The organism is Glycomyces artemisiae (assembly GCF_003002955.1).
GTDB lineage: Bacteria > Actinomycetota > Actinomycetes > Mycobacteriales > Micromonosporaceae > Glycomyces > Glycomyces artemisiae.
The window spans coordinates 56,337-110,735 of sequence record NZ_PVTJ01000014.1 but is presented as its reverse complement, the minus strand read 5'-3'; the positions used below and the strand labels follow the sequence as shown (position 1 = coordinate 110,735).

The window sequence follows — 54,399 nt, the reverse complement described above, 5'->3', positions numbered from 1 at the left end:
GGTTCGGCGCCCGCAGACGAACCGCAGCCAGGGGTCGAAGGCCAAGGGAGCCGAGAACGCCAGGAGGGCCGACACGGCCGCACCGCGAAGGGAGGTGAGACACCATGCGCACCACGACCACACCACACCCGCGCCCGCTATCGGCGCCGCGCCCCCGCGTGCAGATCGCTACTACCGGCACCCGAAACCGCCCCGGCCACGGCAACCACGCCAGGGCCATCCACGCCCACCACACCCTCGCTGATTGCTCGAACCGCAACCCGATCGCCGCCCCAGCCCGGCGACACACGCCGAACCGATCCCGTCCACCACCGTCGCTGATCGCCCGAGCCCCAACCCCATCACCGCCCCAGCCCGGCAATGCACGCCCGACCGAACCCCCGCTTCGCCGTCGCTGACCGCCCGAACACCGATCCGACAGCGACCCGGCCCCGGCGACAAGTCAGTGCCGCTCCGCTCGCCCTACCATCGTTGCCCGGTTGAACCGCAACCCGACTGCTGCCCGGCCACCGCAACACCGCCAAGGACCCGCCCGCCATCGCCGTCATAGTCGCCGTCGCCGTCGCCGTCACCGTCGAGTCAGGGTCGTCGCACGTCGACATAGACGACATAGTCGCCGTCGGACTGGCTGAATTGGGCCACATGGAATCCGAGAGTGCCGGTGAGCCCGACTGCGATTGAGACGTAGCCCTCGAAGTCGCCGGTGAGCACGTAAGCGTCGAGGGCCGCGAAACCGACCTTCACCGGCTCGACCGGCGGATCACCGAGCGTCGATTCGCCTTCGTCGTCATGGGCTTGGGCGGGATTGAAGACCATCTGGAGGAACGCCTCCCCCGACAGATCGACCGACTCGCCCGAGCCGTCACGAACGACCTCGGACACATAGCCGACCGTGTAGCCCGGCAATCCCTCGAACTCGAAAGCGATCCGGTCGAAGCCCTCCGACGGGTGGCTGCCGGCGCGGATGTCGATGAGGAGCGGCACAGGAGGAACCTCGCCAGTGAACGGGGCGCTCACCTCCCCGGTCGGCCACGACTCGGCCGGGCCGCCCACCTCCGGGGTCGACGGCCCGGTGCCGTCGCTCGGTGTCGCGGTCGACGGCTCGGTCGGCCCGGTCGATGGTGCGGCGGCGGTCGGCCCCTCACGTGTCGGTGTCGCTTCCGGTGACCCGCCGCCACCGCACGCGGTGAGCAGCAGTGCCGACACCCCGAGCACTGCTGCGAGCATTCGGTGTCGCATGCCTCCATTGCACGTCGCGTGCGGCGGGGAAGGAAGGGACTGAGGTCCCGCGACCGCGGGGCCTCCCTCCCCCGCTTCAGGCGATCACGCCGGAGTCCATCTCCAGGCGGCGCCCCGCGAAGGACGCCCGGAGCCGCCGGTCGTGGCTGACCAGGACCACCGTGCCCGTGTAGGACGCCAGGGCCGCCTGGAGCTCCTCGGCGAGGACCGGCGACAGGTGGTTCGTCGGCTCGTCGAGCAGCAGCACGTCGACCGGGCGGGACACGAGCCGGGCGAGTTCGAGGCGGCGGCGCTGGCCCGTGGAGAGGGCCGCGACCGGGGTTCCGAACTGCTCGGGTGCGAACAGCCCCAAGGCGAGCAGGGCTTCGGCGTGCTCTTCGAGCGTGCCGACGCGCCCTTCCGCGAAGGCCCGCAGCACGGACTGGCGGCCCGAGCCGGGACCGGCAAGCTGGCGCAGGTGGCCGACCGCGCCGGTGCGCACGGCCTTCCCTGAGTCCGGTTCGAGTTCGCCGGCGAGGACTCGCATGAGCGTGGTCTTGCCCGCGCCGTTGGGCCCGGTGACGAGGACGCGTTCGCCTTGGGCCACGGTCAGTTCCGCGACTTTGAGGCGGTCGGCGACCCGGACGCCCGCGAGGTGCAGCGCGGGCGCGTCGGACGCGTCCGCGGCGGTCGCGAGCGCGGGTTCGAACCGGAGCGGTTCCGGCGGCGGCGCGACGGCATTGGCGTGCAGGCGTTCGAGCTGCCGCTTGGCGATCTTGATGCGGCTCCCGGCGCCGTGGTCGCGGTTGCGGGCCCGGAAGGCCCCGGTGGACATGTTCGCCATCGGGAGCTTGCGCGGGATCGCGTCGGCGCGGCCCGCGTTGTGCTCGACGATGCCCTCCTGGCGGGCGACCTCGGCGGTCCACTGCTCGTAGGCGGCCTGCGCCTGCTGGCGCTCGACGGCCTTGGCGGTCAGGTAGCCCGCGTAGCCGTTGCCGTAGCGGCGGGCTTTGCGGGCCTCGACCTCGATCATCGTGGTGGTGACGGCCTCCAGGAACGCCCGGTCGTGGGTGACGGCCACGACCGTGCCGGGCCAGTCCCGCAGCTGGGCTTCGAGCCAGGCCACGGCCGCGTCGTCGAGGTCGTTCGAGGGCTCGTCGAGCAGCAGCAGCGCGGGCCGGGACGCGAGGGTCGCGGCGAGCATGAGCCTTGAGCGCTCCCCGCCCGAGAGGGTCCCGAGCGGGCGGTCCCGGTCGAGTCCGGGCAGGCCGAGCGCGGCCAGGGCCAGGTCGACGCGCAGGTCGGCGTCCCAGCCTTCGCGGGCCTCGAAGCGCGCGAGGAGGTCGGCGTAGACCTCGGCGGCGGTCTCGTCGCCGTCGGCGAGGGCCTGCTCGGTGTCGCGCATCGCGGCCTCGATCTCGCGGAGGTCCGCGAGGGCGAGGTCGATCGCGTCGGCGGCGGTGCGGTGCTCGGGCAGGTTCAGCTGCTGCGGCAGGTAGCCGACGCCTCCCGGGGAGGTGACGGTGAGTTCGCCGTTGTCGGGCTCCTCGACTTTGGCGAGGAGCCGGAGCAGGGTGGACTTGCCGGAGCCGTTGTCGCCGACGACGCCGAGGCGTTCGCCGGGCTTGACGGCGAAGCCGACGCGGTCGAGGACGAGGTGGTCGGCGTAGCGCTTGGTGACGTCTACAAGGGACAGATGTACGTGACGGTGCACGGGCGCCTCCAGAAAGCAGTGGAAGGTGAAGGGAGCGGAGGCACGCGGGATCGAGCGGAGAACGCTTCGGGATTCGGTGATGCGTGCCGTGGCGGCCGTCGCGGAGCGGTGCTCGACGCGGGCGACCGGGCTGCTTCTAGAGGAAGTAAATCAACATCGCCGTGAAGTCTAGGCCGCTGCGGGAGCGGCTGTAAAGGGGCGCGCGGAAACCGGCGCGGTGAGCGTGCTCACCGCGCCGGATCGACAAAGCGCTTAGGACTTGGTGATGAAGCGGTCCATCGCGTCGACGCCGAACTGGAGGCCCGAGAGCGGGACGCGCTCGTCGATGCCGTGGAACAGCGCGGTGAAGTCGAGGTCGGCGGGGAGCTTCAGGGGCGCGAAGCCGAAGCAGCGGATGCCGAGGGTCGCGAAGGCCTTCGCGTCGGTGCCGCCGGAGAGCATGTACGGGACGGTGCGGGCGCCGGGGTCGGCGAGGCGGATCGCCTCGGCCATGGCGTCGACGAGCGCGCCGTCGAAGGAGGTCTCGTAGCCGGGCTGGCGGATCTCGTACTCGAAGTCGATGCCCGCGCCCGCGAGCTCCTTGAGGGTCGCTTCGAGCTCGTCGTTGCGGCCGGGCAGGGAGCGGCAGTCGATGACGGCCTCGGCGGTCGAGGGGATGACGTTGGTCTTGTACCCGGCGTTGAGGCGGGTCGGGTTCGCGGTGTTGCGGAGGGTCGCGCCGACGAGGCGGGCGATCGGGCCGAGCTTGGCGACGGCCTCGTCGGGGTTCGACGGGTCGAACTCGACACCGGTGAGCTCGGAGACCGACTCCAGGAACTGGCGGACCGTGGGGGTCATCTCGACGGGGAAGTCGTGCTGGCCGATGTTGGCGACCGCGCGGGTGAGGCGGGTGACGGCGTTGTCGTCGTGGAGCATCGAGCCGTGGCCGGGGCGGCCGGTGGCGCGCAGGCGCAGCCAGTCGAGGCCCTTCTCGGCGGTCTGGACCACGTAGACGCGCAGGTCGTTGGGGAGGGTCATGGAGAAGCCGCCGACCTCGCCGACCGCTTCGGTGACGCCTTCGAAGACCTCGGGGTGCTGCTCGACCATGAAGCGGGCGCCGTAGTCGGAGCCGGCCTCCTCGTCGGCGGTGAACAGGAGGACGAGGTCGCGCGGGGGGACCTTGCCGGTGCGCTTCCAGTCGCGGACGAGCGCGAGGAGCATCGCGTCGAAGTCCTTCATGTCGACCGCGCCGCGGCCGAACAGGTAGCCGTCCTTGATCTCGCCGCTGAAGGGGTGGACGGTCCACTCGCTGGCTTCGGCGGGGACGACGTCGAGGTGGCCGTGGAGGAGGAGGGCCCCGCGCGAGGGGTCGGCGCCGGGGAAGCGGCAGGCGACGGAGGCGCGGCCGGGGGCGGACTCGTAGATCTTGGGTTCGAGGCCGACTTCGGCGAGCTTCTCGGCCACGTACTCGGCCGCGGCGCGCTCCCCCTTCGCGGTCGCGTTGTCGCCGGTGTTCGTCGTGTCGATGCGGATCAGGTCGCGCGCGATGTCGACGACTTCGTCCTCGGGGCGGGGCGGGTTCGCGGTTTCAGCCATCACTGAGTTCTATCAAGCCCGCGTAACGGTCCGCACTGTGCGGTGGCGGGAGTCGCAGTCGCCACTCCCGCCACCGGCGTGTCAGGCCGCGGCGTCGGCGAGTCGCCTGGCGCGGGCCTTCTTGCGGCGCTTGGCGACGATCGGGCCCGCCAGGCGCGGGGCGAGCGGGCCGATGGCGGCGAGGATGAGCACGTACGCGGCGGCGACCGAGCCCAGCTGCGAGTTGAGCCCGGCGGCGACGCCGAGCCCGGCGATGACGATCGAGAACTCGCCCCGCGGCAGCAGGACGAGCCCGGCTCTGAGCTTGCCCGTGAAGGCGGAGCCGCTTCTGCCCGCGGCCCACCACCCTGTGGCGAACTTCGTGGCGATGGTGACCACGGCGAGCAGGATCGCGACCGGGAGGACCGGCGGGAGCGCGGTCGGGTCGGTCTCCAGGCCGAAGTTGACGAAGAAGATCGCCGCGAACAGGTTCTTCAGCGGCTCCAGCGTTTCCTCGGCCTGGCGCGAGACCTCGCCGGAGAGGGCCATGCCGACGATGAACGCGCCGACCGCGGCCGACACGTGGACCTGCTCGGCGAGGCCCGCGATGACCAGGACGATGCCCATGACCTTGAGCAGCAGGATCTCGTCGTTCGGGGACTCCAGGAAGCGCGACAGCAGCCCGCCGAAGCGGGAGGCGACCACGAACGCCCCGGCGACCGCCAGGAGCGCGATCCCCAGGCCCGAGGCGGCCTGCGCGAACGCGAGGCCGGCCAGGAGGGTGGTGAGGATCGGCAGGTAGAGGGCCATGATCATGTCCTCGGCGACGAGCAGCGCGAGGATCGTGGGGGTCTCGCGGTTGCCGAGCCAGCCGAGGTCGGAGAGGACCTTCGCGATGATGCCCGAGGAGGACACGTACGTGACGCCGCCGAAGACGACGGCCGCGATCGGGCCCCAGCCGAGGATGAGCGCGCACGCGACGCCGGGGGCGGCGTTGAGCACGAGGTCGACCACGGCGCCGAGCCACGAGGTCTTCATCGTCCCGAGCAGTTCACGCGGGGTGTACTCCAGGCCCAGTGTGAACAGCAGGAGGACGACGCCGACCTCGGCGCCGACGTCGAGGAAGCCGGTGATCGCGTGCATCTCGTAGATGCCGCCGTGCCCGAAGGCGAGCCCGGCGACGAGGTAGAGCGGGATGGCGGAAATGCCGGCCTTGCCGGCGATGGCTCCGAGGAGTCCGAGGGCTCCTACGAGGAGGCCGAGTTCGAGGAGGAGCTCGACGGTTCCGTGCATTACTCGATCCCGCGCAGGATCTTGTCCACGCCTTCGACCGCCTCCTGCGTCCCGATGGTCACGAGCCGGTCCCCGACGTGGAGGACCGCCGAGGGCGGCGGGCCGGTCTCGACCCCGTCGGCGCGGACGATCGCGACGATCGAGGCGCCGGTGCGGGTGCGGGCGCGGGTGTCGCCGAGCGGGCGTTCGGCGTAGGGGCTGGTCGCGCCGACCTTCAGCTGCTGCGAGACGAGGTTGTCGATCTCGTGGTGCAGGCGGTTGAGCTTCTCGACGATGCGGGCGCCGCCGAGGAGCTCGCCGATCGCGGCCGACTCGTCGGCCGAGAACACGATGCAGTCGAGCATCGAGTCGGGGTCGTCGGGGTCGTAGATGATGAAGTCGCGGCGGCCTTCGCGATGGGCGACGATGCCGAGGCGGACATGCCGCTTCGTCTCGAATTCGAACCGCACTCCGATACCGGGCAGCTCGGTGCGCTCCACGTCCACTGTTGGTCACTCCTTTTGTGTCGGATACGCACCGAACCGTACATCACTCCTGCGCAAAAGGGTCCGGCCGTCCGAACGGGGCCCGGAGCCGGGCATGCGGAACCGCCCGGGGCGCTCGCCCCGGGCGGTCCGCCGCGGCATCGATCCGGTGCTAGAGGCCGGAGGTGCCGGCGCCGTGGTCCTGCGGGTCGAACAGGGTCGTCGCGGCGGCGCCGAGCCCGGCGCTGTCGGCCAGGTCGAGGAACTTCCGGCCCATCTTGGCGTGGGCCTGGACCGCCGGGTGCGTGGCGCCGTAATCGTCCCAGTGGTCCTCGAACTGGGCCATGAAGGAGTAGACGAGCAGCGGCGAGCCGTCGGCGCCGAGGACGACGCCCGACTCGTTGCGGTTGGCGTCGTCGGCGCCGTACTTCATGGCGATGCGGGAGCGCTCGGCCGAGGACATCTCCCGGCGGAACCCGTCGTGGTAGCCCGACAGGCCCGTCAGGACGCCCAGGAAGAACCGGGTCGACTCCGGCGAGAGCAGCTCGCCGAGGGCGAGCCGGTGCAGGAGGTCGGCCGACTCCGAGGTCGTGGTGTCGCCGAGCCACATGCGGTTCGGGTTGGCGGGGTTGGGGATCACGCGGGTGTCGGTGAAGCCCTTCGCCGCGAGGGTCTCGTTGATCTCGGCGGGCGGGCAGACGAGGCCGCACAGCCGCACCGAGGTGTTGTCGGAGACCAGGAGCATCGCGACGAGGACGTTCGCGACCGTGATCTCGTCGCCGTACGCGGTCTGGTGGAAGTAGAACCCGGACCCGGTGAGAATGATGTCCGAGGTCAAGGTGATGCGGTCGTCGAGGGCGAGCTCGCCGCGGTCGATCTTGTCGAGCACGGCGAGCGCGATGCCGAGCTTGTTCATGCTGGCGGCGGTCTGGACGCTCGTGGACGCCTGGTCGACGGCGGGGACCGGCGTGCCGCCGTCGAAGAGGGTGACCGTGCCCTGCCAGACGCCTCCGGCCTTCGCGGTCTCGCGGTCCCAGATCCGCTTGATGGCGGCGGCCGCGCCCTGGGCGCCGGCGGCCGCGGTCTCGGCGTGGGCGGTCCCGGCGGTGCCGAGGACGGTCCCGGCGGCGGTGAGGCCCGCGCCGATCTTGACTACGTCTCGTCGCTGCATGGCTGCCTTTCGTCGTGGTGGGGATTCCAGTCGAGATACGCCGCGGAGGCGGCGATCGGTTGCCTCCGTCGATCCACTCTGGCCGCTACAGGCCCTCCAGCAGGCGCGCGGCGAGGTCGCGGCGGCCTTCGGCCGCGAGGAGACCCGCCGGGGCCAGGCGGTAGTCGGCGTCCACGGTGAACCGGGCGTCCTTCGGCGGGCGCACGCCCCCGGAGGTGTCGCCGCCGACCGCCTCGCGCAGCCACTCGGCCGCGCCGGGGTCGCGGCGCAGGATGCCGCCGGAGCCGACGACGAGGCCCACGGCCGCGAGGTCCTTGCCGCCGCGCAGCGGCTCGGTGGGGCCGCCGATCCGCTCGCCGCGGGCGTGGCGGCGGACCGCGATGCGCGCGGCGAGCGCGCTCAGCTCCCGGTCGAAGGCCCGCTCGCGGTCGGTGTCGGCGCGGAACGCGGGGTCGGCGCCGCGCCTGCGGGCGGCGTCGGGAAGGTCCCAGTCGGTCGCCAGGTCCTCCTCGTCGGCGGCCTCAGCGATGCCGACGGCGGTGTGGCGGACCCCGAGGTCGCCTTCCACGGTCCTTGAGCGCCAAGCGGTCCCGGCGACCTCGGCGCGCGGGCCCTGGAGTTCGGCGTCGGGGGTGAGGACGGAGTAGACGTCGGTGGTCGCGCCGCCGACGTCCACGACGAGGAGGTCGCCGGTGCGCTCGGCGAGGAGCTCCACGCCCGTGAGCACCGCGTCGGGGGTGGCGGCCTTGACCATGGCGGTGAAGTCGGCGCTGGCCGAGAGGTGCTTCCCGGCGATGACGTGGCGCAGGAACACCTCGCGGAGCGCGGTCCGGGCGGGCACGGGGTTGAGGGATCCGATGCGCGGCAGGACGTTCCCGACGGCGGTGACCGGGATGCCGGCGGCTTCAAGGAGCGCGGCCACGTCGGTGGCGGCGTTCGCGTTTCCTGCCAGGACGACTGGGGTGGTCAGGCCGGAGTCGGCGAGATCGGCGGCGTGGGCGCGGAGCGCGGTCTCGTCGCCGCCGTCGGTGCCGCCCGCGAGGAGGACCACGTCGGGGCGGGCGGCGCCGAGGGCCGCGAAGTCGGCCGGCGTCAGGTTCCCGGCGCGCACGTCGACCACGCGGGCGCCCGCGCTGAGCCCTGCCCGGTAGGCCGCGCGGGCGGTCACCAGGGGCTCGTTGCCGATGACGGCGAGGCGCAGGCCGCCGCCCGCCGAGGAGCACACAAGCGTGTCGATCACGTTGGCGCCCTTGGGGACCGCGGCCTTGAGGGCGGCGCGCAGGCCGTCCATGACGTCGGTGCCGAGGGTCGTCGGGTGCGAGGCCGCGCCGAGGAGCGCGCCGGAGTCCGCGTCGACGGCGGCGGCCTTGGTGTAGGTCGAGCCGACGTCGGCGCAGACGATCACGGCGGTCACGGGCGGCACTCCTTAAGGGACAACGACCGTCCCGGTGGCGGTGGTGGCGACGATGGGTTCCGCGAGGACTTGCGCGGCGGAGTCGCCGCGCTCGGGGTCGGCGCGGCAGACCACCGTGAGCGTGAACTCGACGGTGCGGCTGCGCCTCCCGGTGCGGACGACGACCGCGGTGGCCTCCACGACGTCCCCGGCCCGCACGGGCGCGAGGAACTGCACGTCGGCGTAGGACGCGAACAGGCCCTCGTCGCCGTCGGTGAGGATGCACAGCTCGGTGGCGACGTCGCCGAACATGCCGAGCCCGTACGCGCCGTCCACGAGGTTCCCGCCGTAGTGGGCGTGCGAGTAGGGGATGTAGCGGCGGTGGGTCACCTTGGTGCCGTTGTGGTCGGCGGTCATTCGGCTGGCTGCCTTTCGAAGACGAGTCGGTGGACGAGGTAGGAGGCGACGTCGGAGGGCATGGTGCCCCGGGTGAAGATCCGGTCGACGCCGAGGTCTGCGGCGGCGGACTCGTCGAAGCGGGGGCCGCCGACGACCAGGAGGGGGCGCTTTCCCGGCGGGAGGGCCTCGCGGAACGCGGCCGACATCTCGCGGGTGTTGTGCAGGTGGGCGTCCTTCTGGGTGACGACCTGGCTGACCAGGACCGCGTCGGCACCCTCGTCGACGGCGCGGTTCACCAGATCGGGGACGGCGACCTGCGCGCCGAGGTTCACTACGCGCAGTTCGCGGTAGTACTCCAGGCCCTTCTCCCCCGCGACGCCCTTGATGTTGAGGATCGCGTCGATGCCGACGGTGTGCGCGTCGGTGCCGATGCAGGCGCCCACGACGGTGAGCTTGCGGCCGAGCTTCTCGCGGACGGCGTCGTTGACCTCCTTGGGGGTGAAGTGCGGGTAGTCGCGCTCGACGACCTTGACGTCGTCGAGGTTGACGAGGTGCGTGGTCGCGCCGTAGACGACGAAGAACGTGTAGTTCTCGCCGATGGGCTTGGCGTGCACGAGCATCGCGCCGTCGAGGCCCATCTTCGCGGCGAGCTGGAGCGCGGCGCCCTCGGCGCGCTTGTCGTGCGGGACGGGCAGGGTGAAGGACATCTGCACCATGCCGTCGCCGGTGGTGTCGCCGTAGGGGCGGACGATGCGGCTCATTCGGCGCCTCCGTCCAAGATCGATGCCGCGGGGTTCCAGTAGTCGTCGGCGCGCTTCGCGACGCCGTCGAGGCCGCGGCCGCCGTCGGCGGGGCGCTTCATGATGCCGAAGGTGCCGTCGGCGATGGCGTTGAGCAGGCCGTCGTCCACGATCTTCCCGAGGAGGGCCACGGCCTCGCCGAGGACGTGGTTCGCGCGGTTCGCGATGAACCCGTCGGCGGGCGGGTGGAAGTCCTCGGCGAGCCCGGCGCATGCGCTGAGGACGTAGCGCACGTTCTGGAGCGCGATGTCGCGGTCGGAGAGCCAGGGGGTGACCACGGCTTCGGTCATCATGCCCACCAGGAGGATCGACTGCCCGGTCATGACCCCCGCGAGGTTGAAGAACCCGTCGAGGAGGTTGCCCCGGAAGACGTCGCCGGTCATGTGCTTCGTCGGCGGCATCCACTTCAGCGGCGCGTCGGGGAACAGCTGGCGGGCCAGGAGCGCGTGCGCGAGTTCGAGCCGGAACGACTCGGGCACTTCGGGGTTGATCTCGAAGGCGTGTCCGAGGCCGAGCAGCTCGTCGGGGAGCCCGGCCTCGTGCGCGAAGCGCTCGTTGAGGAGCTGCGAGACGGTGACGGTGTGCGCGGCCTCGACCGCGTCGGCCGTCGTCAGATAGTTGTCCTCGCCGGTGTTGATGATGATCCCGGCGCGGGCGTGGACCTGGCGACTGAAGCGCTGGTCCACGAAGGTGCGGATCGGGTTGATGTCGCGGAACAGGATGCCGTACATCGAGTCGTTCAGCATCATGTCGAGCCGGTGCATGCCCGCCAGCGCGGCGATCTCGGGCATGCAGAGCCCCGACGCGTAGTTGGTGAGGCGGATGTAGCGGCCGACCTCGCGGGAGGTCTCGTCGAGGGCGGCGCGCATGAGCCGGAAGTTCTCGCCGGTGGCGTAGGTCCCGGCGAAGCCCTCGCGGGTGGCGCCTTCGGGGACGTAGTCGAGGAGGGACTGGCCGGTGGAGCGGATGACGGCGATGACGTCGGCTCCGGCCTTGGCGGCGGCCTGGGCCTGCGGGATGTCCTCGTAGATGTCGCCGGTGGCGACGATGAGGTAGATCCAGGGGCGCTGGGGCGGGTCGCCGATCTCGCCGACGAGTCGGCTGCGGCGGGCGCGGGAGGCGTCGATGCGGTCGAAGCCCTGGCCGACTGCGGCGTTTGCGCGGTCGCGGGCGGCTCGGGCCGCTTGGTCTTTGGCGAGCTCGAAGCGGACGCCGCCTGCGGCTGCGGCGTGGGCGAGGCGTTCGAGGTCCGGGAAGTCCTTGAGGGCGTGGAAGACCGGGAGGGCGATGCCGTGCTCGATGCCGACCTGGTCCTGGACGGCGTCGGCGAGGCGGTTGACCCAGGGGATGCCGTCGGGGTCGGCGCCGGTGAGTCCGGCGAGGCGCAGGGTGGCGCGCTCGACGGAGACGGTGGTGTGGCTGCGGGCCAGGTCGACCACGGGCTGGGCGGCCTTGGCGGCCAGTGCGCGGGCGCGGGCGACGAGGCCGGCGTCGAGCGGCAGGAGCGGTCCGGTCATGTCAGTGCCGCCCGGCGACGCGGTCGTCGAAGAGCGCTCTGAGGCCCGGATGCTCGTCGAGGAGGTGGAGGGCGTAGTCGGCGTGGCCGGGGGTGTAGCCGTTGCCGATGAGCATCTCGACGTCGGCGGCGAGCCCTTCGGCGCCGAGGGCGGCCTGCGGGAAGGAGGTCGCCATGGAGAAGAAGACGACGGTGCCGCCGGTGGCGGTGGAGAGGATCGCGCCGTGCTCGCAGCCGGGCACGTCGACGCAGACGACGGTGACGTCGGCGCCGCGGCCGCGGAGGGCCTCGTTGACGGCGTCGGCGAGGCCGAGGGGGTCGGTGGCGTCGGCGACGGCGATCTGGTCGGCGATGCGGAGCTTGGCGACGCGGTCGGCTTCGTCCTGGTCGCGGACGACGGCGAGGACTTCGGCGGCGCGGGCGTCCTTGGCGGCGGCGAGGGAGAGGGACCCGGACTTCCCGGCGGCGCCGAGGACGGCGACCGTGGGCGCGGAGTGGTAGCGGCGGGAGACGACGCGGCGGACGAGGGCGGGGGCGCCGCAGACGTCGAAGACGGCGAGCGCGAGCTCCTCGGGGAGGTCGTCGGGGAGGGGGGCGGCGATGGAGCGGCCGAAGAGGATGGCGGTGCCGGCTGCGGGGACCTGTTCGGAAGTGCCGTCCCAGCGCTCCAAACCGTCAGTAATGCGCAGGGGCGTGAGGGTGAGGGAGACGAGGGTGGCGATCTTCTGGCCGGTCTTGAGGCCGAGCGGGGATTGGGGGCCGACGGCGTCGACGGTGCCGATGAGCATGCCGCCGGAGCCGGTGACGGGGTTCTGCATCTTGCCGCGGGCCTCGATGATGGCGAGGACCTCGGCGCGGACGGCGTCGCCGTCGCCGTCGTGCTTGGTGCGGAGCTGCCGGTAGGAGGCGGCGTCGAGGTTGAGGCGCTCGACGCTGACGCGGACCTCGTCGTCGGCGATCTCGGGGTGGGGGTCGAGCCGGTCGGCCGCTTGTGGCAGTGCTCCGGCGGGGCTGACGACCCGGTGCGATCCGACCGGTGAGCCTGTCGACATCGTTGCCGCCCTTTCTCGTAACGGGAGTTGATCGAATCTCAATATGCGAGACCTAGCGAGCAACTGTAACGGAAGGTTATCCTCGTCACAAGGCGGTCTACCCCCGCCCGCGACGTTTCCCCGGGCCGAACATCCCGGGCATGGAGGTGAGAACGTGGCCGATCGACCATACGAGGCATCGAAGCCCGTCGTGATCGAACAGCCTTACCAGTACCGGCGCCGTGAGCTGGTCGAACCCGACTGGACGCGGTTCCCCGGCTGGGCCGGGGTGACCGAGGCCGACTGGGCCTCGGCGCAGTGGCAGCGCGTCAACTGCGTGAAGAACGTGAAGCAGCTGCGGGCGGTCCTGGGCGACCGGCTGCACGACTCGTTCTACGAGGACCTGGAGTCGGACATCGCGCACTCGGCGACGATGTCGATGCTCCTGCCGCCGCAGATGCTCAACACGATGGTCCCGGCGGTCGAGGAGACCGCGCCGGGCTCGTGGACGGACGCGTTCTACGCCGACCCGGTGCGCCGGTACATGCTGCCGGTCGCCTCCGACCGGCGCTCGGACTGGCCCTCCCACCCATTCGCGGCGCGCGACTCGCTGCACGAGCACGACATGTGGGCCGTCGAGGGCCTCACGCACCGCTACCCCACCAAGGTCCTCGCCGAGCTCCTGTCGACGTGCCCGCAGTACTGCGGGCACTGCACCCGCATGGACCTGGTCGGCAACTCGACGCCGACGGTGGACAAGCGGCGGCTGTCGCTCAAGCCGGTGGACCGGCAGACGGCGATCCTCGACTACCTCCAGGCGCACCCGGGCGTGCGCGACGTGGTGGTCTCCGGGGGCGACGTGGCGAACCTGCCGTGGAAGCAGCTGGAGCGGTTCCTCGACCGGCTCCTCGACGTGGAGACGATCCGCGACATCCGCCTGGCGACGAAGGCGCTCATGGGCCTGCCGCAGCACTGGCTCCAGGACGAGGTCGTCGAGGGCATGGCCCGCGTCGCCAAGCGCGCGGCCGGGCAGGGCGTGAACCTGGCGATCCACACGCACGTCAACCACGTCAACTCGGTGACCCCGGCGGTGGCGCGCGCGGCGGCCGCGATGCTCGACGCGGGCGTGCGCGACGTGCGCAACCAGGGCGTGCTCATGCGCGGCGTCAACGACACCCAGGCGGACCTGCTCGACCTGTGCTTCGCGCTCCAGGGCGAGGCGAACATCCTGCCGTACTACTTCTACATGTGCGACATGATCCCGAACGCCGAGCACTGGCGGACCTCGGTCGCGCAGGCGCAGGACCTCCAGACCGCGATCATGGGGTACCTGCCGGGGTACGCGACGCCGCGGATCATCTGCGACGTGCCGATGGTCGGGAAGCGCTGGGTCCACCAGCTCTCCGAGTACGACCGGGAGCTGGGGATCTCGTACTGGACGAAGAACTACCGGACCTCGCTGGAGGCGAACGACCCCGACGCGCTCACGCGGCGGTACCCGTTCTACGACCCGATCGACACGCTCCCGAAGGCCGGGCAGCAGTGGTGGGCGAACATGCACGCCCCGCGCGAGGTCAAGGAGGCCGGGAACGCGGCCGCGGTGCGCTCGCGCCAGGCCGCGGCGCGCCAGGACGAGGCGGCGGAGGTCGGATGACCGGGACGCTCATCACGGTGGCGCCCACCGGGGCGGAGGTCGACAAGGCCGAGGTCCCGGTCCTGCCGGTCACGCTCGACGAGCTCGTCGACACGGCCGTCAAGTGCGAGGCGGCCGGCGCGTCGATCGTCCACGTGCACTTGAGGGACGACGACGCGAAGCCGACGCTCGACCCGGTGCGCCTGCGCGATGCCGTTGCGGCCCTGCGGGACTCGACCGACCTGATCGTGCAGCTGTCGACGGGCGGGTCGGTGCGCGACGGCGAGGAGGCCCGCCTCGCGGTCCTCGACGCCGAACCGGACATGGCCTCGTGCACGATGGGCACCGTGAACTTCGGCGACGACGTGTTCACCAACCGCTGGGAGTTCGTGGTGCGCCTCCACGAGCGGATGCGGGAGCTGGCCGTCGTCCCCGAGTACGAGCTGTTCGACCTCGGGCACCTCGCGTCCCTGGAGCGGCTGCTCGACAAGCACGGCCTGCCGTTCGGCGACCACGTCCACGTGGACTTCGTCCTCGGCGTCCCCGGCGGCGCCGCGGGCGACGCCGCCACCGTGACCGCCTTCGCCGAGGGCGTGCGCCGGTACCTGCCGGAGGGGACCACGTTCTCCGCCACGGGGATCGGCCGCACCACGATCCCGGTCATGTTCGCGTCCCTCGCCCACGGCGGGCACCTGCGCGTCGGCATGGAGGACACCACCTCCTTCGCCCGCCGCCAGCCGGTGACCGGCAACGACCAGCTCGTGGCCCGTGCCGCGGCGGCCGCGTCCCTGGCCCAGCGCCCGGCGATCACCACCGTGGAGGCCCGGAAGCTCCTGCGGATGCGCGACGCCGACTAGCTGCGGATGACGAAGGGCCCGAGCGGTTTACGCTCGGGCCCTTCACTGCGCCGGGCGGTCGCGGTAGAGGTCGCGGAGGAGGCAGATCTCGGCGCCGTGGGCCATCGTCTCGCGGTTGAGGTGGAGGACGAGGGCGCCGACGGGGTCGTCGGCGTAGTCGCCCGCCTTGGGGCCCAGGGGCGCGTCGAACTGGGCGGGGGTGAGCGCGGCGATGGCGTCGTGCCAGTGGGCGTAGGAGCGTTCGAGCACGGCGACGGCGTCGGCGGCCGTGGCGGGAAGCGGGTCGGGCCACAGGCGCTGGTCGAACATGTGGGCGTCCTCCAGGCCCTCGTGCGGGCCGAAGAACGCGCGGGCGCGGATGCCGAGGACGTCGCGGCTGACGTGGGTCATGCGCCACGCGATCGTGGTGAACGGCGGCGGCTCGGGGGCCGGGAACGACTGCTCCATGCGCAGGACGCCGTCGGCGTCGGGGCGCAGGGACCAGCAGCCGTCGACCGGCTCCCAGAAGTACTCGTCGTCGGTGAGCCCCTCAAGGCGGGGCCGCAGGTGGAAGTCCCAGTAGAACTCCAGCTGCCCCAGGATCGCCGCATGCCAGTGCTCGCTCATGGGTCGACCCTAGGGCACGGGTCCGACGGACGCGGCGGTTCAGTCGTGGGCCCAGCGGCGGCCGGCTCCGGCGATCGCGCCGCCGATGAGCAGGTAGACCAGGGCGGCGAGGCCGTAGTTGACGACGGCGCGGACCTTCGGGTCGTCGACGGTGAACATGTCGCGGAACAGCCAGGAGAACCAGTTCGCGAGGTCGGCGAAGAACGCGACCAGCGGGTTCCCGGCGTTCGCCTCCAGGAGCACGAACGCCAAGTGCAGCAGGATGATCAGGGCGATCAGGCCGAACACGATCGTGACGACGTGTGCGATGAGCGAGTTGTGGCGCGAGGCTACGTAAGGCATGACCTGTCCTTCCACAAAGTCACATCGGGGGTCGATGGTGGACCGTGGGTTCCCAACGCCGCGCGCTTCCAAACTGGGCGGTACCGGGACGGTCCCGGCGTGCGGAATTGAAGGAGCCGCGACAGCCGGTCGGCAGGTAAGCTTCGGTCCCATGCCCCCAGCACCACCGCCGCAGACACCCCTGCGACTCCTCCTCGCGCAGGCGCGGCCGAACCGGGCGCGCCTGCTCCTCGGGTTCCTGTTCTACGCGGGCGCGTCGTGCACGTCGATGCCGCAGCTGTGGATCGTCGGGAAGATCGTCGACGAGGGCCTCATCGCCCGCTCGGCGTCCGACTTCGCGATGTGGCTGGGGGCCGCCGCGGTCCTGGTCGTCGCCCAGCCCATCCTGTGGGCCAACGGGTTCCGGCAGTTCTCCGCCGTCGAGGCGCGGAACCAGCGGTCCCTGGTGCGGGCCCTGACCGACCGGCTGAACACCTCGGGGACGGCCGTGCGCGACCGCGTCTCGGCCGGGGAGCTGCTCAACCTGCCGAGCGAGGACGCGCGGCGCGCCGCCCGCGCGGTCAGCGACGCCGGGTTCTTCTTCAACACGCTCGTGATGTTCATCGTCGGGGCGGCGCTGGTGTGGTCGATCCACCCGCTCCTCGGCACCGTCCTCATCAGCGGCAGCGTCGTCACCGCGCTCATCGCCGGGCCGCTCCTCGGGCGGCTCCAGTCGCGCCAGTCGGACTACCGGGCCCGCATCGGCGACCTCTCCGCGCACGCCGCCGACATCGTCGGGGGCCTGCGGGTCCTGCGCGGCATCGGCGGCGACGTGCTGTTCGCCGCCCGGTACCGCGAGCGCTCGGACGACCTGCGCCGCAACGGGTACGAGGTCGCCGGGCCCAGCTCGTGGATCCACGCGCTGCGCCACTCCATGCCGATCGTGTTCGTCGCGGTCATCACCTGGGTCGGGGCGACCCTCGCCGCCGACGGCGCGATCAGCATCGGCGGCCTGGCCTCGGCCTTCAGCTTCGCGACGATCTTCATCGCCGTCTCCGGGAACTTCGTCGGCACCTCCCAGTACCTCGTCGCGGCCTGGGTCGCGGCCAAGCGGATCGTCCGCGTCCTGAACATCGGACCCGACCTCGCCGACACCGGGACCGCCCGGGACGGCGGCGGCGAGCTGCGCGACCCCGACTCCGGCCTGGCCGTGCCGGTCTCGGGCCTGACGGTGGTCGTCACCGCCGAGACCGCGCACGCCGCCGAGGCGTGCGAGCGGCTCGCCCGCTACCGCGACTCCGAGGCGACCTGGGGCGACGAGCCCGTCGAGTCGTACGCGCTCGCCGAGGTCCGCGCCCGGATCATGCTCCTCACCGACGAGGACCACCTGTTCACCGGGACGCTCGCGTCCACCATGCGCGTGCCCGAACCTCAAGCGCGGCAGGCGATCACGGCCGCGTGCGCCGACGACGTGGCCTCGCTCGGGATGGACCGCGCCGTCGAGGAGGGCGGCCGGAACCTCTCCGGCGGCCAGCGCCAGCGCCTGCGCCTCGCCAGAGCCCTTGCGGCCGAACCGGAGACGCTCCTGGCCGTCGAGCCGACGTCGGCGGTGGACGCCCACACCGAGTCGCTCATCGCCGCACGCGTCGCCGCCGCACGCGCCGGGCGGGCCACGCTCGTGGTCACCGCGTCGCCGCTGTGGCTCGCGCACGCCGACCTCGCGGTGTGGATGGTCGACGGCAAGGTCCACGCGACCGGCACGCACGCCGAACTCCTCGCCGAGTCCGACTACCGCCGCCTCGCCTCCCACAGCGTCGACTGACGCGGCCCGATGGAGAACACATGAGCACCATGGCAACAGCTCCGGCGCAGGACCGCCTGCCGGTCGCCGGGCCCGCGGAGGTCCGCCGGGCCGTCGGGCGGCTCCTGGCCGCCGACAAGGGCCGGGCCTCGGCCGTCCTGCTGCTGTACCTGTTCGCGGCCGCGTTCAGCGTGTCCGTGCCGATCCTCCTCGGGAAGGTCGTCGACGGCATCGGCGCGGGCTGGAGCGGCGCGCAGGTGAACCTCGTGTGCGCGGTGATCCTCGCGTGCGTGTGCGTCCAGTTCGTGCTCAGCCGCCTCGGGCGCCTCTCGGGGTACCGGTTCGGCGAGCGGGCCGCCGCGCGGCTGCGCGAGTCGGTCGTGGAGCGGGTCCTCGGGCTGCCGCTCGTGCAGGTCGAGCGGGCCGGGCGCGGCGACCTGGGGACGCGGACCGCCTCCGACGTGAACGTCGTCGCCGACATGCTGCGCGACAACGGGCCGACCGTGGCGACCCTCGTCATCGAGGTGGTCGTGCTGTACGTGGCCACGTTCGTCGCCAGCCCGGTCCTGGGCCTGGTGGCGCTGGTGACGGTGCCGCCGCTGTACCTGGCCGCGCGGCGCTACCTGCGCCGGGCCGCGCCCGCGTTCCTGGAGCAGCGGGCCGCGATGAGCGAGGCCGCGGAGACGGTGAGCGCGTCGGGGGCGGGGGCCCGGACGGTGGAGTCCCTTGCGCTGCAAGAGGAGCGGCGGGCCCTCGGGTACGGCCGCGGGCAGGCGATGATGGACCGGATGCTGCGGGTCGTCAAGCTTCAGACGAGCTTCTTCACGCTCCTGCTCATGATCAACCGCGGCCAGCTGGTGCTGGTGACCCTCGCGGCCGGGATCTGGTACTTCCAGGGCGGGCTGACGCTCGGCACCGCGATCGCCGCGATCACGGTGACGGTGCGGATCGCCAACCCCACCAACGGGGTCATGACCCAGCTCGGCGAGTTCCAGCAGGGCGCGGCGGCGCTCGCGCGCATCGAGGGCGTCAACCTCGTGCCCGCCGAGCCGCGCGAGGCCCGGCCCTCGGGCGCGGACCTGCGGATGGACGGCGTGACCTTCGGGTACGGCGACGGCCCCGACGTGCTGCACGGCCTGAGCCTGCACCCCGCGCCGGGCGAGCGGCTCGTGGTCGTCGGGCCCTCCGGGGCCGGGAAGTCCACGATCGCGCGGCTCCTCGCGGGGATCGACAGGCCGCGCACCGGGACGGCGACGCTCGGCGGCGTCCCCGTGTACGACATCGGCGTGGAGGAGCTGCGGCGGCACGTGGTGCTCGTGACCCAGGAGCACTACGTGTTCACGGCCTCCTTGCGGGACAACCTGATCCTGGCGGCGCCCGACGCCGGGGACGACCGCCTGGAGGAGGCTCTGCGGCGCGTGGACGCCCGCTGGGCCCTCGACGAGGGCCTGGACACGATGCTCGGCCCCGAGCACCGCAAGCTCACTACGGCTGAGGCGCAGCAGATCGCGCTCGCGCGCGTCGTCATCGCCGACCCCGACATCGTGATCCTCGACGAGGCGACCGCCGGGATCGACCCCGCCAGCGCGGGCCGGGTCGAGGCGTCGCTGGCGGCGGCGCTCGCTGGCCGCACGGTCATCGCCATCGCGCACCAGCTCCAGGCCGCGCGCTCGGCCGACCGGATCGCGGTCGTCGAGGACGGCCGCATCGCCGAGGCCGGGACGCACGACGAGCTGCTGGCCGCGGGCGGGGTCTACGCGGGCCTCTGGCATGCGTGGCAGGGGGATTGAGCCCGAGCCCTCACGCGAGGGCGGGCTCGGCGACCCAGCCGGCGACGAGGACGAGCCCGGTGGGCCGGTGCACGGCCATGTAGGCGAAGGGCCGGTCGAAGACCACATCGGCGCGGACGCGGCGGTGCTCGAAGACCGGCGCGAACCCGTAGCCCGCCATGGCCGTCACGGTGACGGCCGCGGCTTCGAAGCCGGTGGGGCCGAAGCGGGCCGTGCACGACTGCCGGGCCTGGGAGACGAAGAGCCTGCGGGCCGCGAGGCGCTCGAAGCGGGCGCGTTCGCGGTCGGCGGCGAGCGTGAGGCCGAGCGCCTCGGCGTCGCCGGTCAAGTCGAGGTCGGCGGTGACGTCGAAGGCGACCGCGGTCGCACCGATCTCCGGGCCGGTCTGCGGGGAGGCCGCCATGTACTCGCTGACGCGGACGCCGATCGCCTGCTCCCCCACCGCGAGTGAAGTGGCCGAGCGGCCCCATGAGGGGTCGGCGGCGTCGAGGAGGGCGCTCATGACCTCGTGCGGGGCGAGGTCGTCGCGGCCGAGGCCCAGGAGCACGTCGATGTCGCCGTCGCCGCGGACGGTGAGCACGGTGGCGTCCTCGGCGACGCGCAGGACGTCCTCGCCGTAGGTGGCGCGGAGGATCCGGGGCCGCTCCAGGACGGACCAGGGTCCGGTCGCGAAGGGCGCGTGGGAGGTCTCCTCGAACTCGACGGCCCATTCGGTGCGCACGAGGAGGGCGCTGGCGAGGAGCAGCTCGATCGGGTCGTCGGCGTCGAGGTCGACGGGCATGGTCTCGATGAGGCCGTCGGTGTTCGCGGCGGCCCAGGCGTCGAGGGCGGCCTTGTCTGCGGCGGCGTCGCCGGTGAGGGAGCCGATCGCCTCGACCGGGAGCTCTGCGGTCCAGTCGGGGTCGAGGACGACCTCCGGCCCGGCCCACACGCCGAGGGCGAGGTTGAGGCCGTCGGCGGCGCGGGCGCCGTCGAGGAGGCGGCGGGGCAGGGCCGCGGCGCGGGTCGCGTCGAGACCGAGGGCGGCGAGGAGTTCCCTGTGGGTCTTGCCTGTCGCGCCGTTCGCGAGCATCGCCAGGAGCGGCCAGATGCCGAGTCCTGAAGCGGCCGCGGGGATCTCGTCGCGGGAGGCGAGCCAGCGCCTGGTGAGGGCGTTCGCGGCGGCGACGTCGGCGGGGGTGAGGGCTTCGTGCAGTGCGGTGGTCATGCGGTCTCCGGTTCGGCGACCCATCCGGTGAAGAGGACGAGTCCGGTGGGGCGGTGGCGGACGAGGAAGGCGAAGGGCCGGTTGAAGTCGAGGCCGATGCGGACGTGGCGGTGGTCGCGGCGGGGCAGGCCCGCGGCGCGGGTCATCGCCATGGCGGTGACGGCGGCGGCTTCGAAGCCGGTGGCGCTGAAGACGGCCCGGCAGGTCTGGCGGGCCTGGCTGACGAACGTGGGTTCGGCGGCGAGGCGGTCGAACCGCGCGCGGGCCTCGTCGGAGGCCAGGGCGAGGCCGAGCGGGCGGGCGGCGTCGAGGACGTCGAGGTCGGAGGAGACGTCGAAGCGGACGGTCCGGACGTCGACTTCGGGGCGGGTCTGCGGATAGGCGGCGCGGTGCTCGGTGACCTCGACGCCGATGGCGCGGTCGCCGACGGCGAGGCCGCTCGCGGGCCGGGTGTGCGAGGGGTCCTCGGCCGTGGCGAGCAGCGAGGCGACGACGAGGCCGGGGTCGCGGCCTTCGGGCCCGAGGCCGAGGACCACGTCGATGTCGTCGTCGCCGGGGACGGTGAGCATCGAGAGGTGGTCGCCGACGCGCAGCAGATCGGCGCCGAGGGTCGCGGAGAGGCCGCGGCACTGGCCGAGGCGGGCCCACGGACCGGTCTTGAAGGAGCGGCGCACGTCGGTGAAGGGCGTGGTCCAGGTGGTGCGTACTGAGAGCGCGCTCGCCAGGACGAGGTCGATGGGCTGCGAGAAGTCGAGGGGCATCCGGTCGATGAGGCCGCCGGTGCTGCGGGAGGCCCAGTCGTCGAGGGCGGCCTTGTCTGCGGCGGCGTCGCCGGTGAGGGAGCCGACTGCGTCGACGGGGAGCCGGGCGGTCCAGTCGGGGTCGAGGGTGACGCGGGCGCCGGCCCAGACGGCGAGGGCGAGGCGGATCGAGCCGGTGGAGCGCAATGCGTCAACGAGGGCCGCCGGGATCTCGGCGGCCCGTTCGGGGGTGAGCCCGGCGGCGGTGAGGAGTTCGCTGCGGGTGTCGCCGACGGCGCCGGTCGCGAGGACCGCGAGCAGCGGCCACACTCCGAACCCTGACATGACCGGGAGCGGCGCGCGGGCGTCAAGCCAGGCCCGGGTGAGCCGGTTGGCGGCTTCGACGTCGGCGTCGGTCAGTGCGCGCTGGATGGTGTCCTCGCTCGTGCCCATGGTGCGGAGCCTAACCCGGGACCGCCCGTCCGGAAAACCGGTTGCGGCATCGCGGGAGGGCGTTTAGCGTCGCCGGTATTCAGTCCGAATCGATGCAGAGAGGGGTCCGACATGCGCCGGACTTCGGAGTTCACCCAGCGAATCCAGCCGAACTCTGCTCTGAGGACTGTCATTGTCATTCTTGAATCTGGGGATTCTCGCCCACGTCGACGCCGGTAAGACCAGCCTGACCGAGCGACTGCTGTTCGACGCGGGGATCATCGACCGCGTCGGGAGCGTCGACTCCGGGAGCACGCAGACCGACTCGATGGAGCTGGAGCGCCGCCGCGGGATCACGATCCAGTCGGCCGTCGTCGCGTTCCGCTTGGGCGGCACCACCGTCAACCTCATCGACACGCCGGGGCACACGGACTTCATCGCCGAGGTGGAGCGCGCGCTGCGCGTGCTCGACGGCGCGGTCCTGGTGGTCTCCGCGGTCGAGGGCGTGCAGGCCCAGACCCGGGTCCTGTTCCGCACCTTGGAGCGGCTCGGCGTGCCGACGCTCCTGTTCGTCAACAAGGTCGACCGGCGCGGCGCCCGCGAGGCGGGCCTGCTCTACGACCTCGCCTCGATGCTCAGCCCGAACCTGCTGCCGATGGGCACGGTGGAGGCGATCGGCACCGGCGATGCGCGGGCCGTCCCGTTCGCGTTCACCGAGCGCGCCTTCGCGGACCGGGCCGCGGACCTGCTGTCGGCGGGCTCCGACGAGTTCCTCGCCGCGTACCTCGACGACCCCGGGGCGCTCGACTACGAGGCGGAACTGGCCGCGCAGGTCCGCACGGGGCAGGTGCACCCGGTGTACTTCGGGTCGGCGGTGACCGGGACGGGGGCGGCCGAACTGACCGAGGGCATCCGCCGCTACCTGCCCGTGCCGCAAGGGGATCCGGAGGCCGAGGCGGTCGGCACCGTGTTCAAGGTGGAGCACGTCGGCCAGAAGATCGCCTATGTGCGGATGCGCGCGGGCCGGATCGCGCCGCGCGACGCGCTGACGGCGTACCGGCGCGGCGAGTACGGGGCGGTCGAGGAGCACGAGGGCAAGGTGACCGCGGTCGAGGTCTTCGACCACGGCACGGCCACCGTCCCGGGCGAGGCCGGGCCGGGTTCGATCGCGAAGGTCAAGGGCCTGAGCGACATCCGCATCGGCGACGCGATCGGGTCGCCGGACGGCCTGGCGGGCGGGGGCCTGTTCACGCCGCCGACGCTGGAGACCGTGGTGCGCCCGGCCGACCCGAACGACCGCGTCCCGCTCAACCGGGCGCTGCTCAGCCTCGCCGAGCGCGATCCGCTCGTGGACCCGCACTTGGACGAGCTGTCCGAGGAGATGGCGGTGCGCCTGTACGGGGAGGTGCAGAAGGAGGTCGTGGCCTCGCTCCTCGACGAGGAGTTCGGCATCGGCGTCGAGTTCGAGGAGACCCGCGCGATCCACGTCGAGCGGCCCGTCAAGCCCGCGTCGGCGCTGCACGAGATGGGGCAGTGGGCGCAGACGACGAACGTCGCCACCGTGGGGCTGCGCCTGGAGCCGGGCGAGCCCGGCTCGGGCCTGCACTACGGGCTCGAAGTGGAGCGGGGCTCGCTGACGCGGGCGCTGCGCAACGCCGTGGAGGAGGGCGTGTTCGCGTACCTGCGGCGCGGCCTGTACGGCTGGGCGGTCACCGACTGCAAGGTGTGGCTGACCGCGACCGGGTACATCGGGCGCACGAGCACGGCCGCGCACTTCAGGGACACGACGATGTACCTGCTCGACGTGATGCTCCGCGAGTCGGGCACCGTCGTGTGCGAGCCGGTCAACCGCTTCCACGTGGAGTTCCCGGCGGGCACCGGCAACGCGGTCCTGAAGACGCTCGGGGAGGCCCGCGCGGACATCAAGGGCCAGTTCTCGACCGAGACGACCGGGTACGTGTCGGGGTTCCTGCCGACCGAGGCGGTCCACGGCGTGGAGCGGCGCCTCCCAGGCCTGACGGAGGGCCTGGCGCTGTTCACCACTGAGTTCGAGGAGTACCGGCCGGTGTTCGGGCCGCCGCCGCGGCGCGGGCAACGGGCATAGCGGGACGGGCGGCCCGGGGTTTCGACCCTGGGCCGCTTGTTCGATTTTCGGCGGATTTCGGGCTTTCGCCGTGGATGTCTTGACATGAAACAACAGTGTGACGTACGTTGCATGACAACGTAGTCAGCGCTGGTCAGGAGGTCGCCCCCCATGCCCCTCACGACTCCCCCCGGCGGGACTCCGGCACGGCGCCGCCCGCCCGGCATGACCGACGTGGCGCGCCTGGCCGGGGTCTCGCAGAAGACCGTCTCCCGGGTGGTCAACAACGAGCGGTACGTCTCCGCCGAAGTCCGCGAGAAGGTCCGCAGCGCCGCGCGCGAACTGGGGTTCCGCCCGAACACGGCCGCTCGGGCGCTCATCACCGGCCGCTTCGGCCGCATCGGCGTCGTCGCCCTCGGCACCGCGCTGTGGGGCCCCGCTTCGCTGCAAGTCGCACTGGAGCGCGCTACCCGCGCGGCCGGGATCGCCGTCGTCGTCGCCCACACCGTCGAAGGCGAGCCGGACTCGGTCGGCGAAGCCGTCGAATGGCTCCTCGACCAGGGCGTGGACGCGATCATCATCGCCGACCCCGTCGACGAGGGCGTCGAGGTGCGCTCCGACCCGGCCGTGCCGCTCTACAGCCTCGGCCGCAGCGTGCCCGAGGCCGAGAACCTGCTCGCCGGGGCGTCGAACGCCGAGTCGATGCGCGAGGCCGTGGAGCACCTCCTCGACCTCGGGCACGAGCGCGTCTGGCACATCGCCGGGCCCGCCACCTGGTACCCCGCGTGCGACCGCGTCGAAGGCTGGCGCGCCGCGCACGAGGCCCGCGGCATCGAGCCGCCGCCGCCCGTGGAGGGCGACTGGACGCCCGCGTCCGGGTACGCGGCGGGGCAGCGGATCCTCCGGGACCCGGCCGTGACAGCCGTGGCCTGCGCGAACGACGACATGGCGCTGGGGTTCATCCGCGCCTGCACCGAAGCGGGCCTCGCCGTCCCGGACCGCGTCAGCGTCACCGGGTTCGACGACATCCCCGCCGCCGCCTACTTCACTCCCCCGCTGACGACGGTCTGCCAGCGGTTCGAGGCCGACGTGATCCGCGGCCTCGGCATCCTCCTCCGGCGGCTCGGCGGCGCGCCCACCGGCGCGCCCGAGCCGCCTCCGCACACGGACACGCCCCGGCTCGTGGTCCGCCGATCCACCGCACCGCCCGCGAACCGGCGCAACGAAGCGCCAGGAAAGGACGCCCGATGACTCCCCGCTTCAGACGAAGGACGGGGCTCGCCGCCGCGGCCGCGAGCCCGTTCGCCTTCGCCGCCTGCGCCCGACAGCCCGTCGAGCCTCCCGAGCACGTCAGCCAGGCCCAGATCGACGACGCCATGCGCACCCCCACCGAACTGAACTTCTGGACGTGGGTGCCCGGCATCGAGAAGCAGGTCGCCCTCTTCGAGGAGGCCTACCCGGACATCAAGGTGAAGGTCACGAACGCCGCCCAGGGCGCGGGCCACTACGCGAAGATCCGCACCGCGCTCCGCGCCGGGCGCGGCGCCCCCGACGTCGCGCAGATCGAGTACGAGATGGTCCCGGCGTTCACCATCACGGACCACCTCCTGGACCTGCGGCCCTACGGCGCGGGGGAACTGGAGGACCAGTTCGTCGAGTGGGTGTGGGCGCAGGTCAGCGGCGCGAACGGCGAGGTCTGGGCGATCCCGCAGGACACCGGCCCCATGGGGATGCTCTACCGGGCCGACATCTTCGACGCGCACGGCATCGAGGTGCCCGCGACGTGGGAGGCGTTCGCCGACGCCGCCCGGACCCTCCACGAAGCCGACCCGGAGGTGTACCTGACGAACTTCCCGCCCAGCCAGGGCGCGTTCTTCTCCGGGGCCCTGTGGCAGGGCGGGGCCGACCCGTTCGCCGGGTCCGAGGGACCGGTCCTCAAAGTCGACGTCGTCTCCGAAGCGGCGCAGCGGGTCGCGGACTACTGGTCCACGCTCGCCGCCGAAGGCGTCGTCTCCACCGACCCCGACTTCTCCGACCAGTGGTACCAGGCCGCGAACCGCGGCAAGTACGCCACGTGGCTCACGGCCGCATGGGGACCGGTGTTCCTCCAGTCCACCGCCGCGTCCACGAGCGGCAAGTGGCGGGCCGCCCCGCTGCCCCAGTGGGAGTCCGGCGACGAGGTCGCCGGGAACTGGGGCGGGTCCACCAACGGGGTCTTCAACATCACCGAGCACCCGATCCAGGCCGCGGTGTTCGCGCAGTTCATCAACACCGACCCCGAGTGCACCAAGGCCATGGCGACCGAGCAGTTCCTGTTCCCGCCCACCAAGGCGCTCCTGGAGGACCCCGAGTTCACCGGCCTGGAACTGGAGTTCTACGGCGGCCAGAAGGTCAACGAGGTGTTCGCGCAGATCAGCGCCACGGTCTCCCCCGACTTCCAGTGGCCCCCGTTCAACGACCAGGTCCGCGCCGACTACGGCCCCACCGTCGGCTCGACCATCGCGGCGGGCGGCGACGCCGCCGCCGCCCTCGGCGACTGGCAGGACCGCATCGCCGAGTACGCCGAGTTCCAGGGCTTCACCGTGGAGGAGGGGTCATGAGCACCGACACCGCCGACAGCGCCTCAGCGGCGCCGATCACGCCCCGCAGCGGACGGATCGCCAAGCGCGGCAAGGGAGGCAAGGGCCCCCGCTACGCGAGGACCGGGTACCTGTTCGTCGCGCCGTTCATGATCGCGTTCACCGCGATGTTCCTCGTCCCGCTCGCCTACGCCGCCTGGTTCAGCTTCTTCCGGGAGCAGATGATCGGCGGCAACGTCTTCGTCGGCTTCGACAACTACACGCGGGCGTTCAGCGACCCGCAGCTCATGGCCGGGCTCGGCCGGGTCGCCCTGTTCTTCCTCATCCAGGTGCCGCTCATGATGGCCCTGGCGCTGTTCTTCGCGCTGGCCCTGGATTCGGCGCTGTTGCGCCTGGCGCGGACCGTGCGCCTGGCGATCTTCATGCCGTACGCGGTGCCGAGCGTCGTCGCCGCCCTCATGTGGGGCTTCCTGTACGGGCCAGACTTCGGGCCGATCGCGCAGCTCGCCGACAAGATCGGCGCGACCGCGCCGGACTTCCTCGGGAACCTCATGCTCGGCTCGATCGCGAACATCGTGACGTGGGAGTTCACCGGCTACAACATGATCCTGCTGTACGCGGCGCTGCGGGCGATTCCGACGGAGCTGTACGAGGCGGCCGCGGTCGACGGGGCCGGGCCCTGGCGCACCGCGTGGTCGATCAAGATCCCGCTGCTGCGTCCCGCGCTCGTACTGTGCATGGTCTTCTCGGTGATCGGCAGCTTCCAGCTGTTCAACGAGCCGAGCATCATGCGCACGCTGGCGCCGAACGTCATCGTCGCCGACTACACGCCCAACCTCTACGCGTACAACCTCGCGTTCGTCGGCCAGGAGTACAACTACGCGGCCGCCGTGTCCTTCGTGCTCGGCTTCGTCATCATGGCCGGCTCGTACCTCTTCATGCTCGCCACCAACCGCAGGAGCCGGTCATGAGCGCCACCCCCGTGAAGCCGCGCAAGGCGCGCCCGAAGCGCAGCACGATCCTCACGATCGGGATGCTCGCGGCCGCCGCCTACTTCCTGCTGCCGCTGTTCTGGCTGGTCGTCGCCTCCACGAAGACCACCGGGGACCTGTTCTCCACGTTCGGGCTCTGGTTCGCCGGGGAGAACAACCTGTTCACCAACATCGGCAACACGTTCACCGCCGACGACGGCGCGTTCGGGCAGTGGCTCGGCAACTCGCTGCTGTACGCGGTGGCCTCCGCGCTCGGCGGCACGTTCCTCGCCGCCCTCGGCGGCTACGGGTTCGCCAAGTACAGGTTCAAGGGCAACCGGGCCATGTTCATGGGCGTCCTCGGCGCCATGGCCGTGCCCTCGACCGCGCTCGCGATCCCGACGTACCTGCTGTTCAGCCAGGCCGGCCTGACGGACACGCCGTGGGCGATCATCCTGCCGTCCATGGCGAGCCACCCGTTCGGCCTGTACTTCATGCGGATCTACGCCGACAGCGCCGTCCCCGACGAGCTCATCGAATCCGGGCGCATCGACGGCGCCGGCGACTTCCGGATCTTCTTCCAGGTCACCGGCCGCCTCCTGACGCCCGCCATCGCCACCATCATGCTGTTCATGCTGGTGCAGACCTGGAACAACTACTTCCTGCCGCTGATCATGCTCAACGATCCGGCGCTCTACCCCGTCACCGTGGGCCTCGCCAACTGGCAGGGCCAGGCCGCGTCCTCGGGCGGGGCCAGCGGCGACTACATACCGCTCGTGGTCACCGGGTCGCTCATCTCGATCTTCCCGCTGATCGTCGCCTTCCTGTTCCTGCAGCGCTACTGGACGACCGGCCTGGTCTCCGGCAGCGTCAAGCAGTGAGGCCGCGGGCCGGGCGCCGTCGCCGGACGGGGCCCGGCCCGCTCCCACCCACCTGAGAAGGGAACCGAATGTCCAACTGGCCCAACCCGATCCTCTTCGGCGCGGCGTACTACTACGAGTACCAGCCTGCGGCCGCCGACGGCCTCGGCTCCAAGACCGGCCTCGACCGGCTCGCCGCCGACCTCGACCTCATGGCCGAGGCGGGGTTCTCGGTGATCCGCGTCGGCGAATCGGTGTGGAGCACTTGGGAACCCGAGAACGGGCGCTTCGACCTCGACTGGCTCCAGCCCGTCCTGGACGGCGCGCTGGAGCACGGCATCGGGGTCATCCTGGGCACGCCGACGTACGCGGTGCCGCCGTGGCTGGCGCGCCAGTACCCCGAGATCGCCGGGGACCGCCGCACCGGGGAGCGCATCCCTTGGGGCGGACGGCAAGAAGTCGACTACACGCACCCGGCGTTCCGGTTCCACGCCGAGCGCGTGATCCGCAAGATCCTGGCCCGCTACGCCGACCACCCGGCGATCATCGGCTTCCAAGTGGACAACGAGCCGGGCCTCCAGCTGTTCCACAACCACGGCGTGTTCCAGCGGTTCACGGACTACCTGCGCCACAAGTACGGCGACGTGGAGACCCTCAACCGCGAATGGGGCCTCGTCTACTGGTCCCATCGGCTCTCGACCTGGGCCGACCTGTGGACGCCCGACGGGAACGCGCAGCCCCAGTACGAGCAGGCGTGGCGGCGGTTCCAAGCCGAGCAGACCACCGAGTTCATCGGCTGGCAGGCCGACATCGCGCGCGAATACGCACGCGAGGACCAGTTCACGACCACGTGCATCTCGTACCCGCGCCCGGCGCTCGACGACCGCGCGCTGGCCGCGCGCCTCTCGATCACCGCCGGGAACCCGTACTACCGCATGCAGGACGCGTTCGCGCTGCCGCACCAGAGCGGCGGCGACGCGGCGAACTGGAACACGCGGGGCACGTGGGCGCTGTACCACTCGGCGGACCGGATGTACTCCTCGCGCCAGGAACCGTTCCTGGTGACGGAGACGAACGCGCAGGCCATCGGCGGGCCCTGGGAGAACCTGCCCGCGTACGACGGGCAGTGGCGCCAGGCCGCGTGGGCGCTGGTGTCGCGAGGGGCCAGGATGATCGAGTACTGGCATTGGCACACGCTCCACTTCGGCACCGAGACCTACTGGGGCGGCATCCTCCCCCACAGTCAGGAGCCGGGCCGCACGTACCGCGAGCTCGCGCGCTTGGGCGCCGAGTTCCGCAAGGCGGGCGCGGCCCTCGACGGGCTGGTGCCGCACGCCGACGTGGCGGTGCTCTACTCCAAGGAGAGCGAATGGGCGCTGACGGCCCAGCCGCCGCTCCAGACCGCGGACGGCGGGCCGGACCGGCGGTCGTTCGAGTCGATCACGGGCCCGTTCTACAAGGGGGCGTTCGACGCCGGGCTCCAGGCGCGCATCGTCCACACCGAGCAGCTCGGTGAGCCGGGCGAGGCGGTCGCGCAGTTCCCGGTGCTCGTGGCGGCGGGCATTTACGCGGCGGACGACGACCTGCTCGACTGGCTGGACCGGTACGCGGCCGCGGGCGGGCACCTGGTGCTCGGCCCGCGCACCGGATACGCCGACGAGGAGGCGCGGGCACGCCTGGAAGTGAAGCCCGCGCGGCTCCACGAGGCGGCCGGCGTCTGGTACGACGAGTTCGCGAACCTCCTCAGTGACGTCGAAGTCCGCGCGGCCGAGGGCTCGGGCCTGGAGCTGGCCGAGGGCGCGGCGGCGCTGAAGTGGGCCGACGGCGCGTACCTGCGCGGCGCGGAGCCGCTCGCGGAGTACGTGCACCCGCACTTCGGCAAATTCGCCGCGGCCACCACACAGGACCACGGCCTCGGCCGGGTGACCTTCGTAGGGACGATCCCCAACGACGCCTTCGCAAAGTCCCTCTTCGAATGGCTCGCCCCCGCGGACCGCTGGCGCCCCTCCCACCCGAGCGTGACCGCCACGAGCGGCACCGCAGGCGACGGCACCACCATCCGTTTCCTCCACAACTGGTCCTGGGAGGAAGTCGAGGTCGAATTCCCGACCGCCGCGGTCGACGCCCTGGACGACACCGAATACGGTCCCGGTTCGCCGATCCGGCTGGGCCCTTGGGACGTGAAGGTAGTACGCGAACAGAACGCTTAGGCGCATTGTTCGAAGGCCCGGGTTCGGTCGTCGGACCGAGTGCCCTTGATGGCGTGCTCCGGCCTCTCCGGCCGGAGTGCGTCTCTCGGGCGTGCTCGCGCCTGCCCCGGGTAGTGCGTCCCGGTGAGCATGGTTGCTGCCCGGTCGGGTGCCCGCGGTGGCGGGTGGTGTTGCTCGCTCACTGTGGAGAGCGGTGGTGCAGTTGGGTGGGCCGTTGCCGCGGTGGAGATCTGCTCGTGGGGTGGTGTCGCGGTGCCGGGTCCTCTAATGCCCGGCCGGGTGCGGCACCGCCTGCCCTGTGCGCGGTCGCTGCGTGCGGCGTGTGTGTGGGTCGGCCTGTCGGTCGCTTCGGTGTTCCGGTCGTGTGCCTCGTAGCGGACACCGCCCGGGGTCGAGGTGATCCCTTCCCCGGGTCCCCCGCCCGATCACCATGCCCCCGTGGGGGTGGTTGACTGCTGCGGGTCCCGATAGCACTCCGGGGATGAGATCTGCCGTCGGCCCGACACCTTGCGTCGGCGGCGCTGCCTCGGAGATCATCTGGTCTGCCGGTCGGCCAGAGGCTTGGCTTAGTCTGCTTGCACCGCCCGACACCTGTACGATTTCCCTGTCCCTGTGCGTACCCCAATCATCCCTCGCACCAGGCGCCACTGTCATCACCCACACGCGGGCAATACCCTCACGTTCCGCCCCCGGACCCCCATGCACCCCAAGGCAACCCGCGCACCCCGCTCCACCGTCCACCCTCTCGTCGCCGCCCGCACGAACCCCAACCCCCACCCCACCCGCAAGCCCGTCCTCAGAACCGGGCCAGAGGTTCCGGCCCCGACGGGTACGCCTAGAGATCCACCAGCTCAAGGGCGGCGATCGTGGTCGGGTCGTTCATGATGGCGATCTCCGTGATGCGGCCGCCTTCGACCGTGCAGGCGAGGACCGCTCGGGGGGTGCCGCCGGGGGCCCACATGGCGCCGACGTGGCCGTCGACGAGGACGGGGATCGCGGCGCGGGCGTTGCCGTTGAAGATCTCGGCCACCTGCTTGGCGCCGATGACTTCGCGGGCGGCGAAGCCGGTGGCGACCGCGGCGGGGTCGGCGACGACTTTGATGTCGGGGTCGAGGACTTCGAGGAGGTCGTCGAAGCGGCCCTCGCGGGCCGCGGCGAGGAAGGCATCCACGACTGCGCGTTGGAGGGGCACGTCGGCGACGGGTGCGCCCCCACGACCTTGCTTTTGAACGACGCGCCGCCGGGCGCGGCTGGCGAGTTGGCGGGTGGCCTCCGGGGTGCGGTCGAGGACCGGGGCGATGCGGTCGAAGGGCACGTCGAAGAGGTCGTGGAGGACGAAGGCGACCCGCTCGGCCGGGTTCAGGGAGTCGAGGACCACTTGGAGGGCGAGGCCGACCGAGTCGGCCATGACCGCCTGGGCCTCCGGGTCGGGGGCGGGGGCCTCGCCGGGGAAGGCCGCGGTGTCGTGGTCGCGGTCGAGCTCGTCCTCGCGGCGGGAGCGGCGCGAGCGCAGGAGGTTGAGGCAGACGCGGGACGCGACCGTGGTGAGCCAGCCGCGGAGGTTCTCGACCTCGGCGGTGTCGGTGCGCGCGAAGCGCATCCAGGTCTCCTGGACGGCGTCGTCGGCCTCGCTCGCGCTGCCGAGCATGCGGAACGCGACCGCGCGCAGGTGGCCGCGGTGCTCCTCGAAGCGCTGCACCAGGACATCGTCGCTCATGGGTCCTCCGTGAAAGTCGGTCAACTGTACTGACCCGCGGAGCCCGCCGGACGTGACATCAGCGGCCGGTGAACTTCTCCAGCACGACCGCCAGGCGCTCCTCCTGGTGCTCGGGGCGCAGGCGCCCGTCGCGGGCCAGCACGGCCAGTCCGTGGATCGCGGCCCAGCCGGCCTCGGTGACCGCCTCGGGATCGTGGTCGCCCGCGAGCGGCGCGAAGACCGCGAAGAGCGGGGCGAACCCGGCCTTGAGGACCTCGGGCGCGTCGGGGCCGAACGGGAGGCCTTCGGCGAGGGTGAACGCGGCCTCGAAGACGGCCGGGTGCCCGGTCGCGAAGTCGAGGTAGGCCTGTGCGACGGCCGCGAGCTCGGCGCCCGGCTCGGCGCCCGCGCGGGCCGCTTCGAGGGCTTCGGCGAGTTCGCCGATGCCCTGGAGGGCGACGGCGTCGACGATCGCGCCGCGGCCCGCGAAGTGGGAGTACAGGACCGGCTGGCTGTACTCGATGCGCTCGGCGAGCCTGCGGACGGTGACCGCGGGCCACCCGTCGGCTTCGGCCATCTCGCGGGCGGCGTTGACGATGAGCGTTTCGCGCTGGGCGCGTTCGCGTTCGCGGCGCTGACTGGTGACCATGCACAAAATTCTAGCACCGCTAGACATCCGAGCACAGCTATGCTAGCGTCGTTCATGTTCCTAGCGATGCTAGATTTCCTAGCTCATGACAAATAAGGGAGATCCCCCGTGAAAGCCCTCCGCATCACCGCCGACACCCTCACCGTGCTCAGCGTCCTGTTCGTCTTCTCCTTCGGCCTCCAGTACCTCCTCACCCCCGCCTCGGTCGCCCCGAGCATGGGCTTCGCCCACTGGCCGACCGGCGAGGCCGCCGACTTCCTCAGCGTCAAGGGCGCCCGCGACCTCGGCTCGGCCATCGTGCTCCTGGTGCTGCTCGTCATCCGCGAGCGCCGCGCGCTCGGCTGGGCCCTGCTCGCCACCGCGCTCATCCCGATCGGCGACGGCTCGCTGATCCTGGCCCACGGCGGCAGCGCCGCCATGGCGTTCGGCGTCCACTACGCGACGGCCGCGGGCGTCATCGTCATCGGCCTGCTCCAGCTGAAGGTCGCGAAGCACCAGGCCGCCGAGCGCACGACCCTCGCGCACGCCGAAAAGTGATCCGAATTTCGCACTCTTGCGCGAAAAACTGAATATCCGTAGCGTCGCACGGGACCGCGCCGATCGATCCCAGGAGGACCCGATGTTCCTGCCGTACACCGGTTCAAGCGACAACTGCTACGCCAGCTCACTGTCGATGGCGCTCGGCCCGGACGCTCCCGGGGCGGGCGCCGTCGACGTGCTCACCGGGTCGCCGTTCGGGATGCAGCTCCACGCCGGCACGACCCCGTACTTCGACCCGGCGGGATGGGACTGCGAGATCGGGCTCGACGCGGCCCTCGCGGCGCTCGGCTGGACCTGCGTCTTCGAGGCGGGCGGGAGCGAGGAAGAGGCCGCCGAGCGGCTGCGGGCCGCGACCCCCGCGGCGCCGCTGGTGGCGGGCCCTGTGGAGATGGGGCTGCTGACGCACGTGCGGGGACGCGGAAGCGCTTGGGGCGCCGACCATTACGTGACGGTCTTCGGGGTGGAGGACTGCCTGGTCCGGTTCCACGACCCGAAGGGGTACCCGTTCGCGAGCCTGCCGGTGGACCGGTTCATCGCGGCCTGGCGCACGGACTCGCTCCAGTACGGGGAGTCGTTCACGTCGCGGCGGAACTTCGAGCGGACCGCCGAGGTGTCTGCGGCGCAGGCGGTCCGGGCGCAGATCGGGGTGTTCGCGGGGTGGCTGCGCGGGACGCACGAGCGCCCGGTGGAGGCCGGGAACATCGCGAATGCCGAAGCGGCCGAAGGACTTGCCGCGATGTGTGAGGCGGGGCTGAGCGATCAGACGCGTCAGGACCTGGACTTCATGGTGCCCGCGGGCGCGCGGCGGCTCAGCGATGCGGGGGCCTGCCTGGCGGCGGCAGGCGCTGACGAGGCATCAGCAATCGCCGCCAGGCAGGCCCGGCTGGTGGGCGGGCTCCAGTACGACCTCGCGGCCGGGCGGGTCGCGGAGGCCGCCGCCGCGCTGCGGGCGCTGGGCCCGCTGTACCTGGAGCTCGCGGAAGCGCTGGAGCGGGCCTAGGCGGCCGCCCCCACGGGTTCGGTCTCGGGGCTGGGCAGGGTCCGCATGTTCCGCAAGGGCGAGAAGAACACCGGCAGGAACGCGAGGCAGATCCCGGCGGCCGCGATCCACAACGTGGTGCGGGCGCCGAGGAGCTGGCCGAGCGCGCCGCCCACGAGGCCGCCGATCGCGTACGCGCCGAAGACGACGAACCGCACGGTGGCGTTCATGCGGCCGAGCATGTTGTCGGGGGTCAGGCGCTGGCGGAAGCTCACCTGGGTGACGTTGTAGACGACGCCGCCGACGCCGACGAACGCCATCGCGAAGGCCCCCATCCAGATCCGCCAGCCGGGTTCGGCGGCGGGGATGAGCAGGATCCACGGGGAGGTGACCGCGACCGAGACCCACACGGTGCGGCCCTCCCCCAGCCAGCGCGTGGCCGTGCCGACGGCGAACGCGCCGAAGACCCCGCCGACGCCGAAGAGGCCGAAGAAGAGGCCGATCTCGCCGGGGCTCATGCCGAGGTCGCGGGGCAGGAAGACGACGATCATCGCCATGAAGGCGCCCATCCAGAAGTTCCAGGTGCCGGTGCAGGCGATGATCGAGGCGAGGATGCGGTGGCGGAGGACGAACCTGAGGCCGTCCTTGATCTCGGTGGTGATGCGGGAGCCGTGGGCGACTTGGGGTTTGGGTTCGCGGCGGCGGATGCGCAGGAGCAGCAGGGCGGAGGCGCCCATGGCGGCGGCGTCGAAGGCCATGGCGACGGGGGCGGTGAGCCATTGGATGAGCTGTCCGGCGAGGACGGGGCCGCCGAGCTGGGCGGTGGCGCGGACGGTTTCGAGTTTGGCGTTGCCTTCGACGAGGTGCTCGCGGCCGACGAGGTGGGGCAGGTAGCTCTGGTAGGAGACGTCGAAGAAGACGGTGAAGACGCCGATGATCAGGGCGACGGCGTAGAGCTGCCAGATGGTGAGGGCGTCGGCCCACCAGGCGAGGGGGACGGTGAAGAGGACGGCGGCGCGCACGATGTCGCTGACGATGAGGACGCGGCGGCGGCGCATGCGGTCGACCCAGGCGCCCGCGGGGAGTCCGATGAGGACGAAGGCGATCATCGTCATGGAGGAGAGGACGCCGACTTCGAGTTCGCTGACGTCGAGCGCGATGACGGCGGCGAGCGGGAGGGCGAGGGAGGTGATCTGGTAGCCGACCTGGGCGACGGTGGTGGAGAGGAAGAGGTCGCGGAAGTCGTGGTCGCGCAGGAGGCCGAGCCGGTCGCGCTTGGCGGGAGCGACCGCGTCGGGGTCGCCGAGGGAGATCATGTGATTGAGTATTCCCAATCGGTTGGGAATTGTCAATCGGTAAGGCCCCGGGCCTGCCCTAGGATGGGGTCGTGGCAGAACAGCGCAGATCAGAGGGCTTCAAGGACGACCGGCCGCTGGCGACGGAGGCCGAGGCGAAGGCGGTGGCCTCGGCGGTGCGCCTGCGGATCCTGCGGCTGTGCCTGGACCACGCGCTGACGAACAAGGAGATCGCGCAGCGGCTCGGCGCGAACCCGGCGACGGTGCTGCACCACGTGCGCAAGCTGGTCGAGACGGGGTTCCTCACGCCGCAGGAGGAGCGGACCGGGGCCCGGGGCGCGCGGGAGATCCCGTACCTGGCGACGCGGAAGTCCTGGGCGCTCCAGCTGGGCGAGGAGTTCAAGACCGACCTGTCGGTGGCGATGCTCGAAGCGTTCCGCACGGAGGTCGCGGAGCTCCCGGACCTGGGGCAGGTGAACGCGGGGCGGCTCGGGCTGCGGCTGAACGAGGCGCAGTACGCGGAGGTCAGCCGCCGGTTCAAAGTGCTGTTCGACGAGCTGGCGGTCCTGGAGCCGGGGCCGGGGGCGAAGCCGTACTCGGTGTTCATGGCGATCCACCCGGACTCGGGCCGGGAGTAACGCGAGGATCGTTCGATCCGCGGTCGCCCCCCGGTCTCGAAGGTGCCACAGGGGTCCGACAGGTTCGACGGACCCGCTGGTCCGAGGGCTCCGGCGAGGACCGAGGCGAGCACTGGGTCGACCTGCGCGGCGAGTGATCCCGGCGAAGTGCCACGCGAGCACTCCGGCGAAGCGTTCGGCAGGCGCCGCGGCGAAGAAAGGGGCGGGACGGGGACCCCTCAGACCCCGCCCCGCCCTCCGAGGCGGTTGTGCCTGCCTCGTGTGTGTGGAGGAAAGCTGCTACTTCTGGTCGAGCAGTCGCTGGACCTTCGCGCGGACCTCGGGCGTGTCGAGCCCGCGGATGGTGAGGGTGGTGCGGCGGCGGAGCACGTCGTCGGGCGTCTCGGCCCATTCCATGTCGCGCGCGTAGACGACCTGCGCCCAGATCTCCGGGGCGTCCGGGTGGACGCGCTCGGCGAGCTCCGGGTGCTCCCCCGCGAGGCGGGCGATGTCGAAGGCGATGGAGCCGTAGTGGGTCGCGAGGTGCTTCGCGGTGTCCTCGCCGAGGTTCGGCAGCGGCGCGCCGCCGTCGGACAGGAGCCGGTGCTGCACGGCGTGCGGGTTGGAGATGCCGGGGAGCGGGAGGCGCCGCGGCAGGTTCTTCATGGGCTCCATCTCGGCGCCGAGCGTGTACCCGGGCATCTCGGCGAGCTTCTTCATCACCGTGCGCCCGATGTGGCGGAACGTGGTCCACTTGCCGCCCGCGACGGAGAGCATCCCGCCGCGGCCCTCGGTCACGACCGTCTCGCGCTTGGCCTTGGCGGTGCTGCCGGGGCCGCCGGGGAGGACCCGGAGCCCGGCGAACGTGTACGTGATGAGGTCGCGGTTCAGCTGGTTCGAGCGGACCGAGTGCCCGGCCTCGTCGAGGATCTGCTTGACGTCCTTCTCGTTGACGGCGACGTCGCCGGGGTCGCCCTCGTACTCCTCGTCGGTGGTGCCGAGCAGGAGCATGTCCTCCCACGGGAGCGCGAAGGTGATGCGGTACTTGTCGATCGGCGTCGCGAGCGCGGCCTTCCAGTGGGCGGTGCGCTTGAGGACGAGGTGGGCGCCCTTGGAGAGGCGGATCGACGGGTCGGACCCGGCGTCCTCCATGCGGCGGAGGTGGTCGACCCAGGGGCCGGTGGCGTTGAGGACGACGTGGGCGTTGACGCCGAACTCGGTGCCGTCCATGCGGTCGCGCAGGTCGGCGCCGGAGACGCGCCTGCGCTGGCCCTGCTTGCCGGTGAAGCGCAGGCCGGTCACTTCGGCGTGGTTGAGGACGACGGCCCCGGCGTCGGCGGCGGCGCGGACGGTCATGAGGGCCATGCGGGCGTCGTTCATCTGGCTGTCGCCGTAGACGGCGACGGCCTTGAGGTCGTCGGTGCGCAGCTCGGGCACGGCCATGCGGGCCTTGACCGGGTTGAGCAGGTGGCCGACGCCGTCGCCGAACGCGGAGAGCGCGGAGTACGCGAAGACGCCCGCGCCCATCTTGGCGGCGCCGTGCGGGCCGCCCTTGTAGATCGGCAGGTAGAACGTGAGCGGCCGGGAGAGGTGCGGCGCCACCTGGCGGGTGACGGCGCGGCGCTCGAAGTGGTTCTCCGCGACGAGCTTGACCGCGCCGGTCTGGAGGTAGCGCAGTCCGCCGTGGAGGAGTTTGGAGGAGGCCGACGAGGTCGCCCCGGCGAAGTCGCCGGAGTCGACCAGGGCCACCCGCAGCCCCGACTGGGCGGCGTGCCAGGCGGTGGAGATGCCCAGGATGCCGCCGCCGATGACGAGCAGGTCGAACGTCTGGTTCGACAGGTTGTCGCGCTGCTCGGCCCGGTCCGCACGCTCGGTGAAGCGTGCGACGGTCGGGTCCTCCCAGTTCGCGGGGAGGTGCTGCAAGGTGGTCATGGCCGCGCTCCTAATTGCACTGTTCTTAGTCTTCCAGCCAGCCCATGGTCCGCTCGACGGCCTTGAGCCAGTTCTTGTACTCGCGGTCCCGCACGTCCGGGTCCATGTCCGGGGTCCATTCGGCGGCGCGGCGCCAGTTGGCGCGGAGGTCGTCGGTGGTGTCCCAGAAGCCGACCGCGAGGCCGGCCGCGTAGGCGGCGCCGAGGCAGGTCGTCTCGGCGACCATGGGGCGCACGACGGGGGCGTCGAGCACGTCGGCGAGGAACTGCATGAGGAGGTTGTTGGAGGTCATGCCGCCGTCGACCTTGAGGGCCGAGAGCTCGACGCCGGAGTCCTTGGTCATGGCGTCGGTGATCTCGCGGGTCTGCCAGGCGGTGGCTTCGAGGACGGCGCGCGCGATGTGCGCCTTCGTGACGTACCTGGTGAGGCCCGCGATGACGCCGCGCGCGTCGGAGCGCCAGTAGGGCGCGAACAGGCCGGAGAAGGCGGGCACGAAGTACGCGCCGCCGTTGTCCTCGACCGAGGCGGCGAGCGTCTCGATCTCGGCGGCGGTCTTGATGAGGCCCATCTGGTCGCGCATCCACTGCACGAGCGAGCCGGTGACGGCGATGGAGCCTTCGAGGGCGTACACGGGGTCCTGGTCGCCGATGCGATAGCCGACGGTGGTGAGCAGGCCCGACTCGGAGTGGATGAGCTTCTCGCCGGTGTTCATGAGCATGAACGTGCCGGTGCCGTACGTGGACTTGGCCTCGCCGACGGAGTAGCAGGTCTGCCCGAACAGGGCGGCCTGCTGGTCGCCGAGCGCGGAGGCGACGGGGACGCCGCCGAGGAGCTGCCCGAGGGTGCCGCCGGTGACCGTCCCGTAGGTCTCGGAGGAGGAGCGGATCTCGGGGAGCACCTGGAGGGGGACGCCCATCTCCGCCGCGATCTCCTCGTTCCAGCTGAGGTCCTCAAGGTTCATGAGGAGGGTGCGGGAGGCGTTGGTGACGTCGGTGACGTGCACGCCGCCGTCGACGCCGCCGGTGAGGTTCCAGATGACCCAGGAGTCCATGGTGCCGAACAGGAGGTCGCCCGCTTCGGCCTTCTCGCGCAGGCCGGGGACGTTGTCGAGGAGCCACGCGATCTTGGGGCCCGCGAAGTACGCGGCGAGCGGCAGGCCGGTCTCGCGGCGCCAGCGGTCCTGGCCGACGTCGCCGCCGAGCTGCTTGCAGAGCTGGTCGGTGCGGGTGTCCTGCCAGACGATCGCATTGTGGACCGGCTGCCCGGTGTGCTTGTCCCACAGCATGGTCGTCTCGCGCTGGTTGGTGATGCCGATGGCGAGGATGTCGTCGCGGCGGGCGCCGGCCTTGACCATGGCCCCGGCGACCACTTCCTGGACGTTGCGCCAGATCTCGGCCGCATCGTGCTCGACCCAGCCCGGTTTGGGGAGGATCTGCTCGTGCTCCTTCTGGTCGACGGCGACGATGCGCCCGTCGCGGTCGAAGACGATGCACCGGCTGGACGTGGTGCCCTGGTCGATGGCCGCGATGAACGGTCCGGTGTGCGAGTCGGTCATGGTGCGCTCCAAAACATCGTTGTCGAGGCGGAATAGGTCGATTGTGTCCCCATGGCTACGCGAAGGCAACGTTGTAGAGGAGGGCCGCGAGCGAGCCGCCGACGAGCGGGCCGATCACGGGGATCCACGAGTAGCCCCAGTCCGAGCGCCCCTTGTGCTTGAGCGGCAGGAGCGCGTGGACGATGCGGGGGCCGAGGTCGCGGGCCGGGTTGATGGCGTAGCCGGTGGGACCGCCGAGGGAGAGGCCGATGCTGACGACGACGAGGGCGGTGATGAGCACGCCGAGCGGGCCGAGGCCCTTGCCGGAGTCGTTGAGGCCCTGGGTGAGGATCGCGATGAGGAGCACGAACGTGCCGATGATCTCGGTCGCGAGGTTCATGGCGGTGTTGCGGACCTCGGGGCCGGTCGAGAAGATGCCGAGGACCGGGCCGGCCTTGGCGTCGTCCGGGCCCTCGACCGCCTCGGGCTGGTCGGCGAGGTCGGCCATGTGGGCCTGGAACTGGCCGTAGTAGGCGACCCAGGCGAGCGCCGCGCCGATCATGGCGCCGACGAGCTGGGACACGATGTAGAGGGGGACCTGGCTCCACTCGGTGCCGCCGGTGATGGCCAGGCCGATGGTGACCGCGGGGTTCAGGTGGGCGCCCGAGACCCCGGCGGAGACGTACGCGCCGGTGAGCACGGCGAAACCCCAGCCGAAGGCGATGGCGAGCCACCCGGCGTTCTGGGCCTTGGACTTCTTCAGGGTGACGGCGGCGCACACGCCGGCGCCGAGCAGGATCAGCAGGGCCGTGCCGACGACCTCGCCGGTGATGATGTCTGTGTTGGACACTTGGAACTCCTTTGTCCGTGCCCGAGTGCGGAGCCGGGGGCGCCGTCCTCGTTGGAAGGGCTTTGTTCACGTCAGTCGCGCGAGTGACCGCTGAAGCCGTTTAGCGTTCGACAATGCCGACCGACGTACGCAAAGTGTTCTCCTTGGTTACCCGCGCGTCAATAGATATGTGACCACGACCACACTCCCTCCTGAGAACCATGGAAAACTCCTGCAAGACAGGCATACCAGGACCACAAAGGGACCGCAGGAAAGTGGAGAAAAAGGGCGGAACGCTAGAAGGGCTTGGCGCCGAGATCGCGCGAGACCGAGCGCGCGGTGTCGCGGACGGCCGCGACGAGCTCCGGACGCAGCTCCCCGTCCCTGCACACGCGCTCGACGGCGCCGGTAATGCCGACCGCGCCCACCGGGAGCCGGTGCCGGTCGAGGATCGGCGCGGCCACCGAGGCCACGCCCTCCCAGGTCTCCTCCAGGTCGGTGGCGTACCCCTGGGCGCGGGTCGCTTCCAGGACCTTCTCGATATCGGGCAGCTCGGTCACCGTCGCGGCCGTGAACGGCTCGCGCTTGGCGTCGACGAGCTCGGCGTGCGCCACCGGGTCGAGGGCCGTGAGCACCTTGCCGAGGGCCGTGGAGTGCATCGGCTGCATCGCGCCGACCTCCAGGACCTGGCGGCTGTCGTCGGGCCGGAACACGTGGTGGACGATGAGCACGCCGTGCTGGTGGACCACCCCGAGGTAGACCGCCTCGCCGCCCGAGCGGGCCAGGTCGTCGGTCCACACCAGGGCGCGGGCGCGCAGCTCGTGGACGTCGAGGTACGTGGTGCCCAGGCGCAGCAGCTCGGCGCCCAGCTGGTAGCGGCCCGAGTCGGGGTCCTGCTCCACGAAGCCCTCGTGCTGGAGGGTCCGCAGGATGCCGTGCGCGGTGGCCTTCGCCAGGCCCAGCGCCGAGGCGATGTCGGACAGGCCGAGGCGGCGCTCGCCGCCCGCGAGCAGGCGCAGCATCGCCGCCGCGCGCTCCAGCGACTGGATGTGCTTGGCCATCCCCCGCCTCCGTTCCGGTCCCGTCCGCCCGCGGCTCCGAGAAACGGCCGCGTTCGACAATGCTAAACACTATCGGCCCTTGCCGACCAGATCGGGACCGACACCGCCCGCAGAATGAACGCAAAGGGACGGCGGCGGGCCTTCCGGACCCGCCGCCGCCAGAGGAGGAACGCTAGGGGGCGCTAATAGCCGTACCTGCTCTTCAGGTGCCGCCACCAGTCGCGGAGCATCCACTCGTCGAACTGGGTGATCGTGGTCGAGGAGCCCGCCTTCATGATGAAGCAGCACTGGCCCGTCGGCGTCCAGTCGTAGAAGTCGTCCAGGCCGAACGTATGGCCGAGCTCGTGCAGGTAGATGTGGATCTGCGCCGAGTTCAGCGCGCCCACGAAGTACTCCTGGCCCATGCGCTGGCCCCAGTCGCCGCCCGCGCCGCCGCCCATGCCTTGCGTGAGCCACAGGCTCTGGTCGTAGTGGCGCGCCGCGCCGCCCGGGCACTGGGAATAGTTGCCGTCCTGGTGGAAGAAGCGGCCGCACTCCTCGGCGCACTGCGGGGCGTCCTCGCGGATGTCCCCGATGTAGACGTCGACCGAGTTGTCGCTCCACTGGAGGAGGCTCCGGTCCCGCGCGGCCCAGCCGACCACGTTGACGTCGATCTCCTCGAAGGGCCATTCGTTCCAGCCGGTCATCTGGTCGAACCAGCGGTTGTACTGGTCCTGGAGCTTCGCGGCGATCTGGTCGCGGGTCTGGGCCGTCACCGGGTTCTGCGAGTCCCAGCGGACGCAGTAGTTGACAGTGCCGCCGGTCGCCATGACCTGGTCCCAGCCGAAGTTGCGGAAGTTCAGGTCGTACGTGTCCTCGACGTGGGCCCAGACCTCGTTCAAAGGCTGGACCAGGTTCGCGGGCGGGTTCCACTCGTCCTGGCCGGTGCCGCCGGTCGGCCCCTCCGTCGGGGTCGCGGTGGTCGGCGGGGCCGAGGTCGGCACCGCGTCGCCGGTGCATTGGACCCCGTTGAGCGTGAACGAGGTCGGCGTCGCGTTGCTGCTGCCCGAGGTAGTGCCGGAGAAGCCGAAGTTCACCGACGCGCTCGGGGCGAGCCGCTTGTTGTAGTCGACGGCGACGGCCGTGACGTGCGCCCCGGACTGGGTCGCGGTGGTGTTCCAGGCGTTGGTGACCTTCTGGCCGTTCGCGAAGTCCCATTCGAGCCTCCACGGCTCGACCGCGGCGGCGCCGAGGTTCGCGACCTCGACGTCGGCGTTGAAGCCGCCCGGCCACTGGGCCGTGACCTGGTATTCCACGGCGCAGCCGTTCGTCTGCGCCGAAGCGGGGTGCATCGCGAAGGTGGCGAGGCTCGCGGCGGTCGCCACGGCGGCGACGCCGGCCAGGACCATGCCCAGTCTTCGCCTGCGGTGCTCGGGGAGTGCCGGTCCCATGTTCAGTTCCCGTCTGTGAGGGCGGCCGGGCCGTTCCCGGCGCGGTGCACTCAGGGTAGAGCGGTAACACGGAGGACACAATGCACCGGAGGCCGATAAATCGAAAACTTTCGATACCGTAGGTTCGGGGTCGAGACGACTGCGACCCCAGGAGGTTCCCGTTGAGCAAGACACCAGTGAGCTTCGCGGTGCACGACGCCCGGTTCAACGTCGGCGGCGACGACTACCTGGAGTGCCTGTTCTCGGGCGGCCGGTGGACCGAGGGCCCCGTCTACGTCCCCTCCGGCAAGTACCTGCTGTTCAGCGACATCCCGAACGACCGGCTCATGCGCTGGGACGAGACCGACGGCTCGGTGAGCGTCTTCCGCTCCCCCGCGGGCTACACCAACGGGCACACCCTCGACCGGCAGGGCCGCCTCGTCTCCTGCGAGCAGGGCGAGCGCCGCATCACGCGGACGGAGTTCGACGGCTCGGTCACGGTCCTCGCCGACCGCTGGGAGGGCCGCAGGTTCAACAGCCCCAACGATGTGGTGGTGGATTCGACCGGGGCCGTGTGGTTCACGGACCCGCCGTACGGGATCACCAGCGACTACGAGGGCCACCGGTCCGACCCGGAGATCGACGGGTGCCACGTGTACCGCCTCGACCCGGGCACGGGCGCGGTGCGCCGCGTGGCCGACGACTTCCAGCGGCCCAACGGGCTCGCGTTCTCCCCCGACGAGCGGACCCTCTACATCGCCGACACCGCGGGCGGGCACATCAGGTCCTTCGCGGTCGAGGACGGGAAGTTGGCCGGCGGCGCGGTGTTCGCCGAGTCCCCCGGCGGGCGCTTCGACGGCCTCCGCGTCGACGTCGAGGGCCGCGTGTGGGCCGCCGCCGCGGGCGTCCACTGCTTCGACCCCGACGGGACCCACCTGGCGACCCTCGAAATCCCCCAGCCCGCCGTGTCCAACCTGGTCTTCGGCGGGCCGAAGCGCAACCGGCTCTTCATCACCGCCACCGACTCGGTGTACTCGATCATGCTGAACACGAACGGGGCCTGGCGGCTCTAGCCGATGGCATGGGCCATCGCCACGACGATGGGCCCCAGGAGCGGCAGGACGACGTTCGAGAAGGCGTAGACGATCGTGTAGGCCATGAGCGGCGTCGCGTTGCCCGCGGCGCCCTGCACGGCGGTGACGCCGGGCGTGGAGCACTGCTGGCCGGTGACGGCGCCGAGCGTCAGCGGCGCCGGGAGCTTCATGACCTTCCAGGCCACGAACAGCGAGATGAACGCCGGGATGGCGGTCATCGCGACGCCCGCGATCGGCAGGCCGACCCCGAACTCCTCCACCAGCTCCACGGCCTGCGGGCCCGAGGACAGGCCGACCGCGCAGATGAACGTGGCGAGGCCGAGCGTCTTGATGACGTCGGCCGCGCCCGAGTCGTACTGCCCGAACGTGGGCCGCTTCGAGCGGATCCAGCCGAACAGGAGGCCCGCGAGGAGGCAGCCGCCGCCGGTGCCGAGCGTCAGCGGGATCGTCCCCACCGTCCACACGAGCATGCCGATGAGGAAGCCCAGGACCACGCCGATCGCGATGAACACCATGTCGAAGGTGACCTTCGGGTCGACCCGGAAGCCGATCATCGGGACCGCCCGCTGCATGTCCCGCGCGGCGCCCGCCAGGCGCAGCGTGTCGCCGCGCTGGATGAGCGTCTTGGGCTGGACGGGCAGCTCGTGGTCCCCGCGGATGATCTTCTGGAGGAACACGCCCTGGCGCTCGGTCTCGAAGTCGCGGCGGATCTCGCCGAGCGTGGACGCCTTGTAGCCCTTGCGGGTCACTACGACGTCGGCGAGGTCGAGGCTCATGCCCATCGACTCGTCGAGGTTCACTTCGGTGCCGACGTGGGCGGCGGCGCCCACGAGCGCTTCGCGGCGGCCCACCAGGAGGACCTTGTCGCCCTCGGCGAGCCGGGTGCCCGGCTCGACCTTGACGGCGGCCCCCTGCCGGAAGACCTCCTCGACGGTGGCCTCGCCGAGGTCCGATTGGAGCTCGGCCACGGTGCGTCCGGCGGCCGCGGTCACCCGGTACTCGCGGCCGACGATCGGCGGGGCCGCGGGCGTCGCGGTCGCGTCGTCCTCGGCGCCGCCGAGTTTTGCCCACAGCTTCGCGGCCTCCTCGCGCAGGTTCACGCGCATGATGAGCGGGAAGAACTGGCTCGACAGGAGCACGATCGTGATGAGGCCGCAGATGTAGGAGATCGAGTACGCGGTGCCCACGTTCGCCTGGAGCGTCGCGATCTCCGTGTCGGACAGGTCGAGGCGGCCGATCGCGTCGGTCGCCGTGCCGACCGCGGCCGACTCGGTGGCGCCGCCCGCGAGCAGGCCCGCGGCGGTGCCGACGTCGAGGTTCATGATGAGCACCGCGGCGGCCGTGATCGCCAGGACCGAGACCACCTCGATGCCGGTGAACGTGGCGTACCGCAGGCTCTTGCGGTTGAGGCTGGCGAAGAACGTCGGCCCCGAGATGTACCCGAGCGTGAAGATGAACAGCGCGAACGCGATCTGCTTCACCTGGTCGTTCAGCTCGATGTCGGCGACCATCCCGAGGAAGATCGCCACGATCAGCGTGCCCGCGACGCCGCCGAGCGAGATCTTCCAGATCTTCACCCGGCCGACCGCGAACCCGATCGCGAGGCACACGAACAGCGCGATCTCGGGGGTCGACTCCAGTGTCGACTTGATCCAGTCCATCGCCCCTCCCCCTTACCTGCGACTGTTCTGGAACGCCTCGTGGTACTCCTCGCCGATGCGGCGCAGGGCCGCGCCGATGCGCCGGTACGCGTCCATGCGGAGGTTCGCCATCGAGACGCGGACCGACCACTCGGGGCCGTCGAAGCCGCCGCCGTTGAGCAGGACGACCGATTCCTCCTGCGCGAGGCGGAAGATCGGGTCCACCGGCTCGTAGTTGACCTGCATCCAGTCGGCGAACTCCGGGCCCCAGTTCCGCTCGGCCCAGCTGAGGAGGTCGAGCTCCACGTAGTAGTGCGCGGCCTCCGGGTCGTCCGGGTAGGGCACGTCGAGGCCCTCCACGAGCTGCTTGAGGCGCCGGGCGATGACGGCCTGGCAGTCCTTCTTGTACTGGTTCTCCGCGTCGGTGAGGCAGTGGAGCGAGAACAGGACCATCTGGACCTGCTGCGGGGTCGAGAGCCCTGCGGTGTGGTTGAGCGCCACGTCGCGGGAGTCGGCCACGATGCGGTCGATGAACTTGAGCTTCTCCGGTTCGAGCGTGATCGACGCGTACCGTTCGCGAAGCGCCGCGGTGCGGGTCTCTTCGAGCGCGGCGATGCGCTGGTCGAAGACGTTGTCCTTCGCGATGGCGATGACGCCGAGGCGCCAGCCGGTGCAGCCGAAGTACTTCGAGAACGAGTAGACGCCGATGGTGTTGGCGGCCTGGCTCGACATGAGCGAGGTGAACCCGTCGGTGAACGTGCCGTAGACGTCGTCGGTGATGATCGTCAGGCCCGGGTTGTGGTTCGCGACGATGTCGCGGATGCGCTCCAGCGTGGCCTCGGCGAGCTTCACCGACGGCGGGTTCGACGGGTTGACCAGGAACAGCGCCTTGATCGACGGGTCCTTGAGCTTGTCGATCTCGGCGTCCGGGTACTGCCAGGTGTGGATGCCCTCCTCGCTGGTGGTCGACGCCTCCAGCGAGACGATGTCGAACGCGTACCGGTCGAGCAGCGGGATCTCCAGGTACGGCGTGAAGATCGGGACCATGAGCGCGATCCGGTCGCCGCGGTGGAGCAGGCCGTTGACCTGCGCCGAGTCGAAGAGGTAGCACATGGCGGCGGTGCCGCCCTCCACGGCGTACAGGTCCCAGCCGCCTTTGGGGGCGCCGCCCATCTCGGCGTCGAGGTAGGCGTGGACCACTTTCTCTGCGTGGACGAGCATCCGGTCGGGGACCGGGTAGTGGTCGCCGATGATCGCGTCGGCGAGCTCGCCGACCCAGTCGTCGGCGTCGAAGCCGAGCGTGTCGGTGCCGTACGCGACGTAGCGGCCGAGGGCCTCGGCGCCGGGAGCGGAGGCGTTGGCCTTGAGGTAGTCGCCGAGGCGCGCGGCGATGCCGTCGGACTGCGGCATGCCGCCGAAGGACGCGAACTCGTCCCAGTCGCGGCGGGTCTCGGTGACCGCGAACTGCCCCAGCAGGAAGAACGCGTCGCGGGGCGCCGTCGCCGTCCAGTTGGGGTTGCCGCGGCCGGCGTTGACCATCGCGAGGGCGTTGGCCTTCTCGTTCTCCCCGGCCAGCTCGATGAGCCGGTTCTTCAGCTCGAAGGGGCTGAGCCCTTCGAGGCGGCGTTCTTCGTCGCGGTCGACCGTGGTCATGGCGTTCCCTTTCGAGTGTGCGGTCAGGCGAGGACGGCCACGATGACCGCGCCCCAGATCGTCAGCAGGACGTTGCCGATGGCGTAGGGGATCGTGTAGCCGAGGACGGGGACCTGGCTCTTCGCGGTGTCGGTGATCGCGCCGATCGACGCGGTCGTGGTGTTCGCGCCCGCGGTGATGCCGAGGTTGACCGGGACGGGGATCTTGAACAGCCACTTGGCGAGGAACATGGTCACGAGCATCGGCAAGAGCGTGACGACGAGCCCGGCGAACACGAGGCTGAGGCCCTCCGATTTGACGCCGGAGACGAAGTCGGGGCCGGCCATGATGCCGACGATGCCCACGAACATGCACAGGCCGCCGGTCGAGAGCATCCAGTTCGCGGCGGGCGGGAACTGCCCGAACGTGGGCGACTTGGCGCGCAGCCAGCCGAACACGAGGCCCATGATGAGCGCGCCGCCGGAGGTCGTCAGGCCGATGTCGGCGCCCGCCACCGCGATCGTGGGGACGCCGATGAGCGCGCCGAGGACGATGCCGATGCCCACGTAGGACATGTCCGTGGCGTCCGAGGCCCGGTTGGGGTAGCCGAGGTCGCCCACGACGGCCTCGACCTCCTCCTTGCCGCCCTGGACGGTGATCTCGTCGCCGCCGTGGATGACCGTGTCGTCGCTCCAGGGGATCTCCTGGCCGCCGCGGACCACCTTGGTGACGAACAGGCGCGGGGCGTGCTCGGCGAAGGCCGGGCCGATCTTCTGCCCCGCGAGCTTCTTGCTGGTGATGACGATCGCGAGCGTCTCCACCTGGTAGTCGAGCAGCTCCTCGTCGTCGACCTCCTCGCCCCACTGGTCGACGCTGAGCGCGACGAGGTCGGGGCGGCGGGCCGCGAGCGTCACCACGTCCCCGGCTTCGATCACGGTGGAGGGCTTGACCTTCTGGACGGTGGTGCCGCGGCGCAGGTCGTGGAACATGATGCGGTGGCCCAGGTCCTCGGCGCGGCGTTCGAGGTCGCCGACAGTGCGGCCCACGACCGAGCCGCCGGTGACGCGGTAGGAGCGGCGGACCACCGAGTAGTAGGCCGGGCCGATGCCCGGTTCCTTGGCGACGCCGAGCCGCTTCTCCATCTCGTGGGCGTCGGCGGCGAGGTCCTTGGAGCCGAGCATGCGCGGGGCGAGCGTCGAGAGGAAGAACGCGGCCGCGGCGGTGCCGAACAGGTAGCAGACCGCGTAGCCGACGGCGACCTGCGACTCCATCTCCTTGACGTCGTCGGCGCTGAGGCCCGGGAGCGCGCTGATCGCGGAGTCGGCGACGCCGATGACCGCGGACTGGGTGAGGCCGCCCGCGAGGAGCCCGGCGCCCCAGCCGGGGCCGTAGCCGAGGGCCTTGGCGAGGACGATGACGATGCCGAGCCCCACGACGCAGTTGATCACCGCGAGGAGCACCTGCTTGAGGCCGTCGCCTTTGAGGCCCGCGAAGAACTGGGGGCCGACGTTGTAGCCGAGGGCGAACAGGAAGGCCACGAACGCGACGGTCTTGACGAGGTCGGGGATGTCGATGCCGGAGAAGACGATGCCGACGAGGACGCCCGCGAGGAGCGTCCCGGTGACCGGCCCGAGGGCGATGCCCTTGATCTTCAGCTTGCCGACGAAGAACCCGAGGCCCAGCGCGAGGAAGATCGAGATCTCGGGGTGCGCGACGATCGAGTCCTCAAGCCAGTTCCACACCGTGACCCCCGCAACACCGACAGTAGTCAGCCGAATGTACTGGAAACGCGCCGTCCACTCGGGTGGTTCGCGGGAGTTCGCGTTCGCCCCATGTTGCAGCAATGAAAACTTTCTTCACATCGTTGACAAGTCAAGAAGAGTTCCGTCATGCTGTCCGATACCCTGAGGGCCCGCAGGGCACCGCGTCCGCGGGAGAGCCCCAGGCGCCCGGAACCGAATGCGAGGACCTGCACCCCATGAATCCCCATGCCCTGACGCGGCGGCTCCTGGCCGCCGCGGCCGCGCTCCTGATGTCGGCCGGAGCGCTGGCCGTCGCCGCGCCCGGCGCGGCGGCCCAAGAGGAGGACAAGGACACCCTGCTCATCGCCACGAACCAGGAGGTCGACACCTTCAACCCGTTCAAGCGGCGGTTCGTCATCACGTACGAGACGAGCATGATGACGTACGAGACGCTCGTGCGCATCGGCGCTGACTACGAGCCCGAGCCGGGCCTGGCGACCGAGTGGGAGGAGTCCGAGGACGGTCTCACCTGGACGTTCACGATCCGCGACGGCGCGACCTGGTCGGACGGCGAGCCGCTGACGGCCGAGGACGTGGCGTACACGTACGGCCTGCTCATCGAGAACCAGGCGATCCACGACTGGAACATCGACTTCGCGGGGAACCTCGTCTCCGCCGAGGCCACGGACGAGACCACGTTCGTGCTCACCCTCGCCGAGCCGTCCCCGTGGGACGTGCTCACGCGCGAGGTCTACATCGTCCCCGAGCACGTCTGGTCGACGTACGCCGACCCGTCGGCCGACGACGCGAACCAGCTCCCGCTGGTCGGCTCGGGCCCGTTCCAGGTCACCGAGTACGAGACCGACGAGTTCATCCGCCTGGAGGCCAACGAGTCCTACTGGGAGGGCGCGCCGGGCTTCGACGAGGTCGTCTACGACTACTACACCGAGACCGACGCGGCCGTGGCCGCGCTGGAGGCCGGCGAGGTCGACATCGTGGGCAACGGCATGGGCGGCCTGAACCCGGCCCAGACCGAGGCGCTCGCGTCGCAGGACCACGTCACCGTCAACGACGTGGAGGGCCGCCGGTACGTCTCGCTGACCCTGAACTACAACTCGGTGACCCAGGACGGCACCGAGTTCGGCGACGGGCACCCCGCGCTCAAGGACCCGGTCGTGCGGCAGGCGCTGCACATGGCGCTCGACAAGCAGGCCCTCGTGGACACCGTGCTCGACGGCTCCGGGACCCCGGCGGTCGGGATCATCCCGGCGATCTTCGAGCAGTACCACTGGGACGGCGGCGACCAGCTCGTCGAGTTCGACATCGACGGCGCGAACGCCCTGCTCGACGAGGCGGGCTACGTGCGCGGCGACGACGGCGTCCGGACCATGCCGGGCACCGGCGAGCGGCTGAGCTTCCGGTTCTACCAGCACGCCGACAACACCGCGTACGCCACGATCGCGCAGTTCGCGACCGAGTGGTGGGCCGAGATCGGCATCGAGGTCGTGCCCGAGGCGATCGAGCAGTCCGCGCTGAACGACCTGGCCTACCTGGGCGAGTTCGACATCGCGTTCTCCGGCTGGGGCGTGGGCCCCAACCCGACCGAGCAGCTGGGCATGCACACGTGCGCGGTCCTGCCGACGCTCACCGACGGCACCGAGCGCTCCAGCGAGAACAACTACTGCAACCCCGAGTTCGACGCGCTCCACGAGCAGCAGAAGGTCGAGTCCGACCCGGACGCGCGCGCCGAGCTCGTCAAGCAGCAGCAGGCGCTCATGTACGCGGACACGCCCGTGATCTACCTGTACTACCAGAACGTCATGGAGGCGTACAACCACGACCGGATCACCGGCATGACGACGCAGCCCTCCGAGGGCGGCATGGTCACCGGCCAGCAGGGCTTCACGTGGTCGTACTACACGGCGCAGCCGGCCGGGGCGACCGAGGAGTCGGGCGTCCCGGTGTGGGTGTGGATCGCCGTCGGCGCGGCAGTGGTCGTCGTCGTGGCGGGCGGCATCTGGTTCGCGATGCGGCGCAAGAGCACCGCGGACGAGCGCGAATGACCGAAGTGCCACCTCCCGCGGGCGGGGCTGCGGCCCCGCCCGCGGGGCGGCGCGCGCGGCGGACGTCCTCGGGCTTCGGGCGCTACCTGCTCAAGCACGTCGGCGGCGCGGCCGTGTCGCTCCTGCTCGTGCTGTTCTCGTCGTTCTTCATCTTCCGGCTCATCGGCGGCGACCCGATCGACCAGCTCACCCGCGAGCGCCCGGTCTCCCCCGAGCAGCGGGCCGCGATGCGCGCCGAGATGGGCCTCGACCAGCCCATGGTGAAGCAGTTCTGGGACTACATCACCGGGACGCTCACGATGGACCTGGGCGACTCGTTCCAGTACCGGCGCCCGATCTTCGACCTCATCGTCGAACGGCTCCCGGCCACGCTCCTGCTCTCGGGCACCGGCATGGTGCTCGCGGTGGTCCTGGGGCTGTGGATCGGGACGCGCTCGGGCTGGCGGCAGGGCAGCCGGTACGACCGCGCCCACGTCGGGACCGGGCTGCTGCTGTACTCGGCGCCCACGTTCTGGCTCGGCATGATCGTGATCCTGGTCTTCGCCAGGTACATGGGGCTGTTCCCGGTCAACGGGATGCGCTCGCCGAGCACGCCGCCGGACTTCTGGTCGCAGGCGCTCGACATCGGGCACCACCTGGTGCTGCCGGTCCTCACTTACACGGCCGTGGTCTACGCCGGGTACCTCATGATCATGCGCTCCTCCATCTTGGACGAGATCGGCTCGGACTACCTCACCACGGCGCGCGCCAAGGGCCTGCGCGACGACGAGGTGCGCGACAGGCACGCCGTGCCCAACGCGCTGCTGCCGACGGTGACGCTGGTGTTCCTCGCGATCGGCGGGGTCGTCAACGGCTCCATCGTCACCGAGGCGGTGTTCTCGTGGCCGGGGCTCGGGAGCCTGTTCGTGCAGGCGATCTTCTACCCCGACCGGCCCGTGCTGCAAGCGCTGTTCGTGCTGTTCTCGGCCTCGACCATCCTCGCGGTGCTCGCCGCCGAGATCCTCTACTGGTTCATCGACCCACGGATTCGGAAGTCATGACGGCATCCACCACCACCTCCCCGCGGGCCCTCGCATGGGCCCGGCGGCGGCAGTCGTTCGCGCGGTCGTGGGCCGCGTACCGGGCCCAGCGCACCGGCATGGTCGGCCTGGTCCTCCTGGGCGCCATCGTGGTCCTCGCGCTCGCCGCGCCGGTCCTCATCGACGAGTCCGCGCTCAGCGTCACCCAGGCCACCGGCGGGCGCATGGAGCCTCCGAGCGCCGATTTCCCGCTCGGCACCGACGAAGTGGGCCGCTCGGTCCTCGCGCTCACGCTGTGGGGCTCGCGGCTGTCGCTCCTCATCGGACTCACGGCGACCGTGGTGGCGATCCTCATCGGCACCGCCGTCGGCGTCACCAGCGGCCACATCGGCGGCGCCTACGGCTGGTTCGCGCTGCGGATCTCCGACTGGTTCATGGTGCTCCCCAGCCTCGTCGTCGCCATCGCGCTCCTCGCGGTCCTGGGCCGCAGCATGGGGACCACGATCCTCGTCATCGCGCTCGTCTCCTGGTCCGGTACGACGAGGCTCGTGCGGGCCCAGACCCTCACCGTCCAGGCCCGGCCGTACCTGGAGCGCGCCAGGGCGCTCGGCGCCGGGCACTGGCACCAGATGACGAAGCACATCCTCCCCAACGTGCTGCCGCTCGTGCTCGCCAGCGCGACGCTGCTGGTGCCCTCGGCGATCCTCATGGAGTCCTCGCTCGCGTGGCTCGGCCTGGGCGACCCGAACGTGGTGTCGTGGGGCTCGATCCTGAACCGCGCCAGCGACAACGGGGCGGTGTCGGCGCACGCGTGGTGGTACCTGCTGCCGCCGGGCCTGGCGATCCTCCTGGTGGTGCTCGCGTTCATGATGTGCGGGCGGGCCCTGGAGGCCGTGTTCAATCCGAGGCTGCGAGGTGAGCAGGGATGACGCTCTTGGAGTTCCGGGACGTGCACGTCACGTACACCGGGTCGCGCGGGCGGGTCCCGGCCGTGCGCGGCGTGGACTTGGCGCTGGAGGCCGGGCAGGTGCTCGGGGTCGCGGGCGAGTCGGGGTGCGGGAAGTCGACGCTGGCGATGGCGGTGCTGCGGCTGCTGCCGAAGTCCGCGGAGGTGTCCGGGGAGATCCTGCTCGACGGGGAGGACCTGCTCACGATGGGGTGGGGCCGGCTGCGGGCGGTGCGGTGGACGGGCGCGTCGATCGTGTTCCAGGGGGCGATGCACTCGCTCAACGCGGTGCAGCGGATCGGGCGGCAGGTGGCCGAGCCGATGCTGGTGCACGACAAGGACTTGAGCGCGGCGAAGGCCGCGAAGCGGGCGGAGGCGCTGCTGGAGCGCGTCGGCCTGCCGCCGTCGCGGGCGCGGAGCTTCCCGCACGAGCTGTCGGGCGGCCAGCGGCAGCGGGTGATGATCGCGATGGCGCTGGCGTGCGACCCGGATCTGATCATCGCCGACGAGGCGACGACGGCGCTCGACGTGATGGTGCAGGCGCAGGTGCTGCAATTGATCTCGGGCCTGGTGAAGGAGCGCGGGGTGGGGCTGGTGATGATCTCCCACGACCTGTCGGTGCTCTCCGCGACGTGCGACACGGCCGCGGTGATGTACGCGGGCAAGGTGGTCGAGCAGGGTCCGGCGCACGAGGTGTTCGCGCGGGCGCGGCATCCGTACTCGGCGGCGCTGGGCGCGGCGTTCCCGGTGATCGGGGACCCGGCGTCGCGGCGCAATCCGGGCGGGCTGGCGGGCGATCCGCCGGACCCGGGGCGGCTGCCGGAGGGCTGCTCGTTCCGGCCGCGGTGCGCGGTGGCGGTGGAGCGGTGCGGCGAGGCGTCGCCGGAGCTGCTGGAAGTGGAGGGCGCGCGGCTGTCCGCGTGCTTCGTGGCGCAGGAGGGGGAGCCCGTTGTCCTCGGATAAGGTGCTGACGGCCCGGGGCCTGCGGGTCGAGTTCGGGCTGCCGGGCGGGCGGGTCGCGCGCGCGGTGGACGGCGTGGACCTGGATGTGGCGCCGGGCGAGATCGTGGCGCTGGCGG

General features: G+C 71.4%; 45 protein-coding genes (1 of these 45 cut by a window edge). 19 read left to right on the top strand and 26 right to left on the bottom strand.

Going from position 1 to position 54,399, the window contains the following annotated elements:
- Window positions 1-579: 579 nt before the first annotated feature.
- From B0I28_RS25615 to kdd, 11 genes are all read right to left on the bottom strand, one after another.
- Entirely contained in the window at window positions 580-1,227 is a 648-nt protein-coding gene (locus B0I28_RS25615) for an AMIN-like domain-containing (lipo)protein (RefSeq protein ID WP_146148241.1), read from the bottom strand.
- An 88-nt stretch (window positions 1,228-1,315) separates the two neighbouring features.
- A complete protein-coding gene (gene abc-f / locus B0I28_RS25610; RefSeq protein WP_106366715.1) occupies window positions 1,316-2,914 on the bottom strand; it encodes a ribosomal protection-like ABC-F family protein in 1,599 nt (532 codons plus the stop codon).
- Between the two features lie 270 nt (window positions 2,915-3,184).
- Window positions 3,185-4,507 (bottom strand): M20/M25/M40 family metallo-hydrolase, encoded by a 1,323-nt coding sequence (locus B0I28_RS25605; RefSeq protein ID WP_181245967.1) that lies wholly within the window; start codon window positions 4,505-4,507, stop codon window positions 3,185-3,187.
- Between the two features lie 81 nt (window positions 4,508-4,588).
- Window positions 4,589-5,779, bottom strand: a complete 1,191-nt coding sequence (locus tag B0I28_RS25600; protein WP_106366702.1) for a cation:proton antiporter — start codon at window positions 5,777-5,779, stop codon at window positions 4,589-4,591.
- The gene (locus B0I28_RS25595) at window positions 5,779-6,264 is read right to left on the bottom strand and encodes a cation:proton antiporter regulatory subunit (protein WP_106366701.1); all 486 of its coding nucleotides are present in this window, start codon (window positions 6,262-6,264) and stop codon (window positions 5,779-5,781) included. The genes B0I28_RS25600 and B0I28_RS25595 overlap by 1 nt, the downstream gene beginning before the upstream one ends.
- Before the next feature lie 151 nt (window positions 6,265-6,415).
- Window positions 6,416-7,414 carry a serine hydrolase gene (locus B0I28_RS25590; protein ID WP_106366700.1) on the bottom strand — a complete coding sequence of 333 codons (999 nt, stop codon included), beginning with the start codon at window positions 7,412-7,414 and terminating at the stop codon, window positions 6,416-6,418.
- A gap of 85 nt (window positions 7,415-7,499) precedes the next feature.
- The gene (locus B0I28_RS25585; protein ID WP_106366714.1) at window positions 7,500-8,819 is read right to left on the bottom strand and encodes a glutamate mutase L; all 1,320 of its coding nucleotides are present in this window, start codon (window positions 8,817-8,819) and stop codon (window positions 7,500-7,502) included.
- A 21-nt stretch (window positions 8,820-8,840) separates the two neighbouring features.
- Window positions 8,841-9,224: a 3-aminobutyryl-CoA ammonia lyase gene (gene kal / locus B0I28_RS25580; RefSeq protein ID WP_106366699.1), complete on the bottom strand. Its 384-nt coding sequence runs from the start codon at window positions 9,222-9,224 to the stop codon at window positions 8,841-8,843.
- Entirely contained in the window at window positions 9,221-9,967 is a 747-nt protein-coding gene (kamE, locus tag B0I28_RS25575) for a lysine 5,6-aminomutase subunit beta (protein WP_106366698.1), read from the bottom strand. Before kamE ends, kal begins: the two co-directional genes overlap by 4 nt.
- Window positions 9,964-11,523: a lysine 5,6-aminomutase subunit alpha gene (kamD, locus tag B0I28_RS25570; RefSeq protein WP_106366697.1), complete on the bottom strand. Its 1,560-nt coding sequence runs from the start codon at window positions 11,521-11,523 to the stop codon at window positions 9,964-9,966. Before kamD ends, kamE begins: the two co-directional genes overlap by 4 nt.
- Before the next feature lies 1 nt (window position 11,524).
- Complete coding sequence (gene kdd / locus B0I28_RS25565) at window positions 11,525-12,574, bottom strand: L-erythro-3,5-diaminohexanoate dehydrogenase (protein WP_106366696.1); 1,050 nt, start codon at window positions 12,572-12,574, stop codon at window positions 11,525-11,527.
- A gap of 154 nt (window positions 12,575-12,728) precedes the next feature.
- Here kdd and B0I28_RS25560 point away from each other — a divergent pair, with 154 nt between their 5' ends.
- Together B0I28_RS25560 and B0I28_RS25555 are read left to right on the top strand one after the other, a co-directional pair.
- Window positions 12,729-14,207, top strand: coding sequence for a KamA family radical SAM protein (locus tag B0I28_RS25560; RefSeq protein ID WP_106366695.1), 1,479 nt, complete (start codon window positions 12,729-12,731; stop codon window positions 14,205-14,207).
- Window positions 14,204-15,043: a beta-keto acid cleavage family enzyme gene (locus B0I28_RS25555; protein WP_106366694.1), complete on the top strand. Its 840-nt coding sequence runs from the start codon at window positions 14,204-14,206 to the stop codon at window positions 15,041-15,043. Before B0I28_RS25560 ends, B0I28_RS25555 begins: the two co-directional genes overlap by 4 nt.
- 42 nt (window positions 15,044-15,085) lie before the next feature.
- Here B0I28_RS25555 and B0I28_RS25550 read toward each other — a convergent pair whose 3' ends face one another.
- Together B0I28_RS25550 and B0I28_RS25545 are read right to left on the bottom strand one after the other, a co-directional pair.
- A complete protein-coding gene (locus B0I28_RS25550) occupies window positions 15,086-15,649 on the bottom strand; it encodes a DinB family protein (RefSeq protein WP_106366693.1) in 564 nt (187 codons plus the stop codon).
- Window positions 15,650-15,688: 39 nt separating this feature from the next.
- Entirely contained in the window at window positions 15,689-15,991 is a 303-nt protein-coding gene (locus B0I28_RS25545; protein ID WP_219926988.1) for a hypothetical protein, read from the bottom strand.
- Between the two features lie 151 nt (window positions 15,992-16,142).
- Here B0I28_RS25545 and B0I28_RS25540 point away from each other — a divergent pair, with 151 nt between their 5' ends.
- Both B0I28_RS25540 and B0I28_RS25535 read left to right on the top strand, forming a co-directional pair.
- Window positions 16,143-17,792 carry an ABC transporter transmembrane domain-containing protein gene (locus B0I28_RS25540; RefSeq protein ID WP_181245966.1) on the top strand — a complete coding sequence of 550 codons (1,650 nt, stop codon included), beginning with the start codon at window positions 16,143-16,145 and terminating at the stop codon, window positions 17,790-17,792.
- A gap of 20 nt (window positions 17,793-17,812) precedes the next feature.
- On the top strand, window positions 17,813-19,561 hold the full coding sequence (locus B0I28_RS25535) for an ABC transporter ATP-binding protein (RefSeq protein ID WP_106366691.1): 1,749 nt from the start codon (window positions 17,813-17,815) through the stop codon (window positions 19,559-19,561).
- 10 nt (window positions 19,562-19,571) lie between these two features.
- On the opposite strand, the gene B0I28_RS25530 is transcribed toward B0I28_RS25535, so the two are convergent.
- Complete coding sequence (locus B0I28_RS25530) at window positions 19,572-20,768, bottom strand: serpin family protein (protein WP_181245965.1); 1,197 nt, start codon at window positions 20,766-20,768, stop codon at window positions 19,572-19,574.
- Window positions 20,765-21,961 (bottom strand): serpin family protein, encoded by a 1,197-nt coding sequence (locus B0I28_RS25525; RefSeq protein ID WP_106366689.1) that lies wholly within the window; start codon window positions 21,959-21,961, stop codon window positions 20,765-20,767. Before B0I28_RS25525 ends, B0I28_RS25530 begins: the two co-directional genes overlap by 4 nt.
- Window positions 21,962-22,133: 172 nt before the next feature.
- On the opposite strand from B0I28_RS25525, the gene B0I28_RS25520 reads away from it, so the two are divergent.
- The 6 genes from B0I28_RS25520 to B0I28_RS25495 all read left to right on the top strand — a co-directional run bounded on the left by B0I28_RS25520 (window position 22,134) and on the right by B0I28_RS25495 (window position 30,643).
- Entirely contained in the window at window positions 22,134-24,044 is a 1,911-nt protein-coding gene (locus B0I28_RS25520) for an elongation factor G (protein ID WP_106366688.1), read from the top strand.
- A 150-nt stretch (window positions 24,045-24,194) separates the two neighbouring features.
- Complete coding sequence (locus B0I28_RS25515; protein WP_219926987.1) at window positions 24,195-25,274, top strand: LacI family DNA-binding transcriptional regulator; 1,080 nt, start codon at window positions 24,195-24,197, stop codon at window positions 25,272-25,274.
- Complete coding sequence (locus B0I28_RS25510) at window positions 25,271-26,623, top strand: ABC transporter substrate-binding protein (RefSeq protein ID WP_106366686.1); 1,353 nt, start codon at window positions 25,271-25,273, stop codon at window positions 26,621-26,623. Before B0I28_RS25515 ends, B0I28_RS25510 begins: the two co-directional genes overlap by 4 nt.
- Entirely contained in the window at window positions 26,620-27,573 is a 954-nt protein-coding gene (locus tag B0I28_RS25505; protein ID WP_106366685.1) for a carbohydrate ABC transporter permease, read from the top strand. The genes B0I28_RS25510 and B0I28_RS25505 overlap by 4 nt, the downstream gene beginning before the upstream one ends.
- Complete coding sequence (locus B0I28_RS25500) at window positions 27,570-28,454, top strand: carbohydrate ABC transporter permease (RefSeq protein ID WP_106366684.1); 885 nt, start codon at window positions 27,570-27,572, stop codon at window positions 28,452-28,454. Before B0I28_RS25505 ends, B0I28_RS25500 begins: the two co-directional genes overlap by 4 nt.
- Before the next feature lie 68 nt (window positions 28,455-28,522).
- A complete protein-coding gene (locus B0I28_RS25495; RefSeq protein ID WP_106366683.1) occupies window positions 28,523-30,643 on the top strand; it encodes a beta-galactosidase in 2,121 nt (706 codons plus the stop codon).
- A gap of 835 nt (window positions 30,644-31,478) precedes the next feature.
- Here B0I28_RS25495 and B0I28_RS25490 read toward each other — a convergent pair.
- Together B0I28_RS25490 and B0I28_RS25485 are read right to left on the bottom strand one after the other, a co-directional pair.
- Complete coding sequence (locus B0I28_RS25490; protein WP_106366682.1) at window positions 31,479-32,360, bottom strand: sigma-70 family RNA polymerase sigma factor; 882 nt, start codon at window positions 32,358-32,360, stop codon at window positions 31,479-31,481.
- A 58-nt stretch (window positions 32,361-32,418) separates the two neighbouring features.
- Window positions 32,419-32,988, bottom strand: coding sequence for a TetR/AcrR family transcriptional regulator (locus B0I28_RS25485; RefSeq protein WP_106366681.1), 570 nt, complete (start codon window positions 32,986-32,988; stop codon window positions 32,419-32,421).
- Between the two features lie 108 nt (window positions 32,989-33,096).
- Between B0I28_RS25485 and B0I28_RS25480 the strand changes: the two genes are divergently transcribed.
- Complete coding sequence (locus tag B0I28_RS25480) at window positions 33,097-33,525, top strand: DUF4267 domain-containing protein (protein ID WP_106366680.1); 429 nt, start codon at window positions 33,097-33,099, stop codon at window positions 33,523-33,525.
- Between the two features lie 82 nt (window positions 33,526-33,607).
- On the top strand, window positions 33,608-34,528 hold the full coding sequence (locus tag B0I28_RS25475; protein WP_106366679.1) for a hypothetical protein: 921 nt from the start codon (window positions 33,608-33,610) through the stop codon (window positions 34,526-34,528).
- On the opposite strand, the gene B0I28_RS25470 is transcribed toward B0I28_RS25475, so the two are convergent.
- Window positions 34,525-35,823 carry an MFS transporter gene (locus B0I28_RS25470; RefSeq protein ID WP_106366678.1) on the bottom strand — a complete coding sequence of 433 codons (1,299 nt, stop codon included), beginning with the start codon at window positions 35,821-35,823 and terminating at the stop codon, window positions 34,525-34,527. The genes B0I28_RS25475 and B0I28_RS25470 overlap by 4 nt on opposite strands.
- A gap of 71 nt (window positions 35,824-35,894) precedes the next feature.
- On the opposite strand from B0I28_RS25470, the gene B0I28_RS25465 reads away from it, so the two are divergent.
- The gene (locus tag B0I28_RS25465) at window positions 35,895-36,440 is read left to right on the top strand and encodes an ArsR/SmtB family transcription factor (protein WP_106366677.1); all 546 of its coding nucleotides are present in this window, start codon (window positions 35,895-35,897) and stop codon (window positions 36,438-36,440) included.
- Between the two features lie 279 nt (window positions 36,441-36,719).
- Here the strand turns inward: B0I28_RS25465 and B0I28_RS25460 are convergent, their stop codons facing one another.
- The 5 genes from B0I28_RS25460 to B0I28_RS25440 form a co-directional block, all read right to left on the bottom strand.
- Window positions 36,720-38,351, bottom strand: a complete 1,632-nt coding sequence (locus B0I28_RS25460) for a glycerol-3-phosphate dehydrogenase/oxidase (RefSeq protein WP_106366676.1) — start codon at window positions 38,349-38,351, stop codon at window positions 36,720-36,722.
- A 25-nt stretch (window positions 38,352-38,376) separates the two neighbouring features.
- On the bottom strand, window positions 38,377-39,906 hold the full coding sequence (glpK, locus tag B0I28_RS25455) for a glycerol kinase GlpK (RefSeq protein WP_106366712.1): 1,530 nt from the start codon (window positions 39,904-39,906) through the stop codon (window positions 38,377-38,379).
- A gap of 55 nt (window positions 39,907-39,961) precedes the next feature.
- A complete protein-coding gene (locus B0I28_RS25450; protein ID WP_106366675.1) occupies window positions 39,962-40,735 on the bottom strand; it encodes an MIP/aquaporin family protein in 774 nt (257 codons plus the stop codon).
- 275 nt (window positions 40,736-41,010) lie between these two features.
- A complete protein-coding gene (locus tag B0I28_RS25445; protein ID WP_106366674.1) occupies window positions 41,011-41,775 on the bottom strand; it encodes an IclR family transcriptional regulator in 765 nt (254 codons plus the stop codon).
- Between the two features lie 182 nt (window positions 41,776-41,957).
- Complete coding sequence (locus tag B0I28_RS25440; protein ID WP_219926986.1) at window positions 41,958-43,205, bottom strand: cellulose-binding domain-containing protein; 1,248 nt, start codon at window positions 43,203-43,205, stop codon at window positions 41,958-41,960.
- Between the two features lie 161 nt (window positions 43,206-43,366).
- Here B0I28_RS25440 and B0I28_RS25435 point away from each other — a divergent pair, with 161 nt between their 5' ends.
- Window positions 43,367-44,257 carry an SMP-30/gluconolactonase/LRE family protein gene (locus B0I28_RS25435; protein WP_106366673.1) on the top strand — a complete coding sequence of 297 codons (891 nt, stop codon included), beginning with the start codon at window positions 43,367-43,369 and terminating at the stop codon, window positions 44,255-44,257.
- On the opposite strand, the gene aspT (B0I28_RS25430) is transcribed toward B0I28_RS25435, so the two are convergent.
- From aspT (B0I28_RS25430) to aspT (B0I28_RS25420), 3 genes are read right to left on the bottom strand one after another with little or no spacing between them, the layout of a single operon-like run.
- Complete coding sequence (gene aspT, locus B0I28_RS25430; protein ID WP_106366672.1) at window positions 44,254-45,939, bottom strand: aspartate-alanine antiporter; 1,686 nt, start codon at window positions 45,937-45,939, stop codon at window positions 44,254-44,256. The genes B0I28_RS25435 and aspT (B0I28_RS25430) overlap by 4 nt on opposite strands.
- Before the next feature lie 12 nt (window positions 45,940-45,951).
- Window positions 45,952-47,571, bottom strand: coding sequence for a bifunctional aspartate transaminase/aspartate 4-decarboxylase (locus tag B0I28_RS25425; RefSeq protein WP_106366671.1), 1,620 nt, complete (start codon window positions 47,569-47,571; stop codon window positions 45,952-45,954).
- Window positions 47,572-47,594: 23 nt separating this feature from the next.
- Window positions 47,595-49,292, bottom strand: coding sequence for an aspartate-alanine antiporter (gene aspT / locus B0I28_RS25420; RefSeq protein WP_106366670.1), 1,698 nt, complete (start codon window positions 49,290-49,292; stop codon window positions 47,595-47,597).
- 236 nt (window positions 49,293-49,528) lie between these two features.
- Between aspT (B0I28_RS25420) and B0I28_RS25415 the strand changes: the two genes are divergently transcribed.
- The 5 genes in view from B0I28_RS25415 to B0I28_RS25395 are tightly spaced (each overlapping or abutting the next) and all read left to right on the top strand, a layout consistent with a single transcriptional unit that may run on beyond the window.
- Window positions 49,529-51,355: an ABC transporter substrate-binding protein gene (locus B0I28_RS25415; RefSeq protein WP_106366669.1), complete on the top strand. Its 1,827-nt coding sequence runs from the start codon at window positions 49,529-49,531 to the stop codon at window positions 51,353-51,355.
- Window positions 51,352-52,395 carry an ABC transporter permease gene (locus tag B0I28_RS25410; RefSeq protein ID WP_106366668.1) on the top strand — a complete coding sequence of 348 codons (1,044 nt, stop codon included), beginning with the start codon at window positions 51,352-51,354 and terminating at the stop codon, window positions 52,393-52,395. Before B0I28_RS25415 ends, B0I28_RS25410 begins: the two co-directional genes overlap by 4 nt.
- Window positions 52,392-53,303: an ABC transporter permease gene (locus tag B0I28_RS25405; protein WP_106366667.1), complete on the top strand. Its 912-nt coding sequence runs from the start codon at window positions 52,392-52,394 to the stop codon at window positions 53,301-53,303. Before B0I28_RS25410 ends, B0I28_RS25405 begins: the two co-directional genes overlap by 4 nt.
- Window positions 53,300-54,283, top strand: coding sequence for an ABC transporter ATP-binding protein (locus tag B0I28_RS25400; RefSeq protein WP_106366666.1), 984 nt, complete (start codon window positions 53,300-53,302; stop codon window positions 54,281-54,283). Before B0I28_RS25405 ends, B0I28_RS25400 begins: the two co-directional genes overlap by 4 nt.
- Window positions 54,270-54,399 carry the 5' portion of an ABC transporter ATP-binding protein gene (locus tag B0I28_RS25395; protein ID WP_106366665.1) on the top strand. Its footprint extends 869 nt past the window's final position, so 130 of the gene's 999 nt are visible here — the first part of the coding sequence; it begins with the start codon at window positions 54,270-54,272; its stop codon lies off the right edge, out of view. Before B0I28_RS25400 ends, B0I28_RS25395 begins: the two co-directional genes overlap by 14 nt.

What these genes read in the sequence shown, in the direction of transcription:
- B0I28_RS25615 (WP_146148241.1), bottom strand. Translation starts at nt 1,227, where the DNA reads ATGCTCGCAGCAGTGCTCGGGGTGTCGGCACTGCTGCTCACCGCGTGC.
- B0I28_RS25605 (WP_181245967.1), bottom strand. Translation starts at nt 4,507, where the DNA reads ATGGCTGAAACCGCGAACCCGCCCCGCCCCGAGGACGAAGTCGTCGAC.
- B0I28_RS25600 (WP_106366702.1), bottom strand. Translation starts at nt 5,779, where the DNA reads ATGCACGGAACCGTCGAGCTCCTCCTCGAACTCGGCCTCCTCGTAGGA.
- B0I28_RS25590 (WP_106366700.1), bottom strand. Translation starts at nt 7,414, where the DNA reads ATGCAGCGACGAGACGTAGTCAAGATCGGCGCGGGCCTCACCGCCGCC.
- kal (WP_106366699.1), bottom strand. Translation starts at nt 9,224, where the DNA reads ATGACCGCCGACCACAACGGCACCAAGGTGACCCACCGCCGCTACATC.
- kamE (WP_106366698.1), bottom strand. Translation starts at nt 9,967, where the DNA reads ATGAGCCGCATCGTCCGCCCCTACGGCGACACCACCGGCGACGGCATG.
- kamD (WP_106366697.1), bottom strand. Translation starts at nt 11,523, where the DNA reads ATGACCGGACCGCTCCTGCCGCTCGACGCCGGCCTCGTCGCCCGCGCC.
- kdd (WP_106366696.1), bottom strand. Translation starts at nt 12,574, where the DNA reads ATGTCGACAGGCTCACCGGTCGGATCGCACCGGGTCGTCAGCCCCGCC.
- B0I28_RS25555 (WP_106366694.1), top strand. Translation starts at nt 14,204, where the DNA reads ATGACCGGGACGCTCATCACGGTGGCGCCCACCGGGGCGGAGGTCGAC.
- B0I28_RS25550 (WP_106366693.1), bottom strand. Translation starts at nt 15,649, where the DNA reads ATGAGCGAGCACTGGCATGCGGCGATCCTGGGGCAGCTGGAGTTCTAC.
- B0I28_RS25545 (WP_219926988.1), bottom strand. Translation starts at nt 15,991, where the DNA reads ATGCCTTACGTAGCCTCGCGCCACAACTCGCTCATCGCACACGTCGTC.
- B0I28_RS25540 (WP_181245966.1), top strand. Translation starts at nt 16,143, where the DNA reads ATGCCCCCAGCACCACCGCCGCAGACACCCCTGCGACTCCTCCTCGCG.
- B0I28_RS25535 (WP_106366691.1), top strand. Translation starts at nt 17,813, where the DNA reads ATGAGCACCATGGCAACAGCTCCGGCGCAGGACCGCCTGCCGGTCGCC.
- B0I28_RS25530 (WP_181245965.1), bottom strand. Translation starts at nt 20,768, where the DNA reads ATGACCACCGCACTGCACGAAGCCCTCACCCCCGCCGACGTCGCCGCC.
- B0I28_RS25525 (WP_106366689.1), bottom strand. Translation starts at nt 21,961, where the DNA reads ATGGGCACGAGCGAGGACACCATCCAGCGCGCACTGACCGACGCCGAC.
- B0I28_RS25515 (WP_219926987.1), top strand. Translation starts at nt 24,195, where the DNA reads ATGCCCCTCACGACTCCCCCCGGCGGGACTCCGGCACGGCGCCGCCCG.
- B0I28_RS25510 (WP_106366686.1), top strand. Translation starts at nt 25,271, where the DNA reads ATGACTCCCCGCTTCAGACGAAGGACGGGGCTCGCCGCCGCGGCCGCG.
- B0I28_RS25505 (WP_106366685.1), top strand. Translation starts at nt 26,620, where the DNA reads ATGAGCACCGACACCGCCGACAGCGCCTCAGCGGCGCCGATCACGCCC.
- B0I28_RS25500 (WP_106366684.1), top strand. Translation starts at nt 27,570, where the DNA reads ATGAGCGCCACCCCCGTGAAGCCGCGCAAGGCGCGCCCGAAGCGCAGC.
- B0I28_RS25495 (WP_106366683.1), top strand. Translation starts at nt 28,523, where the DNA reads ATGTCCAACTGGCCCAACCCGATCCTCTTCGGCGCGGCGTACTACTAC.
- B0I28_RS25490 (WP_106366682.1), bottom strand. Translation starts at nt 32,360, where the DNA reads ATGAGCGACGATGTCCTGGTGCAGCGCTTCGAGGAGCACCGCGGCCAC.
- B0I28_RS25485 (WP_106366681.1), bottom strand. Translation starts at nt 32,988, where the DNA reads ATGGTCACCAGTCAGCGCCGCGAACGCGAACGCGCCCAGCGCGAAACG.
- B0I28_RS25475 (WP_106366679.1), top strand. Translation starts at nt 33,608, where the DNA reads ATGTTCCTGCCGTACACCGGTTCAAGCGACAACTGCTACGCCAGCTCA.
- B0I28_RS25470 (WP_106366678.1), bottom strand. Translation starts at nt 35,823, where the DNA reads ATGATCTCCCTCGGCGACCCCGACGCGGTCGCTCCCGCCAAGCGCGAC.
- B0I28_RS25460 (WP_106366676.1), bottom strand. Translation starts at nt 38,351, where the DNA reads ATGACCACCTTGCAGCACCTCCCCGCGAACTGGGAGGACCCGACCGTC.
- glpK (WP_106366712.1), bottom strand. Translation starts at nt 39,906, where the DNA reads ATGACCGACTCGCACACCGGACCGTTCATCGCGGCCATCGACCAGGGC.
- B0I28_RS25445 (WP_106366674.1), bottom strand. Translation starts at nt 41,775, where the DNA reads ATGGCCAAGCACATCCAGTCGCTGGAGCGCGCGGCGGCGATGCTGCGC.
- B0I28_RS25440 (WP_219926986.1), bottom strand. Translation starts at nt 43,205, where the DNA reads ATGGGACCGGCACTCCCCGAGCACCGCAGGCGAAGACTGGGCATGGTC.
- aspT (WP_106366672.1), bottom strand. Translation starts at nt 45,939, where the DNA reads ATGGACTGGATCAAGTCGACACTGGAGTCGACCCCCGAGATCGCGCTG.
- B0I28_RS25425 (WP_106366671.1), bottom strand. Translation starts at nt 47,571, where the DNA reads ATGACCACGGTCGACCGCGACGAAGAACGCCGCCTCGAAGGGCTCAGC.
- B0I28_RS25415 (WP_106366669.1), top strand. Translation starts at nt 49,529, where the DNA reads ATGAATCCCCATGCCCTGACGCGGCGGCTCCTGGCCGCCGCGGCCGCG.
- B0I28_RS25410 (WP_106366668.1), top strand. Translation starts at nt 51,352, where the DNA reads ATGACCGAAGTGCCACCTCCCGCGGGCGGGGCTGCGGCCCCGCCCGCG.
- B0I28_RS25405 (WP_106366667.1), top strand. Translation starts at nt 52,392, where the DNA reads ATGACGGCATCCACCACCACCTCCCCGCGGGCCCTCGCATGGGCCCGG.
- B0I28_RS25400 (WP_106366666.1), top strand. Translation starts at nt 53,300, where the DNA reads ATGACGCTCTTGGAGTTCCGGGACGTGCACGTCACGTACACCGGGTCG.